The 57,671-nt window shown below is 53.2% G+C and carries 41 protein-coding genes and 1 pseudogene (1 of these 42 running past the window's edge); 23 read left to right on the forward strand and 19 right to left on the reverse strand.

Annotated elements, in window-relative coordinates; all coding sequences use genetic code 11:
• Positions 1 to 95: 95 nt before the first annotated feature.
• The 3 genes and pseudogenes from ltrA to C8275_RS14875 form a co-directional block, all read right to left on the reverse strand.
• Positions 96 to 1,502, reverse strand: coding sequence for a group II intron reverse transcriptase/maturase (gene ltrA, locus C8275_RS11290; RefSeq protein WP_106485168.1), 1,407 nt, complete (start codon positions 1,500 to 1,502; stop codon positions 96 to 98).
• A gap of 460 nt (positions 1,503 to 1,962) precedes the next feature.
• Positions 1,963 to 3,744: a fimbrillin family protein gene (locus tag C8275_RS11295; protein WP_234395756.1), complete on the reverse strand. Its 1,782-nt coding sequence runs from the start codon at positions 3,742 to 3,744 to the stop codon at positions 1,963 to 1,965.
• Between the two features lie 49 nt (positions 3,745 to 3,793).
• Positions 3,794 to 3,922, reverse strand: a pseudogene (locus C8275_RS14875) (NTP pyrophosphohydrolase); the annotation flags it as partial.
• A gap of 47 nt (positions 3,923 to 3,969) precedes the next feature.
• On the opposite strand from C8275_RS14875, the gene C8275_RS11305 reads away from it, so the two are divergent.
• From C8275_RS11305 to C8275_RS11315, 3 genes are all read left to right on the forward strand, one after another.
• On the forward strand, positions 3,970 to 4,176 hold the full coding sequence (locus tag C8275_RS11305; RefSeq protein ID WP_234395813.1) for an HTH domain-containing protein: 207 nt from the start codon (positions 3,970 to 3,972) through the stop codon (positions 4,174 to 4,176).
• A 29-nt stretch (positions 4,177 to 4,205) separates the two neighbouring features.
• Positions 4,206 to 5,237 carry a hypothetical protein gene (locus C8275_RS11310; protein WP_106485171.1) on the forward strand — a complete coding sequence of 344 codons (1,032 nt, stop codon included), beginning with the start codon at positions 4,206 to 4,208 and terminating at the stop codon, positions 5,235 to 5,237.
• A 152-nt stretch (positions 5,238 to 5,389) separates the two neighbouring features.
• Positions 5,390 to 6,385: a hypothetical protein gene (locus C8275_RS11315; protein WP_106485172.1), complete on the forward strand. Its 996-nt coding sequence runs from the start codon at positions 5,390 to 5,392 to the stop codon at positions 6,383 to 6,385.
• Between the two features lie 52 nt (positions 6,386 to 6,437).
• Here the strand turns inward: C8275_RS11315 and C8275_RS11320 are convergent, their stop codons facing one another.
• Complete coding sequence (locus tag C8275_RS11320; RefSeq protein ID WP_234395757.1) at positions 6,438 to 8,216, reverse strand: fimbrillin family protein; 1,779 nt, start codon at positions 8,214 to 8,216, stop codon at positions 6,438 to 6,440.
• A gap of 49 nt (positions 8,217 to 8,265) precedes the next feature.
• Positions 8,266 to 8,802, reverse strand: a complete 537-nt coding sequence (locus C8275_RS11325; protein WP_106485174.1) for an NUDIX domain-containing protein — start codon at positions 8,800 to 8,802, stop codon at positions 8,266 to 8,268.
• A 755-nt stretch (positions 8,803 to 9,557) separates the two neighbouring features.
• Here C8275_RS11325 and C8275_RS11330 point away from each other — a divergent pair.
• The 5 genes from C8275_RS11330 to C8275_RS11350 all read left to right on the forward strand — a co-directional run bounded on the left by C8275_RS11330 (position 9,558) and on the right by C8275_RS11350 (position 14,594).
• Entirely contained in the window at positions 9,558 to 9,887 is a 330-nt protein-coding gene (locus C8275_RS11330; protein WP_106485175.1) for an MGMT family protein, read from the forward strand.
• Positions 9,888 to 10,506: 619 nt separating this feature from the next.
• Positions 10,507 to 11,370 carry a DUF3078 domain-containing protein gene (locus tag C8275_RS14995; RefSeq protein WP_369861219.1) on the forward strand — a complete coding sequence of 288 codons (864 nt, stop codon included), beginning with the start codon at positions 10,507 to 10,509 and terminating at the stop codon, positions 11,368 to 11,370.
• A gap of 12 nt (positions 11,371 to 11,382) precedes the next feature.
• On the forward strand, positions 11,383 to 12,579 hold the full coding sequence (ilvA, locus tag C8275_RS11340; protein WP_022383444.1) for a threonine ammonia-lyase: 1,197 nt from the start codon (positions 11,383 to 11,385) through the stop codon (positions 12,577 to 12,579).
• Between the two features lie 75 nt (positions 12,580 to 12,654).
• Complete coding sequence (ettA, locus tag C8275_RS11345) at positions 12,655 to 14,343, forward strand: energy-dependent translational throttle protein EttA (protein WP_106485177.1); 1,689 nt, start codon at positions 12,655 to 12,657, stop codon at positions 14,341 to 14,343.
• On the forward strand, positions 14,343 to 14,594 hold the full coding sequence (locus C8275_RS11350) for a hypothetical protein (RefSeq protein ID WP_106485178.1): 252 nt from the start codon (positions 14,343 to 14,345) through the stop codon (positions 14,592 to 14,594). The genes ettA and C8275_RS11350 overlap by 1 nt, the downstream gene beginning before the upstream one ends.
• A gap of 257 nt (positions 14,595 to 14,851) precedes the next feature.
• Here the strand turns inward: C8275_RS11350 and nhaA are convergent, their stop codons facing one another.
• From nhaA to C8275_RS11365, 3 genes are all read right to left on the reverse strand, one after another.
• Positions 14,852 to 16,186, reverse strand: a complete 1,335-nt coding sequence (gene nhaA / locus C8275_RS11355) for a Na+/H+ antiporter NhaA (RefSeq protein ID WP_234395758.1) — start codon at positions 16,184 to 16,186, stop codon at positions 14,852 to 14,854.
• Positions 16,187 to 16,277: 91 nt separating this feature from the next.
• Positions 16,278 to 16,646, reverse strand: coding sequence for a DMT family protein (locus tag C8275_RS11360; RefSeq protein ID WP_022383440.1), 369 nt, complete (start codon positions 16,644 to 16,646; stop codon positions 16,278 to 16,280).
• Positions 16,647 to 16,651: 5 nt separating this feature from the next.
• Positions 16,652 to 17,398 carry an ATP-binding protein gene (locus C8275_RS11365; protein WP_106485179.1) on the reverse strand — a complete coding sequence of 249 codons (747 nt, stop codon included), beginning with the start codon at positions 17,396 to 17,398 and terminating at the stop codon, positions 16,652 to 16,654.
• A 132-nt stretch (positions 17,399 to 17,530) separates the two neighbouring features.
• Between C8275_RS11365 and C8275_RS11370 the strand changes: the two genes are divergently transcribed.
• The 13 genes from C8275_RS11370 (at position 17,531) to C8275_RS11435 (ending at position 35,622) form a co-directional block, all read left to right on the forward strand.
• Positions 17,531 to 18,931, forward strand: coding sequence for a tol-pal system YbgF family protein (locus C8275_RS11370; protein ID WP_106485180.1), 1,401 nt, complete (start codon positions 17,531 to 17,533; stop codon positions 18,929 to 18,931).
• 57 nt (positions 18,932 to 18,988) lie between these two features.
• Positions 18,989 to 19,459, forward strand: a complete 471-nt coding sequence (locus C8275_RS11375) for a hypothetical protein (RefSeq protein WP_022383437.1) — start codon at positions 18,989 to 18,991, stop codon at positions 19,457 to 19,459.
• Positions 19,460 to 19,502: 43 nt separating this feature from the next.
• Positions 19,503 to 20,492 (forward strand): flotillin-like protein FloA, encoded by a 990-nt coding sequence (floA, locus tag C8275_RS11380; RefSeq protein ID WP_022383436.1) that lies wholly within the window; start codon positions 19,503 to 19,505, stop codon positions 20,490 to 20,492.
• An 18-nt stretch (positions 20,493 to 20,510) separates the two neighbouring features.
• A complete protein-coding gene (locus C8275_RS11385) occupies positions 20,511 to 21,389 on the forward strand; it encodes a nucleoside phosphorylase (protein WP_106485181.1) in 879 nt (292 codons plus the stop codon).
• A gap of 59 nt (positions 21,390 to 21,448) precedes the next feature.
• Positions 21,449 to 23,185 (forward strand): helix-turn-helix domain-containing protein, encoded by a 1,737-nt coding sequence (locus tag C8275_RS11390; protein ID WP_106485182.1) that lies wholly within the window; start codon positions 21,449 to 21,451, stop codon positions 23,183 to 23,185.
• Between the two features lie 160 nt (positions 23,186 to 23,345).
• Entirely contained in the window at positions 23,346 to 26,594 is a 3,249-nt protein-coding gene (locus C8275_RS11395) for a SusC/RagA family TonB-linked outer membrane protein (RefSeq protein WP_106485183.1), read from the forward strand.
• A gap of 19 nt (positions 26,595 to 26,613) precedes the next feature.
• Positions 26,614 to 28,026 (forward strand): RagB/SusD family nutrient uptake outer membrane protein, encoded by a 1,413-nt coding sequence (locus C8275_RS11400; RefSeq protein ID WP_106485184.1) that lies wholly within the window; start codon positions 26,614 to 26,616, stop codon positions 28,024 to 28,026.
• A 12-nt stretch (positions 28,027 to 28,038) separates the two neighbouring features.
• Entirely contained in the window at positions 28,039 to 29,142 is a 1,104-nt protein-coding gene (locus tag C8275_RS11405; protein ID WP_234395759.1) for a TlpA disulfide reductase family protein, read from the forward strand.
• A 332-nt stretch (positions 29,143 to 29,474) separates the two neighbouring features.
• A complete protein-coding gene (locus C8275_RS11415; RefSeq protein WP_022383430.1) occupies positions 29,475 to 30,350 on the forward strand; it encodes a hypothetical protein in 876 nt (291 codons plus the stop codon).
• 312 nt (positions 30,351 to 30,662) lie between these two features.
• Entirely contained in the window at positions 30,663 to 32,072 is a 1,410-nt protein-coding gene (locus tag C8275_RS11420; protein WP_106485186.1) for a TolC family protein, read from the forward strand.
• A gap of 62 nt (positions 32,073 to 32,134) precedes the next feature.
• Positions 32,135 to 33,130, forward strand: coding sequence for an HlyD family secretion protein (locus C8275_RS11425; protein WP_106485187.1), 996 nt, complete (start codon positions 32,135 to 32,137; stop codon positions 33,128 to 33,130).
• A gap of 55 nt (positions 33,131 to 33,185) precedes the next feature.
• A complete protein-coding gene (locus C8275_RS11430) occupies positions 33,186 to 34,358 on the forward strand; it encodes an ABC transporter permease (RefSeq protein ID WP_106485188.1) in 1,173 nt (390 codons plus the stop codon).
• Between the two features lie 13 nt (positions 34,359 to 34,371).
• On the forward strand, positions 34,372 to 35,622 hold the full coding sequence (locus C8275_RS11435; protein ID WP_106485189.1) for an ABC transporter permease: 1,251 nt from the start codon (positions 34,372 to 34,374) through the stop codon (positions 35,620 to 35,622).
• Here C8275_RS11435 and C8275_RS11440 read toward each other — a convergent pair whose 3' ends face one another.
• A complete protein-coding gene (locus tag C8275_RS11440) occupies positions 35,623 to 36,453 on the reverse strand; it encodes an AraC family transcriptional regulator (RefSeq protein ID WP_157948262.1) in 831 nt (276 codons plus the stop codon). It lies immediately after the preceding gene.
• A 247-nt stretch (positions 36,454 to 36,700) separates the two neighbouring features.
• Here C8275_RS11440 and C8275_RS11445 point away from each other — a divergent pair, with 247 nt between their 5' ends.
• Positions 36,701 to 40,936, forward strand: coding sequence for an acyl-CoA dehydratase activase (locus C8275_RS11445; RefSeq protein WP_106485191.1), 4,236 nt, complete (start codon positions 36,701 to 36,703; stop codon positions 40,934 to 40,936).
• Between the two features lie 667 nt (positions 40,937 to 41,603).
• On the opposite strand, the gene nqrF is transcribed toward C8275_RS11445, so the two are convergent.
• The 10 genes from nqrF to glmS form a co-directional block, all read right to left on the reverse strand.
• On the reverse strand, positions 41,604 to 42,872 hold the full coding sequence (gene nqrF, locus C8275_RS11450; protein ID WP_022383421.1) for an NADH:ubiquinone reductase (Na(+)-transporting) subunit F: 1,269 nt from the start codon (positions 42,870 to 42,872) through the stop codon (positions 41,604 to 41,606).
• Positions 42,873 to 42,896: 24 nt separating this feature from the next.
• Positions 42,897 to 43,520: an NADH:ubiquinone reductase (Na(+)-transporting) subunit E gene (nqrE, locus tag C8275_RS11455; RefSeq protein WP_022383420.1), complete on the reverse strand. Its 624-nt coding sequence runs from the start codon at positions 43,518 to 43,520 to the stop codon at positions 42,897 to 42,899.
• 38 nt (positions 43,521 to 43,558) lie between these two features.
• A complete protein-coding gene (locus C8275_RS11460) occupies positions 43,559 to 44,191 on the reverse strand; it encodes an NADH:ubiquinone reductase (Na(+)-transporting) subunit D (protein ID WP_022383419.1) in 633 nt (210 codons plus the stop codon).
• Positions 44,192 to 44,206: 15 nt separating this feature from the next.
• A complete protein-coding gene (nqrC, locus tag C8275_RS11465; protein ID WP_106485192.1) occupies positions 44,207 to 45,043 on the reverse strand; it encodes an NADH:ubiquinone reductase (Na(+)-transporting) subunit C in 837 nt (278 codons plus the stop codon).
• 10 nt (positions 45,044 to 45,053) lie between these two features.
• Positions 45,054 to 46,247 carry an NADH:ubiquinone reductase (Na(+)-transporting) subunit B gene (locus C8275_RS11470; RefSeq protein WP_022383417.1) on the reverse strand — a complete coding sequence of 398 codons (1,194 nt, stop codon included), beginning with the start codon at positions 46,245 to 46,247 and terminating at the stop codon, positions 45,054 to 45,056.
• A 57-nt stretch (positions 46,248 to 46,304) separates the two neighbouring features.
• Positions 46,305 to 47,666 carry a Na(+)-translocating NADH-quinone reductase subunit A gene (locus tag C8275_RS11475; protein WP_106485193.1) on the reverse strand — a complete coding sequence of 454 codons (1,362 nt, stop codon included), beginning with the start codon at positions 47,664 to 47,666 and terminating at the stop codon, positions 46,305 to 46,307.
• Between the two features lie 390 nt (positions 47,667 to 48,056).
• Positions 48,057 to 51,281 (reverse strand): carbamoyl-phosphate synthase (glutamine-hydrolyzing) large subunit, encoded by a 3,225-nt coding sequence (gene carB, locus C8275_RS11480; protein ID WP_022383415.1) that lies wholly within the window; start codon positions 51,279 to 51,281, stop codon positions 48,057 to 48,059.
• Positions 51,282 to 51,301: 20 nt separating this feature from the next.
• On the reverse strand, positions 51,302 to 52,378 hold the full coding sequence (gene carA / locus C8275_RS11485; protein ID WP_022383414.1) for a glutamine-hydrolyzing carbamoyl-phosphate synthase small subunit: 1,077 nt from the start codon (positions 52,376 to 52,378) through the stop codon (positions 51,302 to 51,304).
• 27 nt (positions 52,379 to 52,405) lie between these two features.
• On the reverse strand, positions 52,406 to 54,292 hold the full coding sequence (locus C8275_RS11490) for an amidophosphoribosyltransferase (protein WP_106485194.1): 1,887 nt from the start codon (positions 54,290 to 54,292) through the stop codon (positions 52,406 to 52,408).
• Positions 54,293 to 54,308: 16 nt separating this feature from the next.
• Positions 54,309 to 56,153 (reverse strand): glutamine--fructose-6-phosphate transaminase (isomerizing), encoded by a 1,845-nt coding sequence (gene glmS / locus C8275_RS11495; RefSeq protein ID WP_022383412.1) that lies wholly within the window; start codon positions 56,151 to 56,153, stop codon positions 54,309 to 54,311.
• 976 nt (positions 56,154 to 57,129) lie between these two features.
• Here glmS and C8275_RS11505 point away from each other — a divergent pair.
• A protein-coding gene (locus C8275_RS11505) for an NAD(P)-dependent oxidoreductase (RefSeq protein ID WP_106485196.1) crosses the window boundary here: on the forward strand, positions 57,130 to 57,671 show its 5' portion. Its footprint extends 772 nt past the window's final position; 542 of the gene's 1,314 nt are visible here — the first part of the coding sequence; its start codon is at positions 57,130 to 57,132; the stop codon falls past the right edge of the window.

Below are 57,671 nucleotides of genomic sequence, written 5' to 3' on the forward strand. Positions count from 1 at the left end.
AAATCGAGTAGGAGGAAAACGAAGTGATTTTCTTCCTACTTTCGTTTTCCGACCTCTCCCACCACCACGCATGCGGTTCCGCACGTGGCGGTTCTTTATTTAGGATACCATTTGAGATACTCCTCATAAAGGGTTGGATACCCGGCAATTTTTAGTCGTTCGTTAGTCATAGAACTGTGTGTTATCCAACTGTCAGCAATACGCCAGTACCCCAGTCGAGTATAACCCCATTCATAAGCTTTCCTCTTAGGGATTCCACATCGAATCAGATTTGATATTCTCGTCTTTGGGTTTTTCCAAGATTTCCATATACACATTCGTATGCGACGTCGTAACCATTCGTCTGTTTCAAGGAGAAGACGTTTCATGTTGGCAAGGTGGTAATATCCTATCCACCCTCTTATGTACTCCTTGAGTTTTTGTTTCCTACGTTCATAACCCATTCCGTTGCTACGACCTGTCAGTTCTTTCAAACGGGACTTCATCCTCGCTTTGGATTTGGGATGGACGTATAATTCAAATTTACCTTTGGAGTTATAAAAGGAATAACCTAAGTATTTGACACCTTTGACATATGAGACTGTTGTCTTTTCCTTGTTTACTCTAAGATGAAGTTTACCCTCTATGAATCGGGTAATGGATTCCTTGGTCTGTTTCGCCGCACTTTTACTTCGGCAGAATATCATTGAATCATCAGCATACCGAACAAAAAGATGACCTCTTCGGGTTAGTTCCTTGTCGAGTTCATTAAGCATGATATTACTTAACAGGGGACTTAATGGACCACCTTGAGGAGTGCCTTCGTTGCTCGCATCAAACATACCATGATTCAGGATTCCGCTGCGGAGATATTTGTGTATAAGACTCACCACTCTTCCATCCTTTATTGTACGGCTCAGTATTTCTATCAGACGACTGTGGCATACTGTATCGAAGAATCGCTCGAGGTCAAGGTCTACTACATATTTGTAACCTGAGTTGACGATGTCTTTCGCTCTGCGTAATGCATCATGGCAGCCACGTCTCGGACGGAAACCGAAACTGTTTCGGCTAAACTGAGCTTCGTAGATGGGGGTTAGTACTTGGTTGATGGCTTGCTGTATCAGTCGGTCTACAACGGTCGGTATTCCTAACTGTCGCATCTTGCCGTTATCCTTAGGGATTTCCACTCTAAGGACAGGATTGGGACGGTAACTACCCTCAAGCAGAGAGTATATCAAGCTTTTCTTGTTGGCGAGGAGCCATGCGAAAAGTTCGTCACATGACATCTTGTCGATACCGCCACACCCTTTGTTTCTGACTACAGTCTTATAAGACTTATTCAGATTCTCGGGTGAAAGAATAACTTCCAGAAGATGCTCTCTGTCAAATGGCACTTCCACGACATTGTCTTCAACCATCCATATGAAGGTCTGCGCTCCCACATACCATTCAGATTCCGTCTTAGCTCTCTGAGGGCAGCCTACAACTTCAGTTCCAGTTTTGTGCATTCGTTCCAACATACGGTAGTTTTCTATTATTATCGTTTAAATAAAGTTCTGTCCTTCACAAACTTATCGACACGTTTGCTACTATGACATCTGCTGACTTCTCACGACAAGCTTTACTCCGCTGATTTCGATTTTTTCACTATTCTCATGCGTCCGTGAGACCTCCTCGGATAAGGGTATTAACTTTCCATCTTATGTCCGCTTCATTTACACCAACCGTTCCGAATAGCTATAGGGCTTTGACTTGTTTTGCAGCCTTACCCACGGTCATATGCCTTGTATGAAGTTTCTGTTCGTCAGACCAGATGTTTGCCGCAAGCTTCCTTCAGATTCCACCTCACGATGGACACCCTTGCTATTGGCTGTATGATTCCCGCTATTAGGGCTCATTAGGGACTTGCACCCGTTAGCTAATACTCATGCCGAGCGTACAAAACATCCCCTGTCGTTAATTACGACAGGGGATATTTGCTTATCTCCAGCTATATAGGGAAATAGCTAGATAGTTTGTTGTTTGGTCATATACATCATCCTCATAGTTTCGATTAAAAAGGAAATCAGCGTCCTGGCGTAGCAATACCCATTTATCGCTTCCTTCAGCTTTCCAATAAAGATGAAGCCTAGGGGCAGCATATCCAACTCCGTTGTTTTTATTTTTAGGCTCTAATCTTCCCTTCGGAATCAAAATCTCCATCTTACCTTTCCAGTATCGAGTGCCGTTTGGAATATCGATAGAAGTTGTTCCTATCACTTCGTTCCATTCGATATCATTTTCTGTATTCTTATGCTTAGTACTTGGACGGTAAGAGTTAGACTTCAACTTGAACTCACGCTCCCAACGTGCCTGAATTTCACCATGTAAGGCACCTTCCCCTTTGTTGGAAATAGTATAAATCAAGTTCCAAGGAGAACCATCCGGGACTGAGTTGACCAAAAACCAATTAAATTCTGTCCCCTCGACCTGCATCATCCGGAGAGCCGGCAGGTTATTCGGTGCCGGAGGAAGTACCTCGTACATCCATTCCTCCTGCGTGCTCCCGTTTTCATAATCCACCGCCATGAACCACGAGCTCTCTCCCTTCTTCTGAAATAGCGGAACCAATTCGTACATCCCGGGAGACACAGTCACATAGCATTGGATACATTTTCCATCCCATTGTCCTGACTTTACCTGGATATCTATAGGCTGGTATTGCTCGACAATCCGTCCGTTCTGCATCAGTACAAAACGCAGCTTGCCCTCAAAAGAGCACCATCCGGTCCAATACAAACCAAACACTTTGCCCTCATTCTGGTAACAGTCGTAACCGTATTGGGTATAGTTCGGATGTATCGTCACTTCATCCTCTCCACACTCCCGTATCTGAATCTCGTCCGTATTGCCGTACTTTCCCCAGTACTCCACATCGATGGGTACATCCTCCATGTATACCGGGGCGTTGTACATGCCCTTCAGGTTGAACGTATAGGTGTAGATATACCCGGCTTTCCACTCGTGCTTTGCCGGAATCTCGTAGCTGCACCGGTGACCGTCCACATCAAAGCTCACCGTATAGCCGTAGCAGGAGACTGTCGGGAACACGACCGCCTCGTTCATCACAGGTGATGCGTCGTTGAGGAGGTAGTTTCCACCTGCCGGGATGCTTCCCGTGTTCCCTTCCTGGACCACGCTGCCGTCTGTAGCATCGAGCCGTCCCCGAGTCCTTATGCCCGAGATGGTGACGTTCTCCACCTTTCCCTGTCCCATGTATTCGTCCTTCATGACCTTGATACGCACAAGGCTCAGGGCATGCTTCATCGTAAGCGCTGCCGTGGGCACCTGCTTCGTCACCCTTGCCGTCCCGTACAGGCAGTCCTCCTGCCGGGTAAGGTCCACGGGAATCTCCCGGTAATCCGTCACCGATGCACTGTAAGGGAAGTACGCCGTGACGTTCATGTCGCCCTTGACCGGTGCGTTGCCGCCCGCCTTCCATTCGTTCCCGTCATAGGCAAAGCTGACGTTCGAGCTGACGGCACCTCCGCCGTTGTCCCTGGTGAACACGCCCATCGTATGTCCGACCTGGAACGCTTCCACAATAGCCCTTGTCTTCATTGCGTCAAGAGTAGGTCTGACAGTGAGCATGATGTCCTTCGCCTCCGCAGGCTTTTCGTTCGGTGTCACTACCGGCGGTTCGTTTATCACCGGTTCCTCATTGGAACATGCCAGGAACATCCCCAGGCATACCACACAACTGATGTATTTAAATGTCTCCATAACTTGAAATGGCTGGTTGTGCTGTAAAGATACAAGCTATTATGGATTTTTACACCCTCTCGGAAGCATCTTTTTGCAAGACTGACTCCAGCCGTCTCCATTCATCTTCAAAATTCGGAGTGAACACTCCCTGTCCCAGGTTGGTACGTATTTCCTCGGCGGTCCAGAAACGTCCGCCGCCTGTCCATCCTCCATGACCTGATAAGGAGCCAGGACACGGGCGGAATCCGTGACCTTGCCGTGCGCCTGCATGTGAGCGAGCGCACGGTGCGCAATTACATCGACGAGCTGAAGTCCCTCGGCGCCTCCGTAAGCTTCAGCCGGAACAAGAACAGCTACTGCTATGTGAGGGACTTCGAGCTGAAGCTGACGTTCGAAGTCTCGATAGACGGTGTTCCGTCCACCCTACAGGCTGTACACAGCAACAAATAAAATCCATGTTAAACAAATCTTTTAATCGTATGAAAACAAAACTGATGCTGTTGGTAGTCCTGGCGACAATATTCGCAGGCTGCCAGAAAGAGGAAAGTGAACTTCGAGGTCCGGACGGTCGTGAATCCGCCTCCGGCGTGCGTGTAGTGATTGACGGCGAGAAGGCTCTCCGTACGGAGACAACCCGTGCCGGAGGAACGAAGGTGTATTTTGAAGGAGGATACGCAACCGGTGCTGGGTTGTATGATACGAAAAATACACCTATTGTTGAAGCCCATCCAGATGAAGGCTATGAAGTGGACTATTTTTATGGAGGTCCGCAGAATGAGCCAAAGAGGTATGATTATGCTAAAAGTGATTCGGCTTCCTTTGGTGTTGATTTATCCAGAGGCGACCACCTCTTCCATTGCGGATTCAAGAAGTATGAAGGTCCGAAGCTGAAACTCCGTGCTGTGCCGGAAGAGGGAGGTGTATTGGAGATTGTAGGGAAGATTCCAACGACTGGAGAGTACAAGGTTGTCGCCACTCCTAATGAGGGTTATGGATTCGGAGGTGCATGGAGAATCGCGTCCGGAGATGCAGGAATTACGTTAAACATGAAAAGAGAAGTCCATGTGAAGATGAACACTTCGACAAGTGTACTGGAAGCTCTGTTCGGGCGTAATTCAAGTGAAACGGGACCATCAAAGCCCGGCACAATCAACGTAACCGTACTCGTGACAGGTGCCAATGACTCCAATGTCTCTTTCTCCTTGGAACTTAAGGACAATACGGGTAAAACACCCTATAGAGACCGGGTTGCCCGTGGTTCTAATTTCTATAACGATTATACATTCTCTAACGCTCCTAGGTCGGGTAACTTGTACTTGAGTGAGTTCCGCACGATTCATTACACTCCAGATATATATACAGTCAAGGATGTCACTGTAACCAATTGTGGCGGTACGCTGACCTATAAATGGGCTCCGGGATTTAATCATGATGGTATTCTCCTGTTTGAGTCTGAAACGGATGTATTCATCACTATCGATATCGACCGTAAAATTATGCCAATGCCATAACCTAGTGTTTGTACGGTCCGATGACCGCTTCTAGTCTATCACGCTTCTCTTTCCCGGGTGAGGTAATTTGATTGCCAAAGCCCGGGAATCCTATTACTACGGCGTGGTGTTTTATAAACATGAGACCAATAACCCTAAAACACATAAAACAAATGAAAACAAAATGGTTAATGCTGTTGGCGGTCCTGGTGACGATGTTCACAGGCTGCCAAAAAGAAGAAAATGGATTTCAATCTACTGACGGTCGTGAATCCGCATCCGGCGTGCGTGTGGTGATTGACGGCGAAAAGGCTCTCCGTACGGAGACGACCCGTGCCGGAGAAACGAAAGTGTATTTTGAAGGAGGATACGCTACCGGTGCTGGGCTGTATGATACAAACAATAGACCTATTGTAGCAGCCCATCCGGATGATGGATATGAAGTGGATTACTTCTATGGAGGTCCACAGAATGAGCCAAAGATGTATGATTATGCAAAGAGCGATTCAACCTCCTTTAAAGTTGATTTACGCAAAGGAGACCACCTCTTCCACTGCGGCTTCAAGAAGAAACAGCAGCTAACCTTAACTGTACAGGCTGACCCATATGAAGGAGGAATGATTTCACTTGATGGAATGTCTTTCTTTAGAGAACGTTCTAGGAAAATATACAGTGGAGAAAAATGGTTCATTCAAGCTGTTCCTTCAGAAGGATATAAATTTGTCGGATGGAATGTTTTGGAAGGAGATGTAGTGATTGATAATTTCAGAAGTGCCAGCACGCTGATTACCATGAAACATGCCAACACAAAGGTTTCTGCCCGATTTGTCAAGAAGGAATATGTTACAATCAATCTGTCATTTAACCTGCAATTCGGTGCTTTCGTCAATGTGATTGACAATACCAATCATGTAAGCAAACAATTCGATGGTGCGAAAGGAAGCTTCCAAGTAGAAAAGGGAGCAAATGTTACAGTTCGTGTGAATCCGGGTTCCATAAAGGACGGTGGTCAACTGTACCCAACAGCCCAAGTAGATGACATTACAGTCTGGGGTAATAACGGACGTGGTAGCATCATTGCCAGCTCACACGGATGGACTGTGAACTTTACAGCCGATAGTAACTCCAAAGTACTTATACACTGTAAATTTGGGAAACCTATAAACTAATCACTCATATTAAAAGCATCCCCTGTCGTTAATTGCGACAGGGGATGTTTGCTTATCTCCAGCTATATAGGGAAATAGCTAGATAGTTTGTTGTTTGGTCATATACATCATCCTCATAGTTTCGATTAAAAAGGAAATCAGCGTCCTGGCGTAGCAATACCCATTTATCGCTTCCTTCAGCTTTCCAATAAAGGTGAAGCCTAGGGGCAGCATATCCAACTCCGTTACGTTTGGGTTCTAATCTTCCCTTCGGAATCAAAATCTCCATCTTACCTTTCCAGTATCGAGTGCCGTTTGGAATATCAATAGAAGTTGTGCCTATCATTTCGTTCCATTCGGTATCGTTTTCGGTCCCTTTTGTATAGCGGTCGCTCGGTCGGTAGGAGTTAGACTTGAGCTTATACTCACGCTCCCAACGTGCCTGAATTTCACCACGTAAAGCACCTTCCCCTTTGTTGGAAATGGTATAAATCAAGTTCCAAGGAGAACCATCCGGGACTGAGTTAACCAAAAACCAATTAAATTCTGTCCCCTCGACCTGCATCATCCGGAGTGCTGGCAGGTTATCCGGTGCCGGGGGAAGAATCTCGTACATCCATTCCTCCTGCGTGCTTCCATTCTCATAATCCACCGCCATGAACCATGAGCTTTCTCCCTTCTTCTGAAATAGCGGGACCAATTCATACATTCCGGGAGATGCAGTTACATAGCATTGGATATGTTCACCATTCCATTGTCCTTCCTTCACTTGGATATCTTTCGATTGGTACTGCTCGACAATCCGTCCGTTCTGCATCAATACAAAACGCAGCTTGCCCTCGAAAGAGCACCATCCGGTCCATGTAACTCCGAAGACCTTACCTTCATTCTGGTAACAATCGTAACCATACCAAGTGAAATTCGGTCGTATCGTCACTTCATCCTCTCCACACTCCCGTATCTGAATCTCGTCCGTATTGCCGTACTTTCCCCAGTACTCTACATCGATGGGTACATCCTCCATGTATACCGGAGCGTTGTACATACCCTTCAGGTTGAACGTATAGGTGTAGATATACCCAGCTTTCCACTCGTGCTTTGCCGGAATCTCGTAGCTGCACCGGTGACCGTCCACATCAAAGCTCACCGTATAGCCGTAGCAGGAGACTGTCGGGAACACGACCGCCTCGTTCATCACAGGTGATGCGTCGTTGAGGAGGTAGTTTCCACCTGCCGGGATGCTTCCCGTGTTCCCTTCCTGGACCACGCTGCCGTCTGTGGCATCGAGCCGTCCCCGAGTCCTTATGCCCGAGATGGTGACGTTCTCCACCTTTCCCTGTCCCATGTATTCGTCCTTCATGACCTTGATACGCACGAGACTCAGGGCATGCTTCATCGTGAGCGCTGCCGTGGGCACCTGCTTCGTCACCCTTGCCGTCCCGTACAGGCAATCCTCCTGCCTGGTAAGGTCCACGGGAATCTCCCGGTAATCCGTCACCGATGCGCTGTAAGGGAAGTACGCCGTGACGTTCATGTCGCCCTTGACCGGCGCGTTGCCGCCCGCCTTCCATTCGTTTCCGTCATAGGCAAAGCTGACGTTCGAGCTGACGGCACCTCCGCCGTTGTCCCTGGTGAACACACCCATCGTATGTCCGACCTGGAACGCTTCCACAATAGCCCTTGTCTTCATCGCGTCAAGAGTAGGTCTGACAGTGAGCATGATGTCCTTCGCTTCCGCAGGCTTTTCGTTCGGTGTCACTACCGGCGGTTCGTTTATCACCGGTTCCTCATTGGAACATGCCAGGAACATCCCCAGGCATACCACACAACTAATGTATTTAAATGTCTCCATAACTTGAAATGGCTGGTTGTGCTGTAAAGATACAAGCTATTATGGATTTTTACACCCTCTCGGAAGCATCTTTTTGCAAGACTGACTCCAGCCGTCTCCATTCATCTTCAAAATTCGGGGTGAACACTCCCTGTCCCAGGTTGGTACGTATTTCCTCGGCGGTCCAGAAACGTCCGCCATCCAGTTCTTCACTCGGACGGATTTCTCCCTCATACACCGTACGGAAGCTGTAGACCAGTTCGCGTTCGCGTGTGGACTCAAACACGTAGCGGTAGAGTTGCTCGGGCACAAATTCCGTGATACCCAGTTCTTCACGTGCTTCACGCCGCAAGGCACGGTCGACATTTTCTCCCAGGTCGACATGCCCTCCGACGGACGTATCCCAGCGTCCCGGCTGGATGTCTTTCCATAGCGGACGCTTCTGCAGGAAAAGCTCTCCCCGACTGTTCATCACATGCAGATGGACAACCGGATGAAGCTTCATGCTTCCATTGTGGCACTCACCGCGTGTGGCGGCATCGAGGATGTTCCCTTCCTCGTCAACAACGGGAAAGAGTTCTTCGTTATTATCATGTGGTGTAGTCATAGCAACGGACAATTTTGTCTGCAAAGGTAAAGATTTGACCGTAATCTGAAGCTATTTTTAAGAGACAACGTATATCACGGAGTAATTACAGGAATAAAGAAAAGTAAACAGCACGAACCTATCCGCCACCCATTTCCAACATCCTGTCAAACAGAAAGCATATTCAGGCGTTTGCCTGACACTATTTCGGGAATCGCCTCTTTTCGCTAACTCATACTTTTCAAAATCGGCGCAAACTGGAGAGGGAATGCTAAAACAAATTAACGTTCGCCTCAAGTTAAGCCTTCGTTTTTAGAAAACTATACATTTCGTTTTCGAAAAACAGACAAAACGTGCCCGGAACAATATTGTTTCGCGAGCCAAACAATATTGTTTGACGCGTCAAACACATTAGTTTCATGCCTCAAACACTATTGTTTCGTGCCCGGAAGTCAAATCTTTGGAAAACGAAAGTAAGAAATTGTGAGTTTCGTTCTCCAGAAGAAGGGCGCTGTCAACAAATCGGAAGGTAGCATCCTGCACCAGCATATCAGATATCAGGTGTCAAAAAGGCAACTCCGTACGTCCTCCAAGATGCATGCGAACGGCATCAAACGGAGATCGGTATCAATGTGAATTTGGCAAATCGCCTGAGAATGCCACGGAATCCACCAATCCGTATTTTGGTGCGAGGGAAGGCACTGTGGAGCGGTTCATTTGACATTTTGACAAATTGGCCCTATCTTCGTCCGTCAGTTTTTCAAACACTGGAAACAATGAAGGCAGATATTGAATCATTCAGACAAACCGTATACGCCATCGTAGCGTCCATACCATCGGGAAAAGTAATGAGCTACGGACAGATAGCCTGGCTGGCAGGAATGCCCCGACATGCCCGGCTCGTGGGACGCATACTGGGCGAAGTCCCGGCATCGCTCAACCTGCCCTGTCATCGTGTGGTCAACAGTCAGGGACGAACGGCTCCGCACTGGCACGAACAGGCCGACAGGCTGCACGCGGAAGGGGTCCTCTTCCGCCCGAACGGATGTGTCGACCTGAAACGATGCGGGTGGGACCTGAACACCGAGGTTGGCAACCCCGACTGAAACACCTGCAACATGACACGGGAAGCGCGGGTTCGTTGTGATTTTATAAGGAAATTCCATCCATTTATCGTACCTTTGCCCATCAAACGTAAACGCATGTGTGATTATGAAAATTAGATTACTACTATGGGGGCTTCTACTCTTCTTTGTCTTTGACACTTCGCAAGCCCAACGGTTGAATCCCCGGCAACGATACAACCGGAACTATTTTAAGAATGTGGTAAAAGCCTATTCGGACTATCTGGATAAAAAGACGGCACAATACTGGCTGCCGGACTCCACCGGACGGGTTTACCAGCCAAACGTCGAAATCAATCCCATCTATTATCGTCTGTTTACCCCGGTCACCGTCTATCATTCGACGGTGTTGCGCGCCATGAACGGACAGCTCACCGACTCACTGATGGTGGACAGCACCGAAGAGACGCAGGAAGACGCATTGCTTCCCGTCCGCATGGCACGCATCGAGCAGGATGAAGACATCACACACGCCATGGACAAGGCGTTGGTCTACACCTACCTGAATCACCCGACGCTGGTCCGCCAGACGGAAGACAAAGTGAGGTCCCAGCACGTGTTCAAGGAAGGCATCATGCCGGACAGCCCACGCCGTCAGCGGATGACCGACCTGATCAAGGAACCGAACTGGAACGACCCGGGGGTCAACCAGAACCTGGTCATCCGGAAGCCGAACTTCTGGAAACATTCGGCAAGCGCCTCCCTGCAATTCACACAGAACTACATATCGAGCAACTGGTACAAAGGTGGTGAGAGCAACAACACGATGCTCTCGGGACTGGACATCAGCCTGAACTATGATGACAAGCAACGCATCCAGTTTGACAACCGCCTGGAGTGGAAACTGGGCTTTACCACCTCACGCTCCGACACCGTACACAAATACAAGACCAATACCGACCTGATCCGTCTGACCTCCAAATTCGGCATCAAGGCATTCTCCTCCTGGTACTACACCGTACAGACGGAACTCTCCACCCAGCTCTTCGGCAACTACAAGACCAACAGCCACGAAGTGAACTCCAGCTTCCTGGCTCCGGGCTATCTGAAGGTGGACCTCGGTATGGACTTCAAGAAAAACCTGAAGAACCTGACATTCTCAGCTGTCATATCCCCTCTGTCCTACAAACTGACGTATGTGGGTGATGATGATGTCGATGAGACCAAGTTCGGAGTCGAAGAGGGCAAACGTTCCAAGAACGACCTGGGTTCGAACCTGCAAATCAACTCCAAATGGACCATCCTCTCCAACATCACCTGGGAGACACGTCTCTCCTACTTCACCACCTACGAACGTGCGGAAGCCGAATGGGAGAACACCTTCAACTTCCAGCTGAACCGCTACCTGTCGACCAAGCTGTTCGTACATGCACGCTTCGATGACGGGGTGGAACGGGATGAGGATAACGACAGCTTCTTCCAGTTGAGCGAGCTGCTCAGCTTCGGCTTGAGTTATAGTTTTTAAACCTCATATACAATGTTGACATTAGACAATATTTACAGAGCATCTTATGTATTGAAAGAAGTAATCCGCCGTACCGACCTCATCAAGGCTCCCTCCATCAACCCGGGGAGTGAAATCTACCTGAAGCCTGAGAACCTGCAGGTGACAGGCTCGTTCAAGGTACGCGGTGCCTACTACAAAATCTCACAACTGACCGACGAAGAAAAGGCAAAGGGCGTCATCGCATGCTCGGCTGGCAACCATGCACAAGGAGTCGCACTGGCTGCCACACACAGCGGCATCAAGTCGCTCATCTGTCTCCCCGAAGGAGCTCCCATCAGCAAGGTGGAAGCCACCCGGCACCTGGGTGCAGACATCTGCCTGGTAAAGGGTGTCTACGACGATGCTTACCAACGTGCCATGCAACTGCGCGACGAAATGGGTTACACCTTCGTACATCCTTTTGACGATGAACTTGTCATCGCCGGACAAGGCACCATCGGTCTGGAACTGCTCGAACAATTGCCTGATGTCGACAATGTGATTGTTCCTATTGGCGGCGGTGGACTGATCAGTGGAGTCGCCTATGCCATCAAGAGCCTCAACCCCTCGGTGAAAGTGTATGGCGTACAGGCCAGCGGTGCACCGAGCATGGTGCAGAGTTTCGAGAAGCACCACATCGAGTGCCTGCCGTCCGTCTCGACCATTGCGGACGGAATCGCCGTGAAGGAGCCGGGCGAACATACCTTTGACCTATGTGAAAAGTATGTCGACGGCATCGTCACCGTCAGCGAAGACGAAATCTGTGCAGCCATCCTGGCACTGATGGAACAGCAGAAGCTCATCGCCGAAGGAGCCGGAGCGGTATCGGTTGCGGCAGCCATGTTCAACAAAGTTCCCGTCGAAGGGAAAAAGACCATTTGCCTGGTGAGCGGCGGAAACATCGACGTGACCATCCTGAGCCGGGTCATCAACCGTGGTCTGACAAAGAGCGGCAGGAACTGCGTCCTGACACTGGAACTGATCGACAAGCCGGGACAGCTCATGCGCGTGGCACAGGTCATCGCCCAGCATGGAGCCAACATCCTGTCGTCGCACCATGAACGAAACGGGGAGAATGCCAACGTCAACGCCTGCACCCTCCGTGTCGTCATGGAAACACGCAACGCCGAGCACGTGGAGGAAATCCGCAAAGCCCTGCTGGCTGACGGCTTCCGCATCCTCGACTGACGGAAACCGAAGAAGCGGTGCGTCACGACCGCCCCGAAACCTGCAAACCAAAGAAAAACTCAAAAACCCAACAATATGGCAGACGATAAAAAAATCATTTTCTCGATGGTAGGCGTAAGCAAAGCCTTCCAGCAGAACAAACAGGTTTTAAAGAACATCTACCTATCCTTCTTCTACGGAGCCAAAATCGGCATCATCGGTCTGAACGGTTCCGGAAAGTCCACGTTGCTCAAAATCATTGCCGGACTGGACAAGAGCTACCAGGGCGAAGTGGTCTTCTCACCGGGCTACAGCGTGGGCTACCTGCCCCAGGAACCGCAGCTGGACAACACGAAGACCGTGAAGGAAGTGGTCATGGAGGGAGTGCAGCCCATCGTGGACGTACTCACGGAGTATGAAGAAATCAACAACAAGTTCGGCTTGCCGGAGTACTACGAGAACCCGGAAAAGATGGACGCGCTCTTTGCCCGTCAGGCAGAACTGCAGGACAAGATTGATGCCACCGACGCCTGGAACCTCGACAGCAAGCTGGAGCGTGCCATGGATGCCCTGCGCTGTCCGCCTGAAGACCAGCCGGTCGCCAACCTCTCAGGAGGAGAGCGTCGCCGTGTCGCCCTGTGCCGTCTGCTGTTGCAGAAGCCTGACATCCTCCTGCTGGACGAGCCGACCAACCACCTCGATGCCGAATCCATCGACTGGCTCGAGCAGCACCTGCAACAATACGAGGGAACCGTCATCGCCGTGACACACGACCGCTACTTCCTCGACGACGTGGCAGGCTGGATACTGGAGCTCGACCGTGGCGAAGGCATCCCTTGGAAGGGTAACTACTCCAGCTGGCTGGAACAGAAGACACGGCGCATGGAGCTGGAGGAAAAGACTGCCAGCAAACGCCGCAAGACACTGGAACGCGAGTTGGAATGGGTACGCATGGCACCCAAGGCACGTCAGGCGAAGGGAAAAGCCCGTCTGAACTCCTACGACAAGCTCCTCAATGAGGACCAGAAGGAGAAGGAAGAGAAGCTCGAAATCTTCATTCCCAACGGTCCGCGTCTGGGAAACAAGGTCATCGAAGCCCACGGCGTGCGCAAGGCTTATGGCGACAAGCTGCTGTTCGACAACCTGGAGTTCAGCCTTCCGCCTAACGGCATCGTCGGCGTGATTGGTCCGAACGGAGCCGGAAAGACTACCCTATTCCGCCTCATCATGGGACTGGAAACCCCTGACGCGGGAACGTTCGAAGTGGGAGAAACCGTCAAGCTCGCCTACGTGGACCAGCAACACAAGGACATCGACCCCAACAAGAGCGTCTACCAGGTCATCAGCGGAGGCAACGAACTGATACGCATGGGCAACCGTGACGTGAATGCACGTGCCTACCTGTCGCGCTTCAACTTCTCCGGTGCAGACCAGGAAAAGCTCTGCGGCGTGCTGTCAGGTGGCGAGCGGAACCGCCTCCACCTTGCCATGGCGCTGAAGGAAGAGGGCAACGTGCTCCTGCTCGACGAGCCGACCAATGACATTGACGTGAACACCCTGCGTGCCCTGGAAGAAGGTCTGGAGGAGTTTGCCGGATGTGCGGTAGTCATCAGCCACGACCGCTGGTTCCTCGACCGTATCTGTACACACATCCTGGCATTTGAGGGCGACTCCAAAGTGTTCTACTTCGAAGGCTCCTATTCCGAATACGAAGAGAACAAGATGAAACGTCTCGGCAAGGAAGAGCCGAAGCGCATCCGTTACCGCAAACTGATGGAAGACTGATGGAAGAAAAGATAACCAAGGAATTTATCGACGGACTTCTGCAATGGGGACAGGAGCGGCTCGACAAGGGAGACTACCCGAAGGAGACGGTACGGGTCAATGTCTCACACAGCATCCCTGATTGCCACGTCTACATCGATGCCATGGTGCATACGCTGGCATTGCATTGGGAGAACCCGCTGTTCCGCCCCATGGTGGAGGAGTTCGACGAGTTCCGGCATTTGCTGACGGACCATCCGGCTGCCTCCTGACCCGTCATACGGCAGAGTAGCCGGAGGGTCCGCAACGGAAGCAACACTTATTGCTCCGACAAGTACGGATTCATGCCGGTACATGTACGGCTTAGACCGACCAAAGTATTATACTTAGGGGGTCTAAGTATTATACTTTGCCTGCCTAAGTATAATACTTTGCCTCATCTATCCGTCACTTGGACGGAATACATGTACAGGATAGTCCGGGCAATACTCCCGGTACTGCATCTGACAAAGGTGTGTCAACAGGAACCTCATGTTCCCGCTGACGCACCTTCTTGCTTTGGCAGGACATACCGCAGCACGACGTAGCCCAGCACGCCGGCCAGTACGGTGCCGACCAACACGCCAAGCTTTGCCTGGTTGAGCAGGACCTCGTCGGTCTCCCCGAAGGACAAGTTGGCAATGAAAAGCGAGACGGTGAATCCGATACCGCCCAACAGCGACACACCTGCCACATTCTGCCAGTTCATCCCTTGCGGAAGAGCCGTCACACGGCTGCGTACGGCCAGCCAGGTGAACAGGTAGATGCCGACGGACTTGCCCAGCACCAGACCGATGACGATGGCATAGGTCACCGGACCTGCAACAGCTCCTTCCGCCCCCGACAGGGTGATTCCGGCATTGGCAAAGGCAAAGAGCGGCATGATGAGGTAGTTGACCATGCCGTGCATGCGGTCTTCCATGAACTGGAGGGGAGAGATGACCCGGTCGGAAGCCGACTCGATGCTCTTCAGGATATCAATCTGATTGGGAGTGAGCAGGATGCTGCTCTTGTCGAAATGGGGGAACTCGGCTACGTTCTCACGGATGCGCGCGATGTACTTCTTCACATTCAGACATGGTATGGAGGGGATGGTGAAGGCGACCAGTACGCCGGCAATCGTCGCATGTACACCTGACTGCAGGAACAGGTACCACACCACGATGCCCGCCCAACAGTAGAACGTCCGCGACATGACCCGCATCCGGTTGGCAACCGCCAGCAACAGCAACACTCCCAGTGCACCCAGCAAATAAGCCGCATCGAGATGAGAGGTATAGCCGAAAGCAATCACCAGGATACCGCCAATATCGTCGACCACCGCAAAGGCAGTCAGGAAGATTTTCAGGCTGAGCGGAACACGCTTTCCGAAAAGGCTGAGCACTCCCAGCGAGAAAGCGATGTCCGTTGCCATGGGGATGGCCAGACCGTCGGCTGCCGGTGTACCCGCCGTCAGGGCAAAATAGAGCAGCACGGGAATCAGCATACCACCCACAGCGGCAATGATGGGCAACAGAGCCTGACGAAGACTGGAGAGCTCACCCACCAGCACCTCGCGCTTGATTTCCAGTCCGACGGAGAAAAAGAAGACCGCCATCAGGGCGTCATTGATGAACGCCATCAACGTGAGCGGCTCTCCGTGATGGCTGAACAGGTTGAAACTGCCTACCTGCAACGAGACAGGGTGACTCCAGAAGGCGTGATAGGCATCCGCCCAGGGAGAGTTGGCAACTACCATGGCAAGCACGGCAACAATCATCAGCACCATACCACCGTTGACGCGGTGTTTCAGGAAACTCAGGAATGAGTAATCGAAAGTTTTCATAATTGGATTGTTCATGTTCATTGTCTTATTTGTTTTGTCAGGTCAGACGTTCAGCGGGGAAGACGGGCAGCTGCCGGAAAGGGTTGCTGCCTCACTTCATGAATACCAGATAGACTGCCATCACCAGACAGAGGAAAGCCGCCGCATGATTCCAGTGCAACGCTTCTCCCTTGAAGAAGACTGTCGTAAAGACCGTGAAGATAATAAGAGTGATGACCTCCTGGATTACCTTCAGCTGCAGCAGGGAGAAAGGCCCCCCGTTGCCCACATAGCCGATGCGGTTCGCCGGAATCTGACACGAATATTCCGCCAAAGCAATAAACCAGGAGAAAAGAATGACGCCGTAGAGCGGCCAGTTGGAAATGACCTTCATTTCCTGAAGTTTCAAATGTCCATACCAAGCGAAGGTCATGAAGATGTTTGAAACAATCAACAGTAGGATCGTGTAAACGCCTGTCATATCAGTTAATCTATTTTAGAGGGTAAAAGTTCTTCTTGTACATTGGTCATGCTGCCCCACAGGCTGTAACGGGCTTCAGGATTCAGTTCCTCCAGCCGACGAAGGACGTCCTTCATCTGCGCCCGGTTGGAGGCGGTTTCATAGGGACAGTTCTTCACCTGTTTCCGGTAGCCCCGCAAGGCTGCCAGTTCCTCCAGGTCGGCTTCGTGCACCAGACAGAGCGGACGAATGAGGGTCATGTCGAACTTGTGCATCACCAGCTTGGGCGGCATGCTGCTGAATGCGCCCTGGAAGGTGATGTTCATCAGCAGAGTCTGAAGGATGTCGTCCATGTGATGCCCTAGGGCAATCTTGTTGCATCCGTGCTCCTTGGCTACGGTAAAGAGTGCCTTGCGCCGGTTCCACGAACAGAGGAAGCAGGGAGACTTGCGCGTGTCAGTCGAGGGGTCAAACGAAGTCTCATAATGGACAAAGGGGACTCCTAACCCTTCACTGTACGCCTTCAGATAATCCAGGTCAGCGCGGTAGGCAATGTTCGTCATCCCGACATGAACCGCCATGAGCGAGAAACGCGGCTTGTGGATGCGCGAGCGCAACGCCAGCAGTTCAAGCAGCGCCATGGAGTCTTTTCCTCCCGACAGTCCCACGAGAATCTTGTCATCATCTTCAATCAATCCATACTTCACCACGCCCTTGGCAAAACGCTGGTTGATGCGGCGCAGGAGTTTGTCTTCAGTTGTCAGTAGTGCCATAAAGAGTATTCATCGTCTGAGCCAGTCACGGCTCTCTTTAAAAATGGGCAGCAAAATTACAGCATTTCAGAGAAATCTTCGTACTTTTGGGCTGACTTTATAACAAATGATTCATACAAACACCGACTTCTTATGAACAAGAGATATGTCCTGTTGCTTGCCGCCTTCTTAGGCATTACCCTGATGCAAGCCCAAACACTCAGTCAGGCACGTGAACTTTTCAACCAAGGAAAATATGCAGAAGCCCTCCCGACGTTCCAACGTCTGGTGAAGCAGAGCCCCTCAAATGCCAACTATAATTATTGGTACGGAGCCTGCTGTGTAGAGACTGGCGCCGACTCCCTTGCTACCCCCTACCTGGAGAAGGCTGCCAAGCGGAAGGTGCTGGATGCCTACCCCTACCTGACCCGGGCACAGATGGCGCAATACCTTTATGATGAGGCTGTGGAAACCTGCGAAGACTACATCGAACTGCTCACAGCCAAAAAGAAAGAGACCACTGATGCCGAGACCGCACTGGCACGTGCCCGCATGGCTTCCCTGATGCTGCGAGGGACCGAGCGCGTCTGCGTCATCGACAGCTTTGTGGTGGACAGGGACAATTTCCTTTCTGCCTATAATATAGGTAAGGAATGTGGCTCAGTGGTCCTGGCAGACGGAAACATCTTCTACCAGAACGAATTGGGACAAAAGCGCTACTGGGCACTGCCCAAAGGCAAACACATCGGGCTTTTCACCAGTGACAAGCTGCTCGATGAATGGACTGCCCCCAAAGCGGTTGAAGGACTGAGTGAGGACGGCGACAACAGCTATCCTTATCTGTTGGGCGACGGCACCACCCTTTACTATGCCAACAACGGCAGCGAATCCCTGGGAGGCTATGATATCTTCGTGACGCGTTTCAACACCGAGACCGGCAAGTTCCTCAAAGCCGAGAACCTGGGCATGCCTTACAACTCGCCCGCCAACGACTACATGATGGTCATCGACGAATTCAACAACCTCGGCTGGTTTGCTTCCGACCGCTATCAGCCCGAGGGGAAGGTGTGCATCTATGTCTTCGTGCCCAACGCCTCCCGTGAGACCTTCGATTACGAGAATGACGGGGAAGAGCTGATTGTCCGCCGCGCAAAGCTGAGCAGCATCCGCGACACCTGGACGGACGAGGATGTGGTGCGTCAGGCACGTCAGCGACTTGCCATGCTGGTCCATGACCGGCCGACGCAGACCGAACGACCCGACTTCACGTTCCTCATCGATGACCGGACGGTTTACCACAAGCTCGCCGACTTCCGTTCACGTGAAGCCCAGACGCTCTTCCGCCAGTGGCAGCAGATGCAAAAGGACTACCTGACCCTCTCCCAACAACTCGACGGACTGCGTACCCGGTATGCATCTTCGCCCGAAGCAAGCCGGCAGACCCTGGCTCCGCAAATCCTCGACCTGGAGAAGCGCAAGGAGCAAATGAGCAGCGAGCTGGACGAATTGGAGATAAAAGCACGCAATACTGAAAAAAATCAGCTCGACCGATAGGATATATTCCCGAAGAGCCTTACCTTTGGAAAAACTAACCAATCAGGGAGAATCACCATGGAACTAGTCATCATTGCCGTCCTGCTTGTCGTCGGACTCATTCTTTTGGTTGCCGAGGTCTACCTCTTTCCCGGCATCAGCCTGGCAGGAATCTGCTCCACCGCATGCCTCATCTTTGCCAATGTCTATGCCTATCTTCACTTGGGCGGCATGGCCTGTCTCGTCACCTTCCTCATCACCCTCGTCAGCTGTGGAGGAATCCTGCTGTGGGTCTTCCGCTCCAAGGCACTCGAACGGGCAGCCCTGAAGGAAGACATCGACTCGACCGTGCACAACACGGCTGTCGACTCCATCCGGCCGGGAGACAAAGGCATCGCCATCACCCGTCTGGCACTCATCGGCAATGCTGAAATCAACGGGCACATCGTGGAGGTGAAGTCGCTCGACGGCTTCATCGACGAGAAGACACCCATTGTGGTACAACGGGTGGTAGAGAGTACCGTATGGGTCCTGCCCGCCAAAGAGTGACAGCCTCCCCTATTCCATCACGAACCATTAACCTTTAATATTTATGACCATGTATCTGACTTTAGCGCTCATTGTCGGGATTATCATCTTCCTGGCAATCGTGTTGCACTACATCCCTTTCCTGCTTTGGCTGTCAGCCAAGGCTTCGGGTGTGCACATTTCTCTCGTACAACTCTTCCTGATGCGTATCCGGAATGTTCCGCCATCGGTAATCGTACAGGCACTCATCGAGGCTCATAAGGCCGGACTCCAGTTCATCACCCGCGACGGACTCGAAGCCCACTATCTGGCTGGCGGTCATGTCGCCAAGGTGGTCCATGCCCTGGTGTCAGCAGCTAAAGCCAATATCGAACTGTCCTTTCAGATGGCTACTGCCATCGACCTGGCAGGACGCGATGTCTTCGAAGCCGTACAGATGTCTGTCAACCCGAAGGTCATCGATACACCGCCCGTGACGGCTGTTGCCAAAGACGGCATCCAGCTGATTGCAAAAGCCCGCGTGACGGTCCGTGCCAACATCCGCCAACTGGTGGGTGGTGCCGGCGAAGACACCGTCCTGGCACGTGTCGGCGAAGGTATCGTCTCCTCCATCGGCTCGTCAGAGAACCACAAGTCGGTGCTGGAGAATCCCGACTCCATCTCGAAGCTTGTCCTCCGCAAGGGACTGGATGCAGGCACCGCCTTCGAAATCCTGTCCATCGATATTGCCGACATTGACATCGGCCGGAACATCGGTGCCGCCCTGCAAATAGACCAAGCCAATGCCGACAAGAACATCGCACAGGCAAAAGCCGAGGAACGCCGCGCCATGGCTGTGGCTACCGAACAGGAAATGAAAGCAAAAGCGGAAGAGGCACGTGCCATGGTTATCCAAGCCGAAGCGGAAGTGCCCAAGGCAATGGCAGAAGCTTTCCGAAACGGCAACCTGGGCATCATGGACTACTACCGGATGAAGAACATCGAAGCCGATACCCGGATGCGCGACAACATTGCCCATCCGCAGAACAACGGACAGGCTTCACTGGATAAATAACGTAATGACAGATCCGCCATGGCTACTTATTTTCCCCCTTCCGAACTGATCATCAATCCCGACGGTTCCATCTTCCACCTCCACGTACGTCCCGAGCAGCTGGCAGACCGTATCATCCTTGTGGGTGATCCGGGACGTGTGCCCCTCGTGGCATCTCACTTCGAAACATGCGAATGTGACATCCAGAGCCGCGAGTTCCACACCATTACCGGAACGCGGAAGGGCAAACGCATCACGGTCGTATCGACCGGCATCGGTTGTGACAACATCGACATCGTGCTCAACGAGCTGGATGCCCTTGCCAACATCGACTTCGGAACCCGCCGGGAGAACCCTGTCCTGCGCTCCCTTCAGCTGGTCCGCATCGGGACCTGTGGCGGGCTGCAGCCGGATACCCCCTTGTGCTCCTTCGTCTGTTCGGAAATCTCCATCGGCTTCGACGGACTGCTGAACTTCTACGGGGGACGTGATGCCGTGTGCGACCTCGGACTGGAGCAGGCTTTCCTGACCCACATGGGGTGGAGCGGTTCGACAGGCATTGCCCATCCGTATGCCATCCATGCCGACCGTGAACTGGTCGAACGCATTGCCGGAGAAGACATGATACGCGGCATTACCATCTCGGCACCCGGTTTCTTCGGTCCGCAAGGGCGTGAACTCCGCATTCCGCTTGCCGACCCGCAACAGAACGCCAAGATTGAATCATTCAGTTACGACGGACGCCGCATCACCAACTTCGAAATGGAAAGTTCTGCCGTAGCCGGACTGAGCCGTCTGTTGGGGCACCATGCCACCACGGTCTGCATGGTCATTGCCAACCGACGTGCCAAGGAAGCCAATGCCAACTACAAGAACAGCATTGACACACTCATTGAAACAGTGCTTGAACGCCTGTAACGGCTCCAGATTCCCTGTCTGTCAGCGAATCTACTATCCCCCAACAAACACAATTCGGTATGTCCCGTCCCTTACGCACAATCTGTCTCCTCTTGCTTGCCGTCCTGCCATTCCGGCTGACGGCACAAGAGGAGCTTGCGCGTACCCTGCATGAGCAGGAGGAAGTGCTGGCACACGACCCGGACAACACGGAGGCGCTGCGCCGGTTGATGTTTCTCCATCTCGACCGGGCGGACTACCGCAAAGCCATCGAGTACGGACAACGGCTGTTGGACATCGGATACGAAAGAAAAGACTACCACCAGGCTGTCCTCTATGCCCACACTGGACTGGGACAGGCATACACCATGCTGGGTGACTCGATTGCTTACGGACACTTGGGACAGGCACGTTCCAACGCACTGACGGCACAGAATGACTCGGCGCTCTGCTCGGTCTACAACGGACTCGGACTCTATGCGCTCAACATCGACAAGGACTACTATTCCGCCCTGCACTACTACTTTCTCGGACTGGAAGCTGCCAAACGCTGCCACTACGAACGGTTACACACCATCCTGCTCGCCAACATTTCCGCCGTGTACTTCCTGAAACGGGATACAGCAGGACTCGCCTACTCGCTCGAAGCCTACGAACGGGGACACCGCCTCTCGTCTCCTTACCTTATATATATAGGTGCCCTGACGACCGCCTATATGTATTACCTGAACGGTGAATATGACCGGGCACTCCCCTACATCAAGGAAGCGGAGTTCCTCATGCAGCAGAACGACTTCTACGACCAGGGCAATGTCCATGCACTCTATGGCATGATTCTGACGGCACAAGGAAACACGGCAGAGGCCATCACGCTATTCCGACGGGGATTAGACCTGAAGGAGAAGAACCAGACTTCTACCCACGTGATGCTGCTGCACGGCTATGCACGGGCACTGCAGCAGGAAGGGAAGACCGACAAGGCCATCCGCCTGCTGGAGGAGGCACTCTCCCTGACCGACCGGGAAAACAATGCCGTCTACCGGGGCGAAGTCATCGATGCCTTGTCGGACTGTTATGCCGCCCAAGGCGATTATGCCCGGGCACTCGACTGGCTGCGTCGGCTGAACAACGAGAACGATACCCTGTACAATACCGATAAGGAAAAAATCATCAGCGAGCTGCGCCTGAAGTATGATTCCGAAAGACAGGAGAATGAAATCAAGCAAGGGAAGCTGGCACTGCTCCGGAAAGAGAAGCATGAACAGTTGCTCATCGCCGTCCTCACGGTCATCGGAGTTGCGACCGTACTTTTGTGGCAACTTTACCGGCGAAAGAACCGGCTGTACCAAAGCATCGTCCGCCAGAACCAGGAGGCCTTGCGACGTGAACAGCAACTGTCCGACCACATCCGGGTCCTGCAGAACGAGAAATACACCGCGTCCTCACTCACGGGAGAAAAGAAGCTCACGCTCTTCCAGCGGCTGGAAGAACTGATGCGCGAACAAGCCATCTACAAAGACAACCAGCTCACCAAGGACAAGGCTGCCGAACTGCTGGATACCAACCGCACCTACCTGTCACAAGCCATCAACGAACAGACCGGACTGAACTTCACCCAATACATCAACCAGTACCGGGTGAATGAAGCCGTCCGTCTGCTGAGCGACCCCTCGAACACGACAACACTCAAAGCCATCGCTGCCGAAGTAGGCTTCAGCTCCATGTCCACCTTCTACAAACTGTTCCAGAACAGCGTGGGGATGCCTCCCAAACAATACCGCGACACGGTAATGGAGCTGAAGGAAAAGGACAACTGACACAGAGAGGGGCATCCGATACCGGAAATCTTTTCCATATACGGCAATTGCCGGAGGTGTATACGGAAATATTAGGGGAAATCTATTCTTTTTCATTCTTTTGCGATACTGAATAGCATGAGAAAGAAGAATGAATATGAACCTCTAAACAAATGCCATTATGGAAAAAGACACACCTATCCCCTGCCGGCTGTTCCTGATGCTGGCCGTGCTTTTCGCACTTTGGGCAGGTCCTTCCTGCGCACAATCTTACCAACGTACCATTCACGGAATTGTCGTGGACGAGCATGAACAACCGCTCCCTGCCGCCCACGTGAAAGAGGTGCCCACCACTCCGGGAGCATCCGTTGCCGGTGTCATCACCGACGTACAAGGACATTTCACCCTCACACTGCCTGCCTCCGCCAAAGCCATCGAGGTTTCCTTCCTGGGTTATGAAATCCAGCAGGTGGCACTGACCGACGCTACCGACTACGAGATAGCACTCGTCCCTTCCAGCGAACTGCTGGATGAAGTCGTCGTCACAGGCTACCAGACCATCTCCAAGGAACGGGCGACAGGTGCTTTTTCCAAGATTGACGCGAAGAAACTGGAGACGCAACGCCTCAACGATATCGGTTCCATGCTCGACGGACGCATCGCCGGATACAGTGACGGCAAAATCCGTGGCGTGACCTCCATGAACGGCTTGACTACCCCGCTGTATGTCATCGACGGCTTCCCGGTGGAGAAGACCACCAACGACGGCTACGGCAACTGGGTGGAGAGCGTGCCGGACATCAATGTGGAGGACATCGAGAGCATCACCGTGCTGAAGGATGCGGCTGCCACCTCCATCTACGGTGCACGCGCTGCCAACGGCGTCGTGGTCATCACGACCAAACGGGCGAAGAAGGACCAGCTGAACGTCTCCTTCTCGGCAACTCTCACCGTACAGCCTTATGAGTATTATACAGGACACCTGGCAGATGCCGCCACCATGATTGGGATTGAATCGGAATGGGCCCTCCAAAACCCGAATCTTCAGGGGACCGATGCCGATGTCATGGAGTACGCACAAAACGCCTTGGACAACATGACCTACCAGTCACAAGGTATCCGCAACTACCTGAAGTATTTCGCAGGGAAACAGTCACTGGACGATACCATGGCTGCCCTGGAGGCTCTTGCCGCACAAGGCTACCGCTACTACCGCGACATGGAGAAGTACGGCAAACGCAACCCGCTCACCCAGCAATATAACCTGAGCATCGGCAAGGGCAGCGAACGCAACACGTTCAACGCCTCCATCTCCTACCGCGACAACCGGCTGGAGGACAAGTATTCGGCGAACCGTACCATCGGCATCAATCTCCAGAACTCCACCCGGCTCACCGACTGGCTGACCTTCGACGTCGGCACTTACCTGAACTATGGGACAGGAAACACGCAGAGCTTCGACCTCCTCTCGCCCAACTACACCTTCATGCCCTATGACGCCCTGATGGACAACGGAGGAACTCCGCACACCAACACCGAGGCCGACCGTTACAGCACCAGTCAGCTGAACACGCTGAAGAACTACGGACTCTACAACCTGGACATCACCCCGCTCGACGAAATCGGGATGAACCTGAAGAAGAACCGCGACTTCAGCAACCGTACGTTTGCTCGCCTAAGCTTCCGGATTACCGACTGGCTGAAATACACTGCGTCGTTCCAATATGAATATGCCGAACTGAAGAACAAGCAGCTGCGCAGCAAGGATTCCTACGAAGTGCGCAACCGTGTGAACACATTCGCTTCCGCAGGCACCGACGGTACGGTATTCAACCTTCCCTACGGCAACATCTACTTCACCGAGGCCAACACGACGCATGCCTACAACTTCCGTCAGCAACTCGACTTCCAGAAGACCTTTGCAGGCAAGCACGACGTGACCGCCATCTTCGGAACGGAAACCCGAGAGAACAAGATGGACTATGCCAGCCAGACGCTCTACAACTATGACCCAGACCTGCTGACTTATACGCTGATTGATGCCAACCGTCTGAGCACCACCAGCGGCGTGTGGGGCTGGTCAAGCTTCACCCAGAACGACAATGCCTACATCCGTCAGCTGGTGAACCGCTACGTGTCCATCTACGGCAACGCCGCCTATACCTACGACGGACGCTATACCCTCACGGGAAGTATCCGTTGGGACAAGACCAACCTCTTTGCCACCGGCTCGAAATATCAGCGCCGCCCCATCTGGTCCACGGGTGTCAGCTGGAACATCGACAAGGAAAGCTGGTTCAATGCCAAGGGAGTGAACATGCTGAAGCTCCGTATGAGCTACGGTATCGGAGGTAACATCGCCAAGAACTCCGCTCCTTACATGACTGCCTACTATAGCAACAACAACAATGTGGGCGGCATCCAGGGAACCATCCAGAGCCGCCCGAACCCCAGCCTGCGTTGGGAAAAGACCACGACCTTCAACCTCGGCGTCGACTTCGCCCTGCTGGACAATCGGCTCAACGGCTCGATTGAATACTACAACAAGAAAGGCTCTGACCTCCTTGCCAACACCATGGGTGTACCCACGGAAGGATGGGGCTACAGCACCTATACCATCAACAACGGCAAGATGACCAACCAGGGTTTCGAACTGACGCTCTCGGGCGACATCATCCGCACCAATGACTGGAACTGGAACGTGTCAGGCGTGCTGGGCTACAACAAGAACGAAGTGACCTACGTCAACGTGGAAGCTCCGGTAGCCTACCTGGTCATCGACTACCCGACTGCCTATCCGCGCATCGGCAATCCCTACAATGCCATTTACGGCTACCAGTGGGCAGGGCTGAGCGCGACCGGTACACCGCAGGTCTATGACGCCGAAGGCAACCTCTTCACGGACATGGCTCCGACGGAAATCGAGGACCTCATTTACCTGGGAACAACCGTACCGACTTACACCGGCTCCATCAATACCAACCTGCGCTGGAAGAACTGGGAACTTGCCGCACAGTTTGCCTTCGAGGGCGGCCACAAGATGCGCAACACCAACCTCGCCTACATCTCTTCGGGCATGGCTCCCGTAAGCGCCTCCATTGCCGACCGCTGGATGGCACCGGGCGACGAGGCTCATACCGACGTACCGCGATACATCTCCTCCGAGAGTCCGGACTACAACTACGAGTACTATAACATGTACGCCCGTGCCTCGGTCAACGTCATCAGCGCTGCCAACTGGCGCATGAAGAACCTCTCACTGACCTACCGCATCCCCGCCGACTTCTGCCGGAGCCTCTCCCTGCAGAGTGCACGCATCATGCTGGGCATGGAGAACGTGTTCACCGCAGCCAGGAGCCGAGACGCCAAGTACCTGCTGGGCGGCTACGTGAAACCCAACTACCTCTGTGGCATCTACCTGAATTTCTAACCCAACAACGAAGACCATCATGAAGAAACTGACATACCTATTCGCCCTCGCCGGACTGCTCGGCATGAGCTCCTGCAACGACTACCTGGACATCGTGCCCAAAGGCAACAAGATTCCCACCACGCTGGCTGACTATGAGGCATTGTTGCGCAATGAATACACCATCTCACAGACGCCCGTCACCAATGCGCTCTACCTGCTCAACGACCAGTACATGACCAAATCCAGTCTGGGCAGCCCGACCCTGAACACTGCCAACTACCTGTGGGACGAGAATGCCGACCGCATCACCCTCAACAACTCGGATGAAGGAACGTACTATTTCCTCTATGGCGGTATCTCCTCCTGCAACCTCATCGTCGAGAATGTTCCCACGGCAACCGAGTCCACCGAGGAGGAACGCAACGAAGTGATTGCCTATGCCAAGGTCATCCGTGCCTACAACTACTTCGTCCTGGCAAACTACTATGCGGACACCTATGAAACTTCCACGGCAGCCGAGAAGCTGAGTGTCCCCCTCATCACCAGCGCGAACATCAATGCTCCCTACCGTCAGGTGAGCATTGCCGAAATCTATGACTTCATCCTCAAAGACATACAGGAAGCCATCGACGGTGGCCTTCCGGCAAAGTCTCCGACGGTGCTCCATCCGAACCTCGGTGCGGCATACGCCCTGCTGGCACGTGTCTACCTCCAGATGGGAAACTACTCCGAAGCCCTGCGCCATGCCGACCTCGCCTTGGGACAGAACGATGCCCTCTATGACTGGAACGCCTTCTACGATGCCCACCTGGCAACCATCGAAAAGGCGGACGACTACACCAACCTGCCCTCCCCGATGGGTTTCGATTACGTAGAGACCTACTACTTCCGCCACGGTATCCGTACCGGCATAGGCAATGAATCCAACATCCCCATAGAACGAGGCGAACGTTTCGAAGCTGGCGATGCACGCTTCCTCTCACGCTGGAAACGCTACACCACCGGTGACGACACCTACTACCGCAGCGTCATTAGCGGCTATTTCAACCACGCCGGACTGACCACTGCCGAGGTCTACCTCATCAAGGCGGAATGCCAGGCACGGCTTGCCTCGGGCAACGACTTCACCGAAGCCATGAACACCCTCAATACCGTCCGTAAGACCCGTATCCGTCCCGACGTGTATCAGCCCGCCCAAGCCTCGACACTCGCCGAAGCCATTGACCTCATCCGCCGGACCAAAGACAACGAGCTGATTTTCTCCATCGTTCCTTTTGCCGACGCACGCCGTTTCAACAGCGAAGGCACCTACGCCCGTACGCTGACCAAGACCTACGAAGGAAAAACGCTGACCCTTGCTCCCGACTCCCACTTGTGGACCATGCCTTTCCCGGCAGGTGCCCTCAACAACCCGGGCAACGGCAGCATCCAACAAAATGTAAACAAATAAGCCCTTACCACCATGATGAAAAAAGAAACTATTCTCCTTGCAGCTGCCGCCTTGCTTGCCGCAGCCTGTTCCTCCACTCCATCCACTGACGGATATACCTTGACAGGACACATCGAAGGCCTGCCCGACAGTACCCACGTGCAACTCATCCCCGTGAGCCATTACAATGAGAAACCACTGACGGACACCGTCATCGTCAACGGAGAATTCACCTTCACGGGCAAGATGGACGAACCGCGTGCCGTCCTCCTGCTGGTGAAAGACGCCTACGGTTCCCGTCGGCTGATGTTGGAAAACACCGCCATCGAAGTGAGCGGCACCGTTACGGCAACCGACAACAACGGCACCCCGAGCTATGACCTCGACCGTCTGTCGGTCAGCGGCTCTCCCCTCAGTGCCCGTTATGACTCACTGATGTCCGTACGCGAACAGATGGATGCCCTCTTCAAAGCGAAAACCACGCTCTATAAAGACTCCACGATGGAGGCCCGGGCAGCAGCCGACCACAAGTTCTTCGCTACCGTCGACTCCACCTTCCACGCGACAGTCCTGAGCCAGAAGGACTCCTACTGGGGTCCGCTGTTGATGATTTCGCTCACCAGCTACCTCGACAAAGGACAGCAGGCATGGTATGACGAACTGTCCGACGCCGCCAAGGCATCCTACTACGGACAGAAGGTGAAAGAAGAGCTCTATCCTGCCGGGAAGGTCGGTTCTGCCGTTGCCGAGTTCACCGTCAAGGACAACGATGGCAAAGAGGTGACCCTCGCCTCCCTGCGCGAAGGCAAGAAGTACGTCCTCATCGACTTCTGGGCTTCGTGGTGCAACCCCTGCCGCAAGGAAATCCCCAACTTGAAGAACCTCTACAAGCTTTATGGCGACAAAGGCTTCCAGATTGTGAGCATCTCCATCGACAAGAAGAAGGCTGAATGGGAGAAGGCGCTCGAAGAAGAGCAACTGCCCTGGCCCAACTTCCTCGACGAAACAGACGTAGCAGACCTCTACAAGGTACGGTTCGTCCCCACGATGTACCTCATCGACGCTCAAGGTACGCTGGTAGGTGAGAATCTCCGCGGACAAGCGCTTGCCGACAAGCTGAAAGAGCTGTTCCAGTAACATACCAACCGGCCATCAGACTTTGAGCAGTCCGATGACCCGGTTCGGATTGAATCCCGGTTCCATCACCGGGGGTTGTTTGAACACCAAGGCACAGAAGTGCAGAGGAGAAATCCGAAGCTCTTTTGTGCCTTTCCCATTCGCCCCGGCGCCCTCCAGACAGACACCGGCATTCCGGTCTTTCCTCCTCACCCGGTCGTTCCCTGCCCGTTTCCACGTTTTTCCCCTCTTCCCCACAGGTTTCCCTTCCGACACGGCACGATTCCAAAAACAATTCCCTATCTTTGCCGCCAGCTTAATTGACAGAACCAAATACACGTAACACAACCATTATGGAAAATAGAAAAGGTCTTATCATGGCACTCATCGGAGTGTTGATTGTCGGTCTTGCCATTGTCTCCTTCCTGCTGTTCCGCAGCCATTCCGCCAACCAGGAGATGCAGCAGCTCTTCGAGGTGGAGAAGGAAGAGATGGAGAACGAATACTCCAACTTCGCCAACCAGTATGACGAACTCCAAATCAAAATCAACAACGACTCCCTCTACCAGAAGCTGGAACAGGAGAAGCTCAAGACACAGCGTCTGCTGGAAGAGCTGCGCCAGGTGAAGTCCAGCAATGCCGCTGAAATCATGCGTCTGCGCAAAGAGCTGAAGACCGTACGTGCCGTCATGCGCACCTACATCATCCAGATCGACTCGCTCAACCGCATCAACCAGCAGCTGACGTCGGAAAACCAGAGCGTGAAGAAGAAGTACAACGAGGCGACCCAGCAGATCAGCAGCCTCTCGGAGGAGAAGAAGACCCTCAATGAGAAGGTGACTCTCGCCTCCCAGCTTGACGCCACCCACATCACCGTGACGCCGACCAACAAACGGGGCAAGAAGACAGACCGCATCAAACGCATCACCCGGCTCGACATCAGCTTCACCGTCGTGAAGAACATTACCGCCGAAACGGGACAGCGCACCCTCTATGTCCGCATCACCAAGCCGAACCAGGAAGTGCTGACCAAGAGTGCTGCCAACACCTTCCCCTATGAGAACCGCAACATCGCCTACTCCATCAAGAAATACATAGAATACACGGGTGAAGAACAGAACGTGACCGTGTACTGGAATGTCGAAGAGTTCCTCCAGGCAGGTACCTACCGGGTGGACATCTTCGCCGACGGCAACCTCATCGGTTCGCAAACATTTGACTTGGATTGACGGGGCGTTTCCCCGATACCCTCCCCCTCCTGTCTTACCGACGGGAATGATACGTACGAGGCACGAAGACACGACACGGAACTCCATCCGGACGGAAGTTCCCTCTCGCGTCTTCGTGCCTTGCTCGTTTATTCCCCACATGGAAAGGAAGATACCAACGGGTGAATAACCCTTTTTAACTTCGGTAACGTTATAAATTCCTAAAGGAGTATGGTTATTCAATCAATGCAGAGTTACTTTGCACACATCGTTGCATACGCAATTATTGCCGTGCAAAGAAAACCTCAATCACCTAAATTCAGGATAAGAAATATGAAGAAACTAATCGGCATCCTTCTGCTGTGTTCCGTTTGCAGTGCGGCACACAGTCAGACTGTCCTCAGCCTGGACAGTTGCCGGGCAATGGCTCTGCGCAACAACAAAGAGCTGCGCATTGCACGAGAAAAGACAAAGTCCGCACACTACGAACGCAAGGCGGCATTCACCAACTACCTGCCCAAGCTGTCTGCCACAGGCGCCTACCTGCACAACAACAAGGAGCTCTCCCTCTTGAGCGACGACCAGAAGACAACCCTCACCAACATGGGGACCGGTCTGGCGACTGCCGTTCCCGCCCTGCAGGCACTGGGCGTGGACCAGCTGCTCAACTCCCTGGGCAGCACTGTCGTCAACGGATTGCGCACTGACACACGCAATGTCTATGCCGGCGCCGTCACCCTGACGCAGCCTCTCTTCATGGGAGGCAAGATACGCGCCTACAACCAGATTACGCGCTACGCCGAACAGCTCTCACGTGCCCAGGAGAATGCCGGCACGCAGGACATCATCCTCAGCACCGACGAAGCCTACTGGCAGGTGGTCTCACTCGCCAACAAGAAACGGCTTGCCGAAAGCTTCCTGGCACTGGTGAAGCAACTCGACAGCGACGTCGACAAGATGATACGCGAAGGGGTAGCCACCAAGGCGGACGGACTGTCCGTCAAGGTCAAAGTCAACGAAGCCGAAATGACTCTCACCAAGGTCAACGACGGACTGAGCCTCGCCAGGATGTTGCTTTGCCAGCTCTGCGGCATCGACGACCTGCACACCCCCATACAGCTGGCTGATGAGACGCTGGAGAACCTGCCCTTGCCGACTTCCGGCACCGACGCGGACGTGGAGATGGCATTCAGCAACCGTCCGGAACTCATCAGTCTCGAACTCGCCCACAAGATTTACCGGCAGAAGGTGAACGTGGCACGCGCGGAGTTCCTGCCCAGCGTGGCACTGACGGGCAACTACCTCATCACCAATCCGTCCGTATTCAACAGCTTTGAGAAGAAGTTCCGTGGCATGTGGAACGTCGGTGTGCTCGTCAGTGTACCCATCTTCCACTGGGGAGAAGGAGTCTACAAGGTGAAGTCCGCCAAGGCACAGGCCGAAGCCGTCCGCTACCAGCTCGACGAAGCCAAAGAGAAAATCGAGTTGCAGGTGAACCAGTGTGCCTTCAAAATCGACGAGGCGCTCCGCAAGCTGCAGATGACCGAAAAGAACATGGAGAAAGCCGACGAGAACCTGCGTTATGCCAACCTGGGCTTCAAGGAAGGCGTCATCCCGACCAGCAACGTGCTGGAAGCACAGACAGCCTGGCTCTCCGCCCAATCGGAGAAAATCGACGCACAAATCGACGTGAAGCTCACCGATGTCTACCTGAAGAAGGCGCTCGGCAAGCTCGGTCAGTAAATCCTCCCCAAGAATCAACAAGAACGTATAACATCAAAACCATTTTATAAAAGCCTACAACTATGCTTACAGAGAAACAACAGAACAAGAATATCATATTGGCACTCATCACCCTGGTGCTCGTCATCGGAGTGGTAGCCCTGGTGGGATACCTCACGTTGGGAAGGACCCCGGAAATCATTCAGGGACAGGCTGAAGCCGACGAATACCGTGTATCGAGCAAAGTGCCGGGACGCATCTTGGAGCTCCGCGTCAAGGAAGGACAGAAGGTGCACAAGGGCGACACCCTTGCCATCCTCGAAGCTCCCGACGTAGCAGCCAAACTGGCTCAGGCTGAAGCAGCCGAAGCTGCCGCACAGGCACAGCATGAGAAGGCGGAACGCGGCACACGCGCCGAGCAGCTGCAAGCTGCCTACGAGATGTGGCAGAAGGCGAAGGCTGGACTGGAGATTGCCGAGAAATCCTACAACCGCGTGAACCGCCTCTTCGAAGAGGGCGTGATGTCGGCACAGAAGCGCGACGAGGCCTACGCCAACTACAATGCCATGGTAGCCACGGAAAAGGCGGCACGTGCCCAGTATGACATGGCGCGCAACGGCGCACAACGGGAAGACAAGGCGATGGCGGCTGCCATGGTCGACCGTGCCAAGGGTGCCGTGGCTGAAGTGAACTCCTACATCAACGAGACCGTGCTGATTGCACAGGCTGACGGTGAAGTGACCGAAATATTCCCCAAGGTGGGCGAACTCGTGGGGACGGGCGCTCCCATCATGAATGTCACCCTCCTGGATGCCGTATGGGCCACGTTCAACGTCCGCGAGGACCTGCTGAAGGACTTCCAGATCGGACAGGAAATCACGGCATACGTCCCCGCCCTCGACCAGGAAGTGCACCTCAAGGTGTACTACATGAAGGACCTGGGCAGCTATGCGGCATGGAAGGCCACCAAGACGACCGGCCAATTTGACATGAAGACGTTCGAGGTGCGTGCCGAGCCGGCACACCCGCTGCCCGGCCTGCGTCCCGGCATGAGCATCATAGTCAAAGGAATCGAGTAAGACAATCCGGCTTCCGCAAGTTCAGGCGGAATGCCAGCAAGAAACAACCAGAATCATGCGAATCCTCCTTCTTCGAATAGAGAGGCTCACCCTGCGGGAGCTCAAGCGGATGACAGCCCGTCCGCTATACCTCTTCTGCATGGTCATCGCCCCCCTGTTCTGTTACCTGTTCTTCACCACCCTGATGGGTAGCGGACTGCCGACCGGACTGCCGGTGGGCGTGGTCGACATGGACAACACCTCGACCACCCGTACCATCGTGCGCAACCTGGACGCCTTCCAGCAGACTGCCATCACTGCCCACTACAAAGACGTGACCGAAGCCCGCCAGGCGATGCAGCGCGGCGACATCTACGCATTCTACTACATCCCCGAAGGCACGACTGAAAAAGCCATCTCGGGCCGTCAGCCCCGCGTGTCGTTCTACACCAACGGCTCCTATCTCATTGCCGGCTCGTTGCTCTACAAGGACCTGCTCACCATGACCGAGCTTGCCAATGCGTCCGTGGGACAACAGACGCTGCTGGCAAAAGGCGCCACCGAACGGCAGGCACTGGCGTTCCTGCAACCCATCCTCATCGACACCCATCCGCTCCACAACCCGTGGCTGAACTATTCCGTCTACCTGTGCAACACCTTGCTGCCCGGCGTGCTGATGCTGCTCATCTTCATGGTGACAGTCTACTCCATCGGCTCGGAAGTGAAGGAAGGGACGGCACACGAATGGATGCGGCTGGGGCACAACAACCTCAACCTCGCCTTGGCGGGCAAGCTGTTTCCGCAGACCCTCATCTTCTTCATCATGGCAGCGGGCTACAACGTCTACCTCTACGGCGTGCTCCACTTCCCGTGCAACAGCGGCATCTTCCCCATGTTGCTTGCCTCGCTGTTGCTGGTGCTTGCCTCGCAGTCGTTCGGCATCTTCCTCTACGGCTTGTTGCCGACCCTGCGTTTCGCCCTGAGTGCCGCCTCGCTGTGGGGCGTCATCTCCTTCTCCATCTCGGGCTTCAGCTTCCCGGTGATGGCGATGCACCCGACCCTGCAGGCGCTGAGCAACCTGTTCCCCCTGCGCCACTACTTCCTCATCTATGTGGACCAGGCGCTCAACGGCTACCCGATGAGCTATGCATGGGTGTCCTACCTCGCCCTGCTCGTGTTCGTGCTGCTGCCTCTGTTCATCCTGAAGCGGCTCCACAACGCCATCCTCTATTACCGCTACATACCCTAAACGAAAAGACATCATGAAACAAAATAACCTACGTACCGTGTTCAAAGAAGGCTTCCTCGACATCTTCTATGTGTGGGGGATGGAGATGCGCAGTGTCCTCAAGGATGCCGGCGTACTGATATTCTTCGTCCTCGTCCCCCTCGCCTATCCGCTGGTCTATGCCTTCATCTACACCAATGAGACCGTACGCGAGGTGCCCGTTGTGGCTGTCGATGCGTCCCACTCCTCGCGCAGCCGCGAGTTTCTCCGTCGGGTGGACGGCACTGCCGATGTGCATATCGTGGGCTATGCCGCCAACCTGGAAGAGGCGAAGCGCATCATGCGTGAGAAAGGTGCATACGGCAGCATCTACATCCCCGAGGAGTTCAACGACAACCTGATGCGGGGCGAACAGGCATACGTCAGCATCTTCTGCGACATGAGCGGACTGCTCTACTACAAGGCGTTGCTGAGCTCGTGCACCGAGGTGTCGCTCGACATGAACAAGGACATCCAGGTGCAGCGGCTGGGCAACACGACCGCCCGTCAGGACGAAGTCAGCACGCAGCCCATCGAGTACACGTACGTCACCCTGTTCAATCCCCAGAACGGTTTTGCCTCCTTCCTCATCCCTGCCGTGCTGATGCTCATCATCCAGCAGACCCTGCTGCTGGGCGTCGGCCTGTCGGTCGGCACCCAACGGGAGGGAAACCGCTTCCGCGAGCTTGTCCCCATCAACCGCCACTACCACGGCACGTTGCGCATCGTGCTGGGCAAGGCACTGGTCTACCTGATGATTTACCTGCTGGTCGATGTCTACATCGTCTGTGTCGTGCCGAAGCTGTTCAGCCTCGTGCAGATACCCGACGTCGGCACACTGACTGCCTTCATGTTGCCCTACACCCTGGCGTGCATCTTCTTTGCCATGACGGCTTCCATCCTCATCCGCAACCGCGAGACGTGCATGCTCATCTATGTGTTCACCTCCGTCCCGTTGCTCTTCATCAGCGGAATCTCGTGGCCGGGTGCATCCATCCCGGCATTCTGGAAGGTATTCTCCTGGATATTCCCCTCGACCTTCGGCATCAACGGCTTTGTCCACATCAACACCATGGGGGCTACCCTGGGAGAAGTGGCTGCCGAGTATCGTGCCCTCTGGATACAGACGGGCGTATACTTCCTCACGACCTGCCTGGTCTACCGGTACCAGATTATCCGCAGCCGCAAGCTGTTGCTGAAGGAACGGGAGAAACAGCTGATGAGCCAACTGGCAACGGACAATTGATTACTTGCGGTTGCGGTAGTCAGTGGGCGACATGCCGCAATGCTTTCTGAAGTAACGTCCGAAGGTGGACTGGTCGGTGAAGTTCATCGCATCGGCAATCTCCTTGATGCTCATGGACGTCGTACTGAGGTAATGCTGTGCACGGACGATGGAGGCGGTCTCTATCCACTGGATGGCGGTGCGTCCGGTCTTTGCCTTTACGACCGACGAGAAGTAGTTGGGTGACAGATGCTGCTCGGTGGCATAGAAAGTCACCTTGCGTTCCCGGGTACAATGTTGCATCAGGGAATGGAAGAACCGGTTAAAGATGTTGTCCTCACGGCTCTGGGGAATCTCCTCCACCGGCGACCCTTCGAAATAAATCTCCAGCGCCTCCAGAAACAAAGCCTGCAAAAGGGTCCGGATCAGCAGACGGCGCATTGCCGCACCTTGTCCGGACTCCGTCTGCACGGACAACCGGGAACGGTCAAGCATCAGCTCCACCAGCTGCTCCATGCGCCCATACTGCGCCGAGGTGATGCGGATGCACGGATGGCCGCGCAACAGCATCACGTCCTGCAAAGGCATGTCAGACAGGGTCGTGTAGAGCCGGTCCAGCTCCGTCAACAGCAGAAAGCCGTCGAAGTCATCGCTGTGGCGCACAATCCGTGTAGAGGTATAAGGAACATGAAAACACAAGAAACAGCCGTTCACCGGGTAGACACGGTCATTGACCAGGATGTCTGCCTGTCCCCGTCGGCAAAGGAAGAAACCAATCTCATTCTGTGCCGTCAAGCCATACGTAGCGTTCACTTCCGCCAGGTCCAATATACGAAACAATGACTTTTCCATCTGCATGCAGTTTGTCGGCAAAGATAAGGAAATATCCAAACTCCATAAAAGGACCATCCCTTTATAATAAGCCTAACTGGAATAATCCGACAGACAGGAATCTCAACATACATTTCGCACCAAGCAGAGAAGGAAAAGGAAGCATCTATCAGCTTTTTTCGTTGAAATTGCACAATTCTTCCCCTGTATTGCACTTCCGCCGATGAACGGGCTACCCTATCTTTGCCGATTCAAAAACGAGACTCAAATGTACAGGATAGGATTAGATGTAGGTTCTACCACCATCAAGACAATCGTGCTCGATGAGAGCGGCCGGATTGTTTATTCACGCTACGAACGTCACCACGCCAAAATACAGGAAAAGTTACTCGCCCTGCTGTCGGACATACGTACCCGGCTGGGCGACGCCGAGGTCACGCTCCGCCTGACAGGCTCTGTCGGGATGGGTATTGCCGAACGGTGCCGCCTCCCCTTCGTACAGGAGGTGGTCGCCGCGACCAACTACATCGCCCGCAACCATCGGGAAGTGTCTACACTGATTGACATCGGCGGTGAAGATGCCAAAGTCGTCTTCCTCCACGAGGGCGAAGCCACCGACCTGCGCATGAACGGCAACTGTGCCGGAGGTACGGGAGCTTTCATCGACCAGATGGCTATCCTGCTGAACGTGACTCCCGACGAGCTGGGGACCCTGGCGCTGAACGCCACACACATCTACCCCATCGCGTCGCGTTGTGGCGTGTTCAGCAAGACAGACATCCAGAACCTCATCGCCAAGAACGCCTGCAAGGAGGACATCGCCGCCTCTATCTTCCACGCCGTTGCCGTGCAGGTCATCGTGACCCTGGCACACGGATGTGACATCACGGCGCCGCTGTTGTTCTGCGGAGGTCCGCTCACCTTCCTGCCTGCCCTGCGCAAAGCGTTCACCGACTACCTGCAACTGTCGCCCGACGAGGTCGTGCTGCCTGAAGACAGCCACCTGATACCCGCCTGGGGCTCCGCCTTGTCGGAGGAGGACAGCCAGCCGGTCCGCCTTTCCAGCCTGAGCGACTCCATCAACCGGCATTTGTCCGTCACCTACCAGCCTGCCGAAAGCCTGGAACCCATCTTCAGCGATGACGACGACTACCGCCGGTGGAAAGAACGCATCTCGCAAAGCCCCATCCGGGAAGGCAGCCTCCGACCCGGCGTTGAAGAAGTGACGCTGGGCATCGACTCCGGCTCGACCACAACGAAGATTGTCGTCCTCAACCGCCGGAACGAGCTGCTGTATACCTACTACCACGGCAATGACGGCAACCCGATAGCGACCGTGGAGAAAGGACTCCGCCTGTTCCGCGAACGGTGCGAAGAGGCGGGCACGCAAATCCGCATCACCGGCAGCTGCTCCACCGGTTATGGGGAAGACCTCATCAAGGCAGCCTTCCGCCTCAACGGAGGCATCATCGAAACCATAGCCCACTACATGGCAGCCCGCCATGTGACGAAGGATGTGTCCTTCATCCTCGACATCGGCGGACAGGACATGAAGGCGATGTTCGTATCGGGAGGGGTCATCAACCGCATCGAAATCAATGAAGCCTGCTCTTCGGGATGCGGCTCGTTCATCGAGACGTTCGCCAAGTCACTGGGTCTCCCGGTGCAGGACTTTGCGGCTGAAGCCTGTCGTGCCACCCGCCCCTACGACCTGGGCACCCGCTGCACGGTGTTCATGAACTCCAAGGTGAAACAGGCACTCCGTGAGGGAGCCGGACTCGGGGACATCGCAGCCGGACTGTCCTACTCGGTCGTGAAGAACTGCCTGTACAAGGTGCTCCGCCTGAAGAGCACCGAGGAACTGGGACCGCACATCGTGGTGCAGGGAGGGACCATGAAGAATGACTCCGTGGTGCGTGCCTTCGAGAAACTCATCGGCAGAGAGGTGTTCCGCAGCAACTATCCGGAGCTGATGGGCGCCATCGGGTGCGCACTCTATGCCCGCCAATATGCTTCGGCTGACGCCACGCTCGACGAAGTGCTGGGCAGCGCCTCCTACACCACCCGTCCGCTGAACTGCCACGGATGTGAAAACCAATGTCTCATCACAACCTACCGCTTCGCAAACGGCAACCGCTACTACTCGGGCAACCGCTGCGAAAAGGTATTTACCAATAAAGGTACGGAACAGCGACAGGGACAGAACGTCTATGCCCGGAAGGAGCATCTGCTGTTCGACCGCCACATCGAGGTGGAGCATCCCATAGCCGTCATCGGCATCCCGCGCTGCCTGAACCTGTACGAGGAGTATCCCTTCTGGCACACACTGCTCAACCGTTGCGGTCTGCGGACGGTACTGTCGGCGCCGTCGAGCTTTGCCGCATACGAAGCCAAAGCCAAGCTGGTGATGTCGGACAACATCTGCTTCCCCGCCAAGTTGGCGCACAGCCACATCCAGGACCTTATCGACCGCCGGGTAGACCGCATCTTCATGCCCTTCGTCGTCTTCGAGAAACAGGAAAGCGGACAGAACAGTTACAACTGCCCCATCGTCTCGGGCTATGCCGAGGTCATCAAGAGCGTGCAGCGTGTGGGCGTCCCCATTGACTCGCCGACGATAACCTTCAAGGACAAGGACCTGCTCTACAAGCAGTGCAAGGCGTATCTCCGGACGTTCAGCATCCCGGAAAAGACCATTCGAAAGGCATTTGAAGAGGCTTTGAAGGAAGCAGACCGTTTTGAAGAACAGCTCATCGATGCCAACCAGCAGGTACTCGCGGCAGCCGACAGACAGACGCTGACCATCCTGCTCGCCGGACGTCCCTACCACACCGACCCGCTGATTCAGCACAAGCTCTCGGACATGATTGCCGCGATGGGAGTCAACGTCCTGACAGACGACCTCGTCCGCCACACGTCCCTCCCCATGGAAGACGTGCACTACCTCTCGCAGTGGGCATATCCCAACCGCATCCTGAAAGCCGCCAAGTGGGTTGCCATGCAGGGACCACACATCCAGTGCATGCAGATGACCTCGTTCGGATGCGGACCGGACGCCCTGCTCACCGACGAGACCCGCGACCTGCTGAAACGGTACGGGAAGACACTCACCCTGCTGAAGATTGACGACGTGAGCAACATCGGTTCCATCAAGTTGCGCGTCCGCTCCACCATCGAAAGCCTGCGCCTGTCGGGGAAGGAGGAGGCACGTCCGGCTGTCCGTCCGTTTGTCACCACACCGCCCTTCCGTGAGGAAGACCGGAAGCGGAAAATCATCGCCCCGTTCTTCACCCCGTTCATCTCTCCGCTGATTCCGCCCCTCATGAAGCTTGCCGGCTATGACGTGGAGAACCTGCCCGTGAGCGACACGGCATCCTGCGACTGGGGACTGAAGTACGCCAACAATGAAGTCTGCTATCCTGCCACCCTCATCGTGGGCGACATCGTGAAGGCCTTCAAGGAAGGACGTTACGACCCGGAAACGACTGCCGTAGCCATGACCCAGACGGGAGGACAGTGCCGTGCCTCGAACTACCTCTCGCTCATCCAGCGTGCCCTGGCAGAATCCGGCTTCGGACAGGTGCCCGTCATCTCCCTCACCTTCGGCGGACAGCTGGGCAACGAGCAGCCGGGCTTCCGCGTCAACTGGTTCAAGATGCTCCCGACCATCCTGAATGCGCTGCTCTTCTCCGACTGCATAGCCAAGCTCTACTATGCCACCATCGTGCGGGAGAAGGAAGAAGGGACTGCCGTCCGCCTCAAAGAGAAGTACCTGGACATCGCCAAACGGTTGATAGAGAACGGCAGTACGGACGAATGGCTTGCGACACTGCGCACGGCAGCAGCCGAGTTTGACGCCGCCGCCTGTGACCGGGACGTGCCCCGGGTAGGCATTGTGGGAGAGATTTTCCTCAAGTTCAACCCCTTTGCGCAAAAGAACATTTGCGAATGGCTCATCAGCCGACGCATCGAGGTCGTCCCTCCCCTCCTGACCGACTTCTTCGTCCAGGGATTCGTCAACTACAAGGTGAACCAAGACACCGGACTCCAGAAGAAGGTCGTACCCGGCAGCCTCATCCACTGGCTCTACAAGCTGGTATGGAGACGGATGGAGAAGTTCAACCGTGCCGGCAGCCGGTTCCGTCACTTCACCCCCTTTGCCAATGTGTTCGATGAGTCCAAGGAAGCTTCGCGCATCATCTCGCTCAGCGCCCAGTTTGGCGAAGGCTGGCTGTTGCCCGGGGAAATTCTTTCCCTTGCGCGCCAACGGGTTGACCATGTCATCAGCCTGCAACCTTTCGGCTGTATTGCCAACCACATTGTCTCAAAAGGCATCGAGAAACGCATCAAGGACCTCTATCCCCAGATGCACCTGCTCTCACTTGACTTCGACAGCGGCGTGAGTGACGTGAACATCATGAACCGTCTGTTGCTGTTCACGAACAGTCTGAAGACCGAGGAGAGTCACGCATCAAGAACGGACCGGGACATTGCCGCCCGATAGCCTTCCCTCATCAAGCATCACGAAGGGCCGGTCTCCCCACGAGGAGGTCGGCTCTTGTTGTATCCATTTCCGCCTGAAGCTGAACCTTGTTCCGCCTCTTCAGCAAGGCCATCGTATTCCCACGGCGTGGGACCGTGAGTTCCACGCCGTGGGACTGACAGTCCCAGCGCCTGGAACTCGAAGTCCCAAAGGCTGGAACCCGAAGTCCCAAAGCGTGGGAATACGGTTGGGAATAACGAAGTTACAGGTTTGTATTGCAAATTACTGCCAAATTACTATCTTTGAGCTATCAGAAACAGTCTACGAAAGCGACAAGGCAGGGTTCGCAAATTGTGATTTGCTTCCAAATTACTACCTTTGAACTATCAAGAACAGTACACTACAGACTATTTACTGATTATTAATGGTCTAAAAGCTCAATTAGAAAATCAAAAAGAGCTGTTTCAGAACAATAAACCCCACTATAAAGGTGGGATTTATGGTTTCCAAAAGAACCTCATTATTGTGCCATGAAACAAGGACACCTTCCCCAAAAACCATAAGCCTTCACTCTTAAACCCGCATACCAAACACAAAGCAGCGAAGCTGTTCCCAACGGGGTCAAGCTTCGCTGCTCTATCATATCACGGCAGGCATTACGCCTGCATACTATACCATATCCTGGATATCAACCGAAGTTATCGAACATCAGGTTCTTCATCGGAACACCCAAGCTGTCGAGCATACCCTCTACCGCCTTGCTCATCGGACCAGGACCGCACATGTAGTACTCTATGTCTTCAGGAGCTTCATGGTCCTTCAAGTAGGTGTCATAAATAACCTGGTGAACAAATCCCGGAGTATACTTCACGCCCGCAGCATCGGCAGCCGGGTCGGGACGGTCCAAAGCCAAGTGGAAAGAGAAATTCGGGAAATCACGTTCCAACTGAAGGAAGTCTTCCAGATAGAACACTTCATTGAGTGCACGGGCGCCATAGAAGTAAGACATCTTGCGGTCAGTCGTATGCAATGTGCGAAGCATGTGCATAATCTGTGCACGCAACGGAGCCATACCGGCACCACCACCAATCCACATCATCTCACGCTTGGAGTCGAAAATCGGATGGAAGTCTCCATAAGGACCGCTCATTGTCACCTTGTCACCAGGCTTCAACGTGAATATGTAGGAAGAAGCGATACCCGGCATCACGTCCATGAAGCCTACCTGAGGTTTCGGCTTGAAGGGCGGAGTGGCGATACGGACAGTCAGCATGATGCGGTCCCCTTCTGCCGGATAGTTCGCCATCGAATAGGCACGTACCGTAGGTTCGTCATTCTTGCATTTCAAACCAAACAGTCCGAACTTCTCCCACGACGGAAGGTATTCCTTGCCAATCAGGTCCTTGTCAATATCCTTGTCATAATCCATGGAATAAGTAGGAATCTTTATCTGTGCATACGAGCCGGGGATAAAGTCCATGTGCTCACCGGGAGGCAATGCAACGATAAACTCCTTGATAAAGGTTGCCACGTTCTTGTTGGAGATGACTTCGCACTCCCACTCCTTGACACCCATTACCGACTCGGGAACCTTGATGCTCATGTCACCCTTCAACTTCACCTGACAGCCCAAGCGCCAATGGTCCTGACGCTGCTTACGGTTGAAATGAGGCAATTCGGAAGGCAGAATCTCACCTCCACCTTCTATTACCTGACACTTACATTGTCCACACGAGCCTTTACCACCACAAGCCGAAGACAGGTAGATGCCATTTACAGCCAATGTGTTCAACAGAGTGGAACCGGATTCCACTTCAAGTGTATTTTCCCCATTGATGGTAAGCTTCACGTTGCCCGAAGGAACCAGGTATTTCTTGGCCACCAGCAGGACGATTACCAATATCAGCATAACGGAGAGGAAAACCGCTATACTCGCAAAGATTAACTGTGTATTCATGTCGTTACGATTACTCTTTGTTCATTATATCTTCAGTCCAGAGAAACACATGAAGGCCATTGCCATCAGACCTACCACAATGAATGTGATGCCCAATCCCCGCAACGGAGCAGGCACATTGGAGTAAGCCATCTTTTCGCGTATGGCAGCCAAGCCTACGATGGCAAGCATCCAGCCGATACCTGAACCTAACGCATAAGAGATGGCATCCGCCACACCACCGATAAACTGCGGGTCAGATTCACCCTTCACGATGCGTTGCTGCATAAACAGCGAGGCACCCATAATGGCACAGTTTACGGCAATCAACGGAAGGAAGATACCCAATGAAGCATAGAGGGAAGGGCTGAAACGCTCTACTACCATCTCCACCAACTGGGTGATGGCGGCAATCACAGCAATAAACAGGATGAAGCTCAAGAAACTGAGATCAATACCAAAGATACCATCCGCTGAAAGCACACGAGTCTGCAGCAGATAGTTTACAGGGAGCGTCACCACCAAAACGAAAGTGACGGCAATGCCTAATCCCACGGCTGTCTTCACGGTCTTTGACACGGCAAGGTATGAACACATACCCAGGAAGAAGGCAAATATCATGTTGTCGACAAATATCGAACGAACAAATAGACTTAACAGATGTTCCATAATTTACAAAATTAAGGGGTTGATAGCGGCTTTGCCGGTTATTTGTCTTGCAATTCCTTGTGACGGCTACGCTGCCACCAGATGATGCAGGCGACAATCACAAGAGCCATGGGAGGCATCACCATCAAACCATTGTTTATATAACCGGCATCGTAAACTGACTGCGGGATGATGCGGAAACCCAGCAATGTGCCGGAACCTAACAATTCGCGGAAGAACGCCACAATAACGAGAATCTTGGCATAACCCAGTCCGTTGCCCAGACCATCAAGGAACGATTCCCAAGGACCGTTGGACATGGCAAAGGCTTCCAGACGTCCCATCAGGATACAGTTAGTAATAATCAATCCGATATAGACCGAAAGCTGTACGCTCACATCATAGGCAAAAGCCTTCAGGATTTCACTCACAATCGTCACCAACGCAGCGACGACGACCAGCTGCACGATGATGCGGATGCGGTTAGGGATTGTACGGCGGATGAGCGAAATGATGACATTGGAGAAACCCGTAATGATGGTCACAGAGAGACCCATCACGATGGCAGGCTCCAGCTTGGCCGTCACCGCCAATGCCGAACAGATGCCCAGCACTTGCACCGTCACGGGGTTGTTCAGACCGAGCGGTGTGGCAAATACTTCTTTGTTTTTCTTGGAAAATAATTGGCTCATATTGCTTCTGTCCTCCTATTCTTTTGAAGTTAAAAACTTGATGTAGTTGCCCAGACAGTTCTTCAACATCTGGTCGACACCGTTGGAAGTGATGGTTCCGCCGGAGATACCGTCAACCTGACAAGCCGGGTTCTCCACCTTGCCATGCTTCATCACGCCCAGCACGACCTTGTCGGCATCCAGTGCCTGCTTGCCGACGAACTGTCCTTTGAAGGCATCCGTGACAATCTCCGCACCCAAACCGGGAGTCTCACTGGCATGGGAGAAGTATACTCCATAGACGGAACTCTTGTCAGCGTTAAGTGCTACGTAGCCCCACAAGGCTCCCCACAAACCTGTACCATATACAGGGATGACATACTTGGTCTCGCCTTCCACCTCGCAGACAAAGACGTGCAAGCGTCCGTGTTCCTTCACCTCCTTCTCGTAGGAAGTGGCAAAGTCCCGGTCATCCACCTTCTCATCGAGGCGGCCTTCGGCGTCCATCAGGCAGTCGGCCTTCACGTAACGGGCATACTCGGCATTGACATCTTTCACACCGGTCACATGGAGGGCTGAAAGAATCTGCTTCTTGGTGTCCATCTTGATATTCTCATCCTGACGACTGCGGAGCGAAGAGTTGACAAATGCCAACAGGAACGCCACCACAATCACCATGACCGCAGCATATATTAATGTATAGACATTGCTGTTCGTATCTCTTTTCTTCTTGGCAGGCTTGGTGGGGTCCCCGGGCTGCTCTACCTCCTTGAACTGAGTAGCCGGCGCTTTGCATACCGGGCACTGGGAAGGAGCAGACTCACCTTCGTAGACATAGCCACAGACCTGACAAACAAATTTCTTTGTAGCCATATTCCTTTTCTTATTTTTGGGTAGATACACGTTTCATTCTTCGGGAGATGTTGCCCTGCACCACACAATAGTCAATCAGCGGAGCAAAGACATTCATCAGCAGGATAGCCAGCATCATGCCTTCGGGATAACCCGGGTTCAGCACACGGATGATGATGGCCATGGCACCAATCAGGAAACCATAAATATACTTACCGGTCTCCGTACGTGCGGAGGTCACCGGGTCGGTTGCCATGAACACGGCACCGAAACAGAAGCCTCCCAGGCACAGATGCTCGTACCAAGGCATGTGGGCCATGGCCGTGTCGATGCCCGACACGTTGAACAGTCCTGCGACAACAGCACCGCCCACAAATACAGAGAGCATGGTCTTCCAGCTGGCAACACCCGTCCACAAGAGAATAACAGCACCGATAAGGATGGCGATCACACTGGTCTCACCGATAGAACCGGGGATAAGACCGGTCACCATATCCCATGAGAACGGCGGGAAGGCATCGGCAGCCTTGGCGGTAGAAGCAATACCCAGCGAAGTGGCAGCAGTCATTCCGTCAACCGTCTGTCCCAAACCGAAAATGCTGTCGCCCGAGACCCAGACCGATTCACCCGACATCTTGGTCGGATAGGCAAAGAAAAGGAAAGCACGGGTTACCAGCGCCACATTGAACACGTTCATACCGGTACCACCAAAGACCTCCTTGGCAAAAATTACAGAGAAGGCTGTTGCAATCGCCAACATCCAAAGCGGACAGTCCACGGGAACAATCATCGGAATCAAAATACCCGTGACCAGAATACCTTCATGGATTTCCTCGCCCTTCCATTGCGCCACGGCAAACTCAATGCCCAGTCCGACTACATAGGACACAATAATCTTGGGCAACACGGCTAGCAGTCCATAGAAGAACATCTCCCAGAATCCGGCGGTCATCGGCGTCTGCGTAAACGCTGCGACATGAGTAAAATGCTGGTATCCGACGTTGTACATGCCAAACAACAGGGCCGGCAGCAGAGCGATGACCACCAATATCATGATACGCTTGCTGTCAATCGCATCATGAATATTCGTACCCGTACGCGATGTCGTGTGGGGGACGAACATAAATGTCTCCATACCATCGAAAAACGAATGGAGCGCATGCAGACGTCCACCCTTTTCAAAGTTGGGCTTTATCTTGTTTAAATAGTTTCTTAATCCTTTCATACGAATCTTTCTATCATTGAATATATGAATTGTCAGTCATTCCTATTGTCAATTCTGTTACTCTCCTTCAATTTCCTGACGCAACAAATCCAAGCCTTCGCGTACGATGCGTTGCAGTTCCAGCTTCGACGAATCGACAAATTCACACAAAGCGAAGTCCTCGGGAGCCACTTCATAGATACCCAATGCCTCCATCCGCTCTATATCACCTGCCAGGATCGCCTTGATGAGGAACTCAGGCAGGATATCCATAGGCAGCACACGGTCGTATTCACCGGACATGATCATGTGACGTTCGCCTCCTTTCACACGGGCATCCAGCGTATATTCGCGCTTACGGCCGAACAACCAGCTGAAGTAGGCACGGCTTGTGCTGAAGTCATTCAGACGGGGACTGATCCAGCCGAAGAATTCATCGACATCACTTCCTTCGGGAATGACAGTCACCTGCGTCGAGTGCGCACCCAGGAAGCCATCGGCTGTTGTCGGATGTCCCGTCAGCACGTTTCCATCAATGACACGAACCACACGGTCTCCCAGAACAACACGACCTTTCAGCAGCGTGGACAACTGTGCACCCACTTTCATACGGACGTACGCCGGAGTCGTTACCTCGGAACCGGCCAGGACAATCGTACGGGTCAGGTCCACATGTCCGGTCCGCAAGGTACGTCCGATGAAAATCACATCTTCCGCTCCCAGCGTCCACACCTGTTCGCCTTTGTTGATCGGGTCCACATGGTGAATCTGTATACCAACATTGCCTGCGGGATGCGGTCCGTCGAATACATGGACACGCACATTCTTGGCATTTCTCAAAGCCGGACTCTGCTGACGGACGCTGACACCCAAATGCACCGGTGCCAGACATGCCAACACATCCAGACCGGACTGGAAGTCTGCCTCCTGCCCCTTCAACACAAATTCAAAATCAGGAGCCAAAGGCTTCGAGTCAAAAGCCGACACGAAAATAGCTTTGGGATGGTTGTCCGGAGATGCCGTAATGTCATAAGACCGCTGACGGAAGAAGGCAAAAAGACCCGTACGCATCAGCCATGCCTTTGCATCATCAGCCTTCATGCGTGACACATCAGGACGTTCAAACTCCACATACTCCTGCCGGGAGTCAGCTTGCACACGGATACTCAGTACCCGACGGCGCTCGCCACGATCCACACCCAGTACCGTGCCGCTCACAGGCGACACAAAATTCACCTCAGGATGGTTCTTGTCTACGAACAGCGGCTCTCCGGCTTTCACAGCATCACCTTCATGCACGGTCACTTTCGGCATGATGCCGGTGAAATCGGCAGGCATCAACGCATATACCTCCGGCTCGTCTACACGGAGTATTTCCGGCGCAGGTTTACCCTTCAGGTTGATGTCAAGCCCCTTTCGCAGTTTGATAACATTTGCCATATACTACTTATATATTATTAGATGATTCTCTCCAATTGTAGTTCAAAAGTATTTACCGCCATCCGGCAAAGCTTTCCTAAGAATCTGTCAGACAGGGTGCCACAAAGATACGATTATTCTTCCCTTCTACGATAAGACTTGGCTGTAAAAAGTGACACCCCTGCGTACCGTGTTCGTTAACAGATGAACAAAAAAACATGCGGTCCCCGATTTTGAAAACTCAATGTAGCAGAAACGCATTTCTGCCTTCTTGCCGGTTCTTGCCTGCATTTTCAGCCTCAAAGAGTCCGTTTGTAAAGATTACAGATTAAAAGTCAGAAGGCCGCCTTCCCCACCATCGGGAAAGGCAGCCTTCAGCTTACCAATATCTGAAATTAAGAAATTACCGGCTTATTTGTATTCTGACCAGCTCTTGATGGCAATGTCGTTTACATCCAGCGTACAGAACGCATTGATGAAGGCACTTGCCAGACGGGCATTGGTAATCAGAGGTATATTCAAGTCGATAGCTGCACGGCGGATCTTGTAGCCGTTGGTCAGCTCACCTGCCGTCAGGTTCTTCGGAATGTTCACCACCATGTCTATTTCCTTGTTGTGAAGCATCTCCAATGCCTGAGGTTTGGCTTCAGGCTCGCTCGGCCAGTGTACCAGTGTATTCTCGATGCCGTTCTCGGTCAGGAAACGCGATGTGCCACCGGTAGCGAAGAGGTTGTAGCCCTTCTTCTTGAGCATGCGGGCTGCATCGAGCATGTCAACCTTCTGCTTGGCTGTTCCGGTAGACAGAAGGATGTTCTTTGCCGGGATGCGTTGGCCTACAGAGAGCATGGCAGTAAGCACTGCGCTGGCTGAATCGTCTCCCAAGCAACCGACTTCACCGGTAGAAGCCATATCGACACCCAGCACCGGGTCGGCTTTCTGCAGACGGTTGAACGAGAACTGCGAAGCCTTGATGCCGACATAGTCAAGGTCGAAGAGGCTCTTCTCCGGCTTCTCGACAGGCAGACCCAACATCACACGGGTAGCCAGTTCGATGAGGTTGATCTTAAGCACCTTGCTGACGAAGGGGAAACTGCGCGAAGCACGAAGGTTACATTCGATCACCTTGATGTCGTTCTCACGGGCGAGGAACTGAATATTGAACGGTCCGGAGATATGCAGTTCTTTGGCAATCTGACGGGAGATACGCTTGATGCGGCGCACGGTCTCCACATAGAGCTTCTGGGGCGGGAACTGGATGGTGGCATCGCCCGAGTGCACACCGGCATATTCAATGTGCTCGCTGATGGCATAGGCAATGATTTCACCGTCCTTTGCTACCGCATCCATCTCAACCTCCTTGGCGTGCTCGATAAAGGAGCTGACTACCACGGGATGCTTCTTCGATACATTGGCTGCCAACTGGAGGAAGCGCTCCAGCTCTTCCTGGTTGGAGCAGACATTCATGGCTGCACCGGAAAGCACATAGGAAGGACGCACCAATACGGGGAATCCGACCTTGTCAATGAAGGCATTGATATCTTCCATCGAGGTCAGGGCACTCCATTCAGGCTGGTCCACTCCGATGCGGTCAAGCATGGCAGAGAACTTGTCGCGGTCCTCCGCATTATCGATGCTCTTGGCAGAGGTTCCGAGGATATTGACATGTTCGCCGTCAAGGCGCATGGCCAGGTTGTTCGGAATCTGTCCACCCGTAGACACGATGACTCCGTGGGGATTCTCCAGTTCGATGATATCCATCACACGTTCAAAGGTCAGTTCATCGAAATAGAGTCGGTCGCACATATCATAGTCCGTAGACACGGTCTCCGGGTTGTAGTTGATCATCACACTGCGGTAACCCTCCTTGCGAATCGTGTTGAGCGCCTGTACACCACACCAGTCAAATTCCACGGACGAACCGATGCGGTAAGCTCCCGAACCCAATACAATGATGGAGCGGCGGTCTCCCAGATAGTTCACGTCATTTCCGACACCGCTATAAGTCAGGTAGAGGTAGTTGGTCTGTGCAGGATATTCGGCTGCCAGCGTATCAATCTGCTTCACCACCGGCACAATGCCCAGACTCTTGCGGTAGGCACGCACCTGGTTGATGGCTTGTTCGATGTCCATATCTTTCTCCAGTCCGATTGCACGTCCGACCTGGAAATCAGAGAAGCCCTGTACCTTCGCTCTACGGAGCAGTGTGGCATCCAGCTTGTCCAGAGAGCCGACGGCATGCAGCTCCTTCGAGGTGTTCATGATGTTCATGAGCTTCTGCAGGAACCACTTGTCAATCTTCGTCAGGTCATGAATCTGGTCGATGGTGTATCCGGCACGCATCGCCTTGCTGATGACAAATATACGGTTGTCGGTCGGTTCACGCAGTGCCTTGTCGACATCGGGAATCACCAGCTCCTTGTTCTCCACAAAACCGTGCATGCCTTGCCCGATCATGCGGAGTCCCTTCTGGATGGCTTCTTCAAACGTACGACCGATGGCCATGACCTCACCCACGGATTTCATGGATGAACCCAGCTCGCGGTCTACACCACGGAACTTGCCCAGGTCCCAACGCGGAATCTTGCAGACCACATAGTCCAATGCCGGCTCGAAGAATGCCGAAGTCGTCTTGGTCACAGAGTTCTTCAAGTCGAACAGGCCGTAACCCAATCCCAACTTGGCTGCCACGAAAGCCAACGGATAACCGGTCGCCTTGGATGCCAATGCCGATGAACGGCTCAGACGGGCGTTCACCTCAATCACCCGGTAATCTTCCGACTCGGGGTCGAAAGCATACTGCACATTACATTCACCCACAATACCGATGTGGCGGATGATGCGGATGGCAAGCTCACGCAGTTTATGGTATTCCTTGTTTGTCAACGTCTGGGAAGGAGCAATCACGATGGACTCGCCGGTGTGGATACCCAGCGGGTCGAAGTTCTCCATGTTGCAGACCGTGATGCAGTTGTCGTAACGGTCACGCACCACTTCATACTCGATTTCCTTCCAACCGCGGAGCGATTTCTCCACCAGTACCTGGGGAGAGAAAGAGAAAGCCTTCTCTACCAACACGTTCAGTTCTTCCTCATTGTCGCAGAAGCCGGAACCCAGACCTCCCAGAGCGTAGGCTGCACGTACGATGACGGGATAACCCAGCTCACGGGCTGCACGGCGTGCGTCCTCGGCATTCTCCACCGCCTCGCTCTTGATTGTCTTCACCTGGATCTCATCCAGCTTCTTCACAAAAAGCTCGCGGTCTTCCGTGTCGATGATAGCCTGTACGGGAGTACCCAGCACGCGCACATTGTATTTCTCCAGAATGCCACCCTTATAGAGCTGCACACCGCAGTTCAAGGCCGTTTGTCCGCCAAAGGAGAGGAGGATACCGTCGGGACGTTCCTTCTGGATGACTTTCTCCACAAAGAACGGAGTGACCGGCAAGAAGTAAATCTGGTCTGCCACACCTTCACTGGTTTGCACCGTCGCAATGTTCGGATTGATCAGCACCGTGTGGATGCCTTCTTCTTTCAAAGCCTTCAGCGCTTGTGAACCGGAGTAGTCAAATTCGCCGGCCTCACCAATCTTGAGCGCACCCGAACCTAAGAGCAATACTTTCTTTATATTTTCTTTCATGATCGTTTTCTAATTAAGGATTAAAGGAGTTTCACAAAATCATCGAAAAGGAACTCGGTGTCGGTCGGTCCACTGGCTGCTTCCGGATGGAACTGTGCCGAGAACCAAGGTTTCGACTTGTGACGGATACCCTCATTGGAGCCATCGTTCATGTTGATGAAGAGCGGTTCCCAGTCAGCCCCCAACGTATTGTTGTCCACTGCATAGCCGTGATTCTGACTGGTGATGAAACACTGGTTGGTCCCGACCTTGCGCACCGGTTGGTTGTGGCTGCGGTGACCATACTTCAGCTTATAGATTTTAGCGCCGCCCGCCTTGGAGAGCAGCTGGTTGCCCATACAGATACCAAAGATAGGTTTGTCGGAAAGGCTCATCGCCTTGCGGATGTTCTGTACAGCCTCATCGCACGTATCCGGGTCACCGGGTCCGTTCGAGATGAAGAGTCCGTCGTACTCCAACGCCGTGAAATCATAGTTCCAGGGCACCCGGATGACTTCCACATCCCGTTTGAGCAGGCAGCGGATAATGTTTGACTTCACACCGCAATCCACCAGCACGACCTTCTTCTTGCCGGCTCCCTCGTTGTAACGCACTACCTCTTTGCATGAAACCTTGTCTACATAGTTGATGCCGCTGTACTGTGCTTCAGGGATGTTGTCGGGTTCATCGTCAAAGACAATCTTACCCATCATCACACCGTGCTCGCGCAGCACTTTGGTCAGCTCACGGGTGTCGATGCCCGTGATGCCGGGAACTCCCTCGCGCTTCAGCCAGTCAGCCAGACTCTCCACAGCGTTCCAATGGCTGTACTCATAGCTGTAATCGCTCACAATGATAGCTTCCGCATGGATTTTCTCACTCTCCATGAAGGTTGGCAGTCCATTGGGTTCAAAGGTAAACGGCGGCACACCGTAGTTACCGACCAAGGGATAAGTCAGCGTCATTAACTGCCCTGCATACGAGGGGTCTGTAAGACTTTCCGGATAGCCTGTCATGGCGGTGTTGAAGACTACTTCGCCGGCAACAGGCTTTTCATAACCGAATGATGTTCCGTGGAAGCGGGTTCCATCATCGAGGATTAGTGTTACATTTCTCATTTCAGATAGATATGTTATTATTCTTAATTAGAACTGATATACTTTTTCAATATAATTGATGAAGGCCTGGTTGAGCTGGCGCACACCGCCGGGTGTCGGATAGTCACCGCTGAAGTACCAGTCCCCGGTATGGTCGGGACAGGCTGCATGCAGTCCTTCCAGTGTCTGATAGACAATCTCCACCTTAGCATGAATGCCTTCGCCCTTGGTCAGCATCTCCACCATCTTGTTTGAGATTTCCTCATCGGTGAACGGCTCATAGATTTCCTTGACATAGTTCACCATCTTTTCTTTCGGCAGATGTTCCTGTGCCTTCGACTTCTTGTAAGCACGTTCGATGACGTCGCGCATGCCACGGTCTTCCAGCAGCTCCATCGCCGCACGGAAGGCAATGAACTCGCTCATCTTTGCCATATCGATGCCGTAGTAGTCCGGATAACGCACCTGAGGCGACGACGAGACGATGACAATCTTCTTCGGATGCAACCGGTCAAGAATATTTATGATACTCTGTTTCAGGGTTGTTCCGCGCACGATGCTGTCATCGATAATCACCAGATTGTCCTGATAAGGCACCAGACTGCCGTAGGTGATGTCATAGACGTGGGCAGCCAAATCATTGCGGCTGTTGCCTTCGGCTATAAAGGTACGCAATTTTATGTCTTTTATGGCAACTTTCTCGCTCCGAATGCGCATGGAAAGTATGCGATCCAGCTCACTCCGTGTCGGACGGTGCCCCAAAGCCTCGATTTCCTTTATCTTGAGATGGTTCAGATAGGTATCAAAACCGTCGAGCATACCGTAGAAGGCGACCTCTGCCGTGTTGGGGATATAGGAGAACACGGTGTGTTCCACATCATGGTTGACCGCTTTCAGGATGGGGTCCACGAGACGACGGCCCAGTTCCTTGCGTTCGTTGTAGATGTCCTTGTCGCTGCCCCGGCTGAAATAGATGCGTTCAAACGTACATTGCTTTTCTTCCTTGGGCTGGTTGATCTGCTCCACGCGCATCTCTCCCCGTTTGTTGACCAGCACGGCCTGTCCGGGACGCAGCTCGTGGACCTCCTCTACCGGGACGTTCAGGGCTGTCTGGATTACCGGACGTTCGGAAGCCAGGACAATGATTTCATCATCCTTGTACCAGAAAGCCGGACGGATTCCCCACGGGTCACGCAGGGCAAACGACTCGCCGCTGCCTGTCAGTCCGCAAATGACATAACCTCCATCCCACTCCTTGCTTGACGTACGGATGACATTCGTCAGGTCGATGTGGTCCTCGATGGCATGCGTCAGGTCGAGTCCGGTCCTTCCTTCCGCCTTGTATTGCTGGTAGAGCCGCTCCACTTCCCGGTCGAGCCGGTGGCCGACCTGCTCAAGCATGATGTAAGTGTCGGAATAGATGCGGGGATGCTGTCCGTCGGCTGTGAGACGGGCAAATATTTCATCGACATTCGTCAGGTTGAAGTTTCCGCAGAGCAACAGGTTCTTTGCCCGCCAGTTGTTCCGGCGAAGGAACGGGTGGACATAAGAAAGACCACTTTTACCGGTAGTCGAATACCTCAAGTGGCCCATATAGGTTTCCCCGGCAAAAGGCAGATAACGCTGCGCATAGTCGGCATCGTGCAACTGTTCGGGGGTCAAATCCTTGAAATGACTTTGGACGGACGCGAATATCTCCGTAATCGCCCCCGTGCCCAAAGCCCGCTCTCGAAACATATATTCTTCGCCGGGTTCGGCCTTCTGTTTCACGCAAGCCAAACCCGCTCCCTCTTGTCCGCGGTTGTGTTGTTTCTCCATCATCAGATAGAGTTTGTTCAAACCGTACATCCACGTACCATACTTCTCCTGGTAGTAGCTCAACGGTTTGAGCAAACGTATCATGACGACACCACATTCATGTTTCAGCTGTTCCATTTGTATTGTGTTTGAATTATTCTACGGTGACCGATTTAGCCAGGTTACGCGGCTGGTCGACATCCTTCCCTTTGCAGACGGCAATGTGGTAGGCTAGCAGCTGCAAGGGGATGGTGGTAATCAGCGGTTCGAGACACTCGATGATTTTCGGGATTTCGATGCAGTCGTCTGCGATGGCAGCTATCTCCGTATCGCCCTCCGACACCAGTGCAATCACCTTGCCTTTCCGCGCCTTTATCTCCTGGATGTTACTGATGATTTTCTCATACATGGCGTTCTTCGTTGCCACCACGACCACCGGCATCTCCGTGTCGATGAGGGCAATCGGACCATGCTTCATCTCGGCGGCAGGATAACCTTCCGCGTGTATGTAGGATATTTCCTTCAGCTTCAGGGCTCCCTCCAGCGCCACGGGATAGTTGTATCCGCGTCCGAGATAGAGGAAGTTGTGTGCATAGGTGAAGATGCGCGACAGCTCTGCAATCGCCTGGTTCTTCGACAGGACCTGCTTCATCTTGGCAGGCACCAGGTTCAGTTCCTGCACGATTTCAAGGAACTGTGAATCCTGGATGGCTCCTTTCTCCTTCGCCAGTGCCAGTGCCAGCATGGTCAGCACGGTGACCTGTCCGGTGAAGGCCTTCGTCGAAGCCACTCCGATTTCCGGACCGACGTGGATATACGAACCGGTGTGTGTGGCACGGGCTATGGACGAACCCACCACATTACATATACCATATATAAATGCGCCCCGCTCCTTGGCCAGCTGGACTGCTGCCAGCGTATCGGCCGTTTCTCCCGACTGGGAGATGGCAATCACCACATCTTCCGACGAGATGACCGGGTTGCGGTAACGGAACTCGGAAGCATATTCCACTTCCACCGGAATGCGGCACAGACTCTCGATCAGCTGCTTGCCAATCAGTCCTGCATGCCAGGAGGTACCGCAAGCCACAATGATGAAGCGGCGGGCGTTCAGCAGACGTTCCTTATGGTCGATGACAGCCGACAAGGCCACGTTGGTCGATTCGACATTGACGCGACCGCGCATGCAGTCGTTGATGCAGTCAGGCTGTTCGAAAATTTCCTTCAGCATGAAATGCGGATAACCGCCCTTCTCCAGTTGCCCGAGGTTCATTTCGATGGTCTGCACCTCCGGCTTCATCTTCACATTATCCAGGTCAACCACTTTCAGTTCCTGACCGCGACGCATGACAGCAATCTCGTTGTCCTCCAGATAGACCACCTTGTCCGTGTATTCGACAATCGGTGTGGCGTCGGAACCAAAGAAGAATTCATCCTGCCCGATTCCCACCACCAGCGGACTGCTCTTCCGTGCCACCAGGATGGTGTCAGGCTGACGACGGTCGAGCAACGCAATGGCATACGCTCCAATCACCTCATGCAGGGCCAGCTGCAGGGCGGTCAGCAAATCGAGCTTGTTGGAGAGCTGGACATACTCAATCAGCTGCACCAGCACTTCCGTGTCGGTATTACTCAGGAAGGTAACACCCTTCTGCTGAAGCCGTTCCTTCAACGTCGCGTAGTTCTCGATAATGCCGTTATGAATCAATGCCAGATTGCCCGATGAAGAATAGTGAGGGTGGGCGTTCACTTGGGAGGGTTCGCCGTGTGTTGCCCAACGGGTGTGGGCTATGCCGATGCTGCCTGAGGTATCCTTATCCTCAACAAAATGCTCTAAATCAGAAACTCTTCCTTTGGTTTTATATACGTTTAATTGGTCTTGACCGTTGATTAATGCCATCCCTGCGCTGTCGTAACCTCTGTACTCCAGCCGTTTCAAACCTTTCACGAGGACAGGGTAAGCATCTCTCTTACCGATATAGCCTACGATTCCACACATAACTTAATTTCATTCATTAATATTTGCGCAAAGATACAATATTCCCTCTATATATCCGGCAAACGTACGAAATTATTTAATAATTAATTCCACTTCCGCAGGTCGGCACTTCCACAAGTTCCAGCCGTCACTCTTCCTGTCATTCTGTCAAAACGTCAAACGAACCGCTCCACAGTGCCCGTTTTCAGTCCCAAGGACAGGTCTGCTTGCAAAGAAAGCATTCTCAGGCGATTTGCAAAATACACTTTGTCGTTCTTTTGGCGCAAAGCATATCTTCAGGATGGATTAGACGAAAGATTGAGAGGCTTATGTCCTGCTGTCAGGAACAGAACCGTACAAAGTAATAGTTGGAAAATCTCATCCTGACACACAAACTGGAGGTGAACGAATGTTAAGTGGAAGGCTCAATTGTTAAAGGAAAGAAGATTCCTTACATTTACTCGTCAAACACTTGTGTTCGGCATGCCAAACAATATTGTTTGATGCGTGAAACAATATTGTTTGGGAGTGTTAACGATATTGTTTCACGAGTGAAACACATGTGTTCTGCTGCATAAACATTCGTTTTACCCGACCGGAAGGAATAAATATGCGGCAACTTCCGCATGAATATTCTTAAAAGAACCTACTTTTCCCGATTTCTCCAAAGTGCGCGTTAGCTGAAAAGTATATTTTGACCGATTTTGTCAAGCAAACAGACTGTTTTGCTTACATCATGCTTGCAGAGCATGAAGCGAAACGTAGGGCATTCCACAAACACCTTCAACCTAAAGAGCTTGCTCCTGATACAGCGCCGGACCGTGAGTGGATTGAAGAGCGACCGGAGATTTATCCGGACCTTTTGCTGAATTAAGAAAAAGAATGGCAAAAAAAGAGTAATAAGTTGTGATTTTTTCATGGAAAAGTAATACAGGTATGCAAAAAAGCAGTACTTTTGCAAAGTCGAGATTACAAAATAAAGGTTATAGTTTAAATTATGACAACAACAGACAAGACCTTTCAAGAAATAAATGAAAGTTACACCATCAGCGAAGCAATAGCGGAAGCCAAACGCTGTCTGAACTGCAAGAATCCGTTGTGCAAGAAAGGATGCCCGATTGAACACGACATCCCGGGATTCATCCATCAGCTCTCCATGGGTAATATGGGAGCTGCCATGAGCATCATCAACGAGAGAAGCAACCTTCCTGCTATCTGCGGACGTGTGTGCCCCCATGAAAAACAGTGCCAGGGCCACTGCGTGCTCTATGCCAAAGGTAAAGGCATCCAGGTCGGCAAGCTGGAGCGCTTCATCGCCGACTTTGATACTGAGATGAATCTGATCCGTGAACGCTTGCCGCAAAAGACCCGTGGCAAGGTAGCTGTCATCGGTTCAGGACCTGCCGGACTGACCGTTGCCGGAGACTTGGCACGCCACGGCTTCAACGTGACGATTTTTGACGGACAGGAGGAAGCCGGCGGCGTCCTGATGTACGGTATCCCCGAATACCGTCTGCCGAAAGCCGTCGTACGCAAGGA

Origin of the sequence: Bacteroides sp. Marseille-P3684 (genome assembly GCF_900291465.1) — a bacterium.
Taxonomy (GTDB): domain Bacteria; phylum Bacteroidota; class Bacteroidia; order Bacteroidales; family Bacteroidaceae; genus Phocaeicola_A.

Coding starts and splice junctions, on each gene's coding strand:
- C8275_RS11365 (WP_106485179.1), bottom strand. CDS start 17,398: ATGGCACTACTGACAACTGAAGACAAACTCCTGCGCCGCATCAACCAG.
- C8275_RS11370 (WP_106485180.1), top strand. CDS start 17,531: ATGAACAAGAGATATGTCCTGTTGCTTGCCGCCTTCTTAGGCATTACC.
- C8275_RS11405 (WP_234395759.1), top strand. CDS start 28,039: ATGATGAAAAAAGAAACTATTCTCCTTGCAGCTGCCGCCTTGCTTGCC.
- ettA (WP_106485177.1), top strand. CDS start 12,655: ATGGCAGACGATAAAAAAATCATTTTCTCGATGGTAGGCGTAAGCAAA.
- nqrC (WP_106485192.1), bottom strand. CDS start 45,043: ATGGCTACAAAGAAATTTGTTTGTCAGGTCTGTGGCTATGTCTACGAA.
- nqrE (WP_022383420.1), bottom strand. CDS start 43,520: ATGGAACATCTGTTAAGTCTATTTGTTCGTTCGATATTTGTCGACAAC.
- C8275_RS11325 (WP_106485174.1), bottom strand. CDS start 8,802: ATGACTACACCACATGATAATAACGAAGAACTCTTTCCCGTTGTTGAC.
- C8275_RS11315 (WP_106485172.1), top strand. CDS start 5,390: ATGAAAACAAAATGGTTAATGCTGTTGGCGGTCCTGGTGACGATGTTC.
- C8275_RS11350 (WP_106485178.1), top strand. CDS start 14,343: ATGGAAGAAAAGATAACCAAGGAATTTATCGACGGACTTCTGCAATGG.
- ltrA (WP_106485168.1), bottom strand. CDS start 1,502: ATGTTGGAACGAATGCACAAAACTGGAACTGAAGTTGTAGGCTGCCCT.
- C8275_RS11460 (WP_022383419.1), bottom strand. CDS start 44,191: ATGAGCCAATTATTTTCCAAGAAAAACAAAGAAGTATTTGCCACACCG.
- C8275_RS11295 (WP_234395756.1), bottom strand. CDS start 3,744: ATGGAGACATTTAAATACATCAGTTGTGTGGTATGCCTGGGGATGTTC.
- C8275_RS11400 (WP_106485184.1), top strand. CDS start 26,614: ATGAAGAAACTGACATACCTATTCGCCCTCGCCGGACTGCTCGGCATG.
- C8275_RS11435 (WP_106485189.1), top strand. CDS start 34,372: ATGAAACAAAATAACCTACGTACCGTGTTCAAAGAAGGCTTCCTCGAC.
- C8275_RS11375 (WP_022383437.1), top strand. CDS start 18,989: ATGGAACTAGTCATCATTGCCGTCCTGCTTGTCGTCGGACTCATTCTT.
- nhaA (WP_234395758.1), bottom strand. CDS start 16,186: ATGAAAACTTTCGATTACTCATTCCTGAGTTTCCTGAAACACCGCGTC.
- ilvA (WP_022383444.1), top strand. CDS start 11,383: ATGTTGACATTAGACAATATTTACAGAGCATCTTATGTATTGAAAGAA.
- C8275_RS11390 (WP_106485182.1), top strand. CDS start 21,449: ATGTCCCGTCCCTTACGCACAATCTGTCTCCTCTTGCTTGCCGTCCTG.
- C8275_RS11320 (WP_234395757.1), bottom strand. CDS start 8,216: ATGGAGACATTTAAATACATTAGTTGTGTGGTATGCCTGGGGATGTTC.
- C8275_RS11395 (WP_106485183.1), top strand. CDS start 23,346: ATGGAAAAAGACACACCTATCCCCTGCCGGCTGTTCCTGATGCTGGCC.
- nqrF (WP_022383421.1), bottom strand. CDS start 42,872: ATGAATACACAGTTAATCTTTGCGAGTATAGCGGTTTTCCTCTCCGTT.
- glmS (WP_022383412.1), bottom strand. CDS start 56,153: ATGTGTGGAATCGTAGGCTATATCGGTAAGAGAGATGCTTACCCTGTC.
- C8275_RS11490 (WP_106485194.1), bottom strand. CDS start 54,292: ATGGAACAGCTGAAACATGAATGTGGTGTCGTCATGATACGTTTGCTC.
- C8275_RS11445 (WP_106485191.1), top strand. CDS start 36,701: ATGTACAGGATAGGATTAGATGTAGGTTCTACCACCATCAAGACAATC.
- floA (WP_022383436.1), top strand. CDS start 19,503: ATGACCATGTATCTGACTTTAGCGCTCATTGTCGGGATTATCATCTTC.
- C8275_RS11385 (WP_106485181.1), top strand. CDS start 20,511: ATGGCTACTTATTTTCCCCCTTCCGAACTGATCATCAATCCCGACGGT.
- C8275_RS11425 (WP_106485187.1), top strand. CDS start 32,135: ATGCTTACAGAGAAACAACAGAACAAGAATATCATATTGGCACTCATC.
- C8275_RS11420 (WP_106485186.1), top strand. CDS start 30,663: ATGAAGAAACTAATCGGCATCCTTCTGCTGTGTTCCGTTTGCAGTGCG.
- C8275_RS11310 (WP_106485171.1), top strand. CDS start 4,206: ATGAAAACAAAACTGATGCTGTTGGTAGTCCTGGCGACAATATTCGCA.
- C8275_RS11430 (WP_106485188.1), top strand. CDS start 33,186: ATGCGAATCCTCCTTCTTCGAATAGAGAGGCTCACCCTGCGGGAGCTC.
- carA (WP_022383414.1), bottom strand. CDS start 52,378: ATGAGAAATGTAACACTAATCCTCGATGATGGAACCCGCTTCCACGGA.
- C8275_RS11440 (WP_157948262.1), bottom strand. CDS start 36,453: ATGGAAAAGTCATTGTTTCGTATATTGGACCTGGCGGAAGTGAACGCT.
- C8275_RS11360 (WP_022383440.1), bottom strand. CDS start 16,646: ATGACAGGCGTTTACACGATCCTACTGTTGATTGTTTCAAACATCTTC.
- carB (WP_022383415.1), bottom strand. CDS start 51,281: ATGAAAGAAAATATAAAGAAAGTATTGCTCTTAGGTTCGGGTGCGCTC.
- C8275_RS11475 (WP_106485193.1), bottom strand. CDS start 47,666: ATGGCAAATGTTATCAAACTGCGAAAGGGGCTTGACATCAACCTGAAG.
- C8275_RS11330 (WP_106485175.1), top strand. CDS start 9,558: ATGAAGGCAGATATTGAATCATTCAGACAAACCGTATACGCCATCGTA.
- C8275_RS11415 (WP_022383430.1), top strand. CDS start 29,475: ATGGAAAATAGAAAAGGTCTTATCATGGCACTCATCGGAGTGTTGATT.
- C8275_RS14995 (WP_369861219.1), top strand. CDS start 10,507: ATGACCGACCTGATCAAGGAACCGAACTGGAACGACCCGGGGGTCAAC.
- C8275_RS11470 (WP_022383417.1), bottom strand. CDS start 46,247: ATGAAAGGATTAAGAAACTATTTAAACAAGATAAAGCCCAACTTTGAA.